The organism is Agrococcus sp. UYP33 (genome assembly GCF_054060915.1).
Window position 1 is genome coordinate 1,057,464 of the sequence record NZ_JBSSDR010000001.1, and the last position, 56,540, is coordinate 1,114,003.

Genomic DNA, 56,540 nt, shown 5'->3' on the forward strand with positions numbered 1-56,540 from the left:
CGCCTGACGCGCCCCCAGCCGGGGATGCGAGGATCGGGCCATGGCACCGAGCCGCTCGACCACCCTGCTCATCCTCGGCGCATCCGGCGACCTCACGAGTCGCCTGCTGCTGCCGGGCATCGCCACGCTGCTGCGATCGCAGCCGTCGCGCCGCGTCGAGATCGTGGGGGCCGATCTGCGCGAGCTCGCCGCGGACGACTGGCACGACCGCGTGCGCACGGCGCTCAACGTCGGGGGCGCCCAGGGCGCGGCCGCGAAGGCCGTGCTGTCGTCGACGCGCTACGTCTCGACGGACGCGACCGACCCGGTCGCGCTCCGCGCGCTGCTCGACAGCATCGCGTGCGACCGGCTCGTCATCTACTTCGCGCTGCCGCCGCACATCAGCGAGCTCGTGTGCGGCACGCTCGAGCAGATCGGCGTGCCCGACGGCACGATCCTCGCGATCGAGAAGCCGTTCGGCGACAGCCTCGAGTCGGCGCGGCGCCTCAACGCGCTCGTCACCCGCATCGTGCCCGAGGAGCGCATCTTCCGGATCGACCACTTCCTCGGCCTGCACACGGTGCTGAACCTCCTCGGCCTGCGCTTCGCGAACCGGCTGCTCGAGCCGACCTGGGATCGCGACGGCATCGAGCGGGTCGAGATCCTCTACGACGAGACCGTCACGCTCGAGGGTCGCGCGGGGTACTACGACCGCAACGGCGCGCTGCGCGACATGATCCAGTCGCACCTGCTCCAGATCATGGCGCTCATCGCGATCGAGCCGATCGCGAGCGTCGGCGAGCGCGACCTGCGCGACGCGATCAGCCAGGTGCTGCGCGCGGCGAGCGTCGTCGACCCCGTCCGGCACTCGCGACGCGCGCGCTACACCGCGGGCGCGGTCGAGGGGCGGGACGTGCCCGACTACGTCGCCGAGGAGGGCGTCGACCCGTCGCTCGGCACCGAGACGCTCGCAGAGGTGCAGGTCGAGATCGCGAACCCGCGCTGGGCCGGCGTGCCCTTCATCCTGCGCTCGGGCAAGTCGCTCGCGGGCGTGCGGAAGCGCGCGATCGTGCACTGGAAGGCGCCCGCGCACGTCCCGAAGGGGCTCTCGGGCCGCGACACCCCGGATCGCTTCGTCATCGACTTCAAGCCCGACGGCTTCGAGCTGCACCTGACGACGAACGGCAAGGGCGATCCCTTCACCCTCGAGCAGACGGTGCTGCGCGGCGAGCTGGGCGGCGGCTCGCTGTTGCCCTACGGCGAGGTGCTCGCGTCGATCCTCGACAGCGACCCGCGGCTCGCGGTGCGCGGCGACGCCGCCGAGGAGTGCTGGCGCATCGTCGAGCCGGTGCTCGACGCCTGGCGATCGGATGCGGTGCCGATGCACGAGTACCGGGCGGGCTCGCGCGGCCCGCGCGGGTGGCGCACGAACTGAGCCGCGTCCCGTGCCGGCCGCCTGGCGGATCGACGCCGGCCCGGGATAGCCTCGCTCCGTGGCGCGCCCGATGTCTGATCTCCCCGGCGACGCCGCCGATCGCCCGCCCACCGACGAGCGCGCCGACGCCGACCCGACGCGCGAGGAGTCGCTCGCCCGGCTGCTCGGCGGCGGCAGGGCGGCCGTCGAGGGCAGCGTGCCTCCGGTCGGGTTCCTCGTGGGCTGGCTCGCGAGCGACGGCGACCTCACCGCCTCCGTCGTCTGGTCGCTCGCCGCGAGCGCCTTCGTGCTGGTGCTGTCCGTCGTGCAGCGCCGCGCGCCGCGAGCGGTGCTCATCGGCATGCTCGCGACCGCCGTCGCCGCCATGATCGCCCAGCAGACGGGTGAGGCGCGCAACTTCTTCCTCGTCCAGCTGCTGTCGAACGCGGCGAGCGCGCTCGCGTGGAGCGTGTCGATCGCCGTGCGCTGGCCGTTCCTCGGCCTCATCGTCGGCGGCCTCATCGGCACCCGGACGCGATGGCGCCGGGACCCCGGGCTGCTGCGCGCCTACAGCCGCGCCTCGTGGGTCTGGGTGGCGCAGTACGTCATCCGCGTCGCCGTCTTCTCGGTGCTGTGGTGGCTCGACGAGGCGACCTGGCTCGCCGTCATGCGCGTCGCGCTCACCTACCCGCTCATCATCGCCTGCGTCGCGATCTCGGGCTGGGTGCTGTTCGCATCGATCCCGCGCGGCCACCCCGGCATCCGCGCGCCGCAGGTGCCGCTCGGCTGACGCGCGCCCGTCCACAGACGACGGTCGGACCGTTGCGGCGGCGTGCCCGTCGGCGTACAGTCGCGGGCAAGTCGAGCGGTGCGGACCGACCAGGCGCCTTCACCAGACCTTGCGAGAGCGCAAGCGCCCATGAGCCAGTCCGCACCGCTCCATCACGCCACTGCGGCACTCGACCTGCGGCGGCACTCGACCTGCGCGGCGCGCCGGCGTAGCGTGCGACCCGTGAGCGAGCTGCAGGTCGAGCCGGGGGTCGTCGACCGCGTGCGAGCCGCCATGGCGGCGACGCCGCGCGCGACCTTCCTGCCGCCCGTCGTGCGGCACCTCGCCGGCGTCGACCGCCCCGTCGGGATCGGCTGGGACGCCACGAGCTCGCAGCCCTCCACGGTCGCCCGCATGCTCGAGCTGCTCGACGCCGGGCCGGGCCACCGGGTGCTCGACGTCGGCGCCGGCTCGGGCTGGACCGCGGCGATCCTCGAGGCGCTTGGGGCGGCGGTGACCGGCGTCGAGCTCGTGCCGCAGCTCGTCGAGGCCGCCAACGCGAACCTCGCGGCGCACGGCAGCCGCGCGCGCGTGCGGCAGGCGACGCCGCACGTGCTGGGCCTCCCCGACGACGCGCCCTTCGACCGCATCCTCGTGTCCGCCGACCTGTGGCGGATGCCCGACGCGCTCGTCGCGCAGCTCGCCGACGGCGGCCGGATGGTCGCGCCCGTCGCCGGCCGGATGACGGTCGTCGACGTGCGCGACGGGCGGCCGCGCGCGCGGGAGGACCGAGGCCGGTACGCCTTCGTGCCGCTGCGGGAGTGACGCCGCGGGCTTGACGGCGACGGCATGACGGCGACGGCGCCGCGCGGCTCGGGCGGGACCCGGCGGCCCCCGGCGTAGGGTTGCTGGACCGACTCGAGGAGGCATCCGTGCGCCCCAGCCCCGAAGCGCTGACCGACCGGCTCGCCCGCACGCGCGCACGCATGCAGGCGTCGGGGCTCGACGGGCTCGTGGTCGTCGACCCGGCGAACCTCCACTACCTCACCGGCTACGACGCGTGGTCGTTCTACATGCCGCAGCTGCTGTTCGTGCCCCTCGTCGGCGAGCCGCTGCTCATCATGCGGGCGATGGACGCCGGCGGCGCGCACCGCACGGCGCAGACGCCGCCCGAGCGCATCCTGGGCTACCCCGAGGCGCTCGTGCACCAGCGGGGCGTCCATCCCTTCGACTGGGCTGCGCAGCAGCTGCGCGAGCACGGCTTCGCGCAGCGCGGCCGCGTGGGCTTCGAGGCCGACGCCCACTTCTTCTCGGTGCGCGCGTTCCACGCCCTCGAGCGCGGGCTGCCCGAGTGGCAGCTCGTCGACAGCCACGAGCTCGTGAACTGGGTGCGGCTCGTCAAGAGCCAGGACGAGCTCGAGCTCATGCGCAAGGCCGGCCGCGTCGCGTCCGCCGCGATGCAGGCCGGGATCGACGCCGTCACCGAGGGTGCCCGGCTCAACGACGTCGCCGCGGCGATCCAGTTCGCGCAGGCGACCGGGGTCGAGGGCGCCGAGGGCGACTACCCCGCGATCGTGCCGATGCTGCCGACCGGCGAGTCGGCCGACACCCCGCACATGACCTTCAGCGCGCGCCGGCTCGGAGCCGGCGAGGCCGTCTCGATCGAGCTCGCGGGCGCGCACCACCGCTACCACACGCCGCTCGCGCGCACGCTGACGCTCGGTCGCCCCGACGCGCGGCTCGAGCGGCTCGCCGACATCACCGCCGAGGGGCTCGCGCTCGTGCTCGACGCGCTGCGCCCCGGCCGGGCGGTCGCCGACGTGCACGCGATCTGGGCGCAGCACATCGCGAAGCACGGCGTCGAGAAGCCCTCGCGGCTCGGCTACTCGATCGGCATCGGCTACCCGCCCGACTGGGGCGAGCGCACCGTCTCGGTGCGCGGCGACGACACGACGGTGCTCGAGCCGGGCGTCTGCCTGCACATCATCGCCGGCATGTGGATGTCGGGCTACGGCTGCGAGCTGAGCGAGTCGATCGCCATCACCGCCGACGGCGTCGATGTGCTCACGAGCGCGCCGCGCGAGCTCATCGTGCGAGGCGACGCGTGACGGATCCCGGCGCCGGCGTCGACGCCGACCTGGAGCGCGCGCTCGCGCTCGTCGACGAGGCGACGATCGTCGCCGACGCGTCGTCGCTCATCCTCGCCGCGAGCGAGAACCCCGGCGGCACCGAGCTCGTCGCCGTGCGGGTGCTCGAGTCGATCGCGTCGCGGCTGGGCGGCCGCAGCCGCCGAGAGCCGGTGGCGCCGGACCGCCCGAACCTGTCGATCCGGTTCGGGCCCGACCCGACCGAGGCGGTGCCGGGCATCCTCATGCTCGGCCACAGCGACGTCGTGCCTGCGGGCGAGGGCTGGGCGGCCGACCCGTTCAACCCGCGGGTCGCGGACGGCTGGCTCACGGGCCGCGGCGCCGCCGACATGAAGGGCGGCATCGCCGCGGCGCTGCAGGCGCTCGCCGCCGTGCACACCGTGCGCCCCGAGCTGCCGCTCGAGCTGCTCGTGACCGTCGACGAGGAGGACCTCGCGACCGGCATCGAGGCGCACCTCGCGGCGACCGACGCCGCCGCGGTCTACCGCGCCTGCATCGTCGCCGAGCCGACCGACCTCGCCGTCGTGATCGCCTGCCGAGGCGCCGCGAACCTCCAGGTCGAGGTGAGCGGCCGCGCCGCGCACGCCGGCCGTCCGGAGGACGGCGCCAGCGCGATCACGACCGCCGCGCGCATCGTCGACTGGATCGCCGACGACCACGCGCGGCTGCGCGCCGGCGCCTCCGGGCTGCTGGGCTCCGCCACGTGGAACGTGGGACGCATCGAGGGCGGGCACGGCACCTCGATCGTGCCGGACCGCTGCACGCTGCTCGTCGACCGGCGGCTCATGCCGGGCGAGACCGGCGCGGAGGCGCTCGGGCAGCTGAGCGCCGGCATCGAGCGCGCGCTCCGCGACGACGGCTGCACCGCCGACGCCTCGCTGCTCATGGAGATGCCCGGCTTCGAGACCGACGGGGCGCATCCGCTCGTCGGCGCGGCCGTCGACGCGCTCGTCGCCGAGGGCGCGCCCGCGCCCGTCGAGGCGTGGACGGCCGCGTGCGAGGGCGGCTTCATCGCGCGGCACCACGGCTGCCCGACGATCATCCTCGGCCCCGGCGACATCACCGGGCAGGCCCACCAGCCGGACGAGCGCGTCCGCATCGCCGACCTGCGCGCCGCCGCCCGCGCCTACGTGCGCCTCGCCCTCCACCTGCACCGCTGACCACCACCCTGCACGACCGCACACACCGCACGATCCACCCCATCCGGAAGGGATACGGCCCATGACCGAGCAGACAGCATCCGCGCACCACGAGAGCGGCCCGCCGCCCATCACGCGCGAGATCGACCTCTCCCCCGTCCAGCGCACGACCGTCCGCAAGTCGGTCATGGGCGCCATGGCGGGCAACGCGATCGAGTGGTTCGACTACGGCATCTACGGCTACCTCGCCGTGCACCTCTCGACGCAGATCTTCGGCGGCTCGGAGGACGCGATCCTCTGGACGCTCTTCGGCTTCGCCGTCTCGTTCCTCGTCCGCCCGCTCGGCGGCGCGATCCTCGGCCCCCTCGGCGACCGCATCGGGCGCCAGAAGGTGCTCGTCTTCACGATCATGATGATCTCGGTCGCCACCGCGGCCATCGGCCTGCTGCCGACCTTCGAGCAGGTCGGCTGGCTCGCCCCGGTGCTGCTGTTCCTGCTGCGCATCGTGCAGGGCTTCTCGGCCGGCGGCGAGTACGCGGGCGCCGCCGTCTACATGGCGGAGCACGCGCCCGACGACCGCCGCGGGTTCTGGGGGTCGTTCCTCGAGTTCGGCACGCTGCTCGGCTTCTCGCTCGCGGCCATCCTCGTCACCGCGCTGGAGGCGATCGTCGGCAGCGACGGCATGGAGGCCGGCTGGTGGCGCCTGCCGTTCCTGCTGACCCTGCCGCTCGGCCTCATCGCCCTCGCGATGCGCGCGCGCCTGCACGAGTCGGCCGTCTTCGAGGAGGCCAAGGAGCAGGACACGCGGACGAGCGCCTGGCAGACCCTGCGCGACCTCGTGACGCAGCAGCCGAAGCAGCTGCTGAAGATCATGGGCATCACGATCCTCATCAACACCGCGTTCTACCTCGTGCTCACCTACATGCCCACGTTCCTCCAGACCTCGCTCGACATGGACGGCACGCAGGCGGGGCTCATGCTCGTGGGCGTGCAGCTCGTGATGATGGCGGTGATCATCCCCATGGGGGCGCTCACCGACCGGATCGGGCGACGGCCGCTGCTGCTCACGGCCGCCATCGGGTTCACGCTGTTCTCGGTGCCTGCGGTGATGCTGCTCAACACCGGCAACCTCGCGCTGCAGGTGCTCGGGCTCGCGATCTTCGGCCTCTTCCTCGTGATGCTGCTGTGCAACATCTCGGCCTCGCTGCCGGCGCTCTTCCCGACCACGGTGCGCTACGCGGGCTTCGCGCTCGGCTACAACGTCGCGACGTCGCTCCTCGGCGGGCCAGCAGGCCTCATCAACGAGGCGCTCATCGAGCAGACCGGCTCGACGCTCGTGCCCGGCTTCTACATGACCGTCGCCGGCATCGTCGGCCTGCTCGCGATCCTGACGTTCAACGAGACGGCGGGGCGGAGCCTGCGCGGCGACCGCGTGCCGGGCGACGACGACCAGGACCGCCTCGCGATCGGCGAGGCGCTCATCGGGAAGGTCGCGAAGGACCGCTGAGCGTGGGGGCCTGCACCTCCACGTCTGCTCCGAATCTCAGCCGGTCTGTACCCCATCGGCCTAGCGTGGAGGCATGAGAGCACTCACCTGGCAAGGCAAGCGCAAGGTCTCCGTCGACGAGGTGCCGGACCCCCGCATCCAAGAGCCCACGGATGCGGTGATCCGCATCACGTCGACCGCGATCTGCGGGTCGGACCTCCACCTCTACGAGCTGTTCAGCCCCTTCCTCAAGCAGGGCGACATCCTCGGGCACGAGCCGATGGGGATCGTCGAGGAGGTGGGCTCTGCGGTCACGAGCCTGCAGCCGGGCGATCGGGTCGTGATCCCGTTCGTCATCGCGTGCGGCAGCTGCTTCATGTGCTCGCGCGGCCTGACGACGCAGTGCGAGACGACGCAGAACCGCGACCAGGGGGCCGGCGCCGCCCTCTACGGCTACACGTCGCTCTACGGCTCGGTGCCCGGCGGGCAGGCCGAGCGGCTGCGCGTGCCGCTCGCCGACTTCAACGCGACCAAGGTCGGCTCCGAGCTGCCCGACGATCGCTACCTCTTCCTCAGCGACATCCTGCCGACCGCCTGGCAGGGCGTCGCCTACGCCGGCCTCCAGCCCGGCGAGACGCTCGGCGTCATGGGGCTCGGCCCCGTCGGCCAGTTCGTCGCGCGGATCGGCCGCCACCTCGGCCACCGCGTGATCGCCGTCGAGCCGGTCGCCGAGCGCCGAGCCATGGCGGAGCGCTACGGCGTCGAGACGCTCGACATGGAGAACGCGACGGACGCCCTCAAGGACCTCACGGAGGGCCGCGGCCCCGACCGCATCGTCGACGCCGTCGGCATGGAGGCGCACGGCGCGCCCGGCACCGCGACGGCGCAGCAGCTCGTGGGCGCGCTGCCCGACCTGCTCGCGAAGCCGCTCATGAAGCACGCGGGCCTCGACCGGCTCTCGGCGATGCACACGGCCTTCGACGCCGTGCGGCGAGGCGGCACCGTGTCGCTCAGCGGCGTCTACGTCGGCTCTGCCGACCCGATGCCGATGATGACGCTCTTCGACAAGCAGATCACGCTGCGGATGGGCCAGTGCAACGTGCAGTCGTGGCGCGACGAGCTGCTGCCGATCGTCGAGGACCCGGCCGACCCGCTCGGCACCGCCGACCTCACCACGCACCGGGTGCCGCTCGAGCAGGCGCCCGAGATGTACGAGATCTTCCAGAAGAAGCAGGACGAGTGCATCAAGGTCGTCCTCGAGCCGACCGCGCACTGATCGGGCAAGCGAAAGGCCCCGGGGTGGAGCCCGGGGCCATTCGTGCGCGAGGGGGGACTTGAACCCCCACGTCCTTGCGGACACTGGCACCTGAAGCCAGCGCGTCTGCCAATTCCGCCACTCGCGCGAAGCCCGGTCGGAACCGGGCAACCACACGAGAATATCAGGTTCCTAGGCTCGGCAGGTACGCTGACGGCGGCAAAGGACGGTGATACATCCATGGGATTCCTCGATTCGATCGAGCGCGGGCTCGAGAAGGCCGTCAACGGCGCCTTCGCGAAGACCTTCCGCTCGGGCGTCGAGCCGGTGGAGATCGCCAGCGCGCTCAAGCGCGAGCTCGACACCAACGCGTCGGTGGTCTCGCGCGACCGCATCCTCGTGCCCAACCGCCTGACCGTCCGGCTCGCGCCCGCCGACTTCGAGCGCCTCCGCCGACTCGGCGACGCGCTCCTCGACGAGCTGACGGGCACCGTGCAGGCGCACGCCCGCCAGTCGGGCTACTCGTTCGCCGGCGCGATCGACCTCGGCCTCGAGCCCGACGACGGCAAGACGACGGGCATGCTCGAGATCGTCTCGGGCACCGAGGCGGGCGAGGTCGTCTGGACGGCCGTCGTCGACATCAAGGGCAAGCGCCACGCCCTGCGCAAGGGCCGCACCATCATCGGCCGGGGCTCGGATGCCGACATCACGGTCGACGACGCCGGCGCATCCCGCAAGCACGCCGAGATCGTCTGGGACGGCACGCGTGCCCAGGTGAGCGACCTCGGCTCCACGAACGGCACGACCCTCAACGGCCGCGCGCTCAGCAGCGCGCTGCTCGAGCCCGACTCCATCATCGACATCGGCGCCACGCGCATCGTGTACCGCGTGCTGGCGCAGCCGAAGGGGCGAGCATGAGCGAGCTGACCCTCATCATCATCAGGATCGGCTTCCTCGCGCTCCTGTGGTTGTTCATCTTCATCGTGCTCTACTCGCTGCGCAGCGACCTCTTCGGGCCGCGCCTCACGCCGCTGCAGCGCGTCGCGGTGCAGAGCCAGCAGAACCGCGCGAGCGCGGGGGGCGGCGCGACCGCGCCGGCAGCCGCTCCGGCCGACAGCCCGACGACCGTCACCGAACGCGTCGCGCCGAGCAGCGGCGGCGGCAGCGCGAGCCGGGTCGTCATCACCTCCGGTCCGCGTGCCGGCCTCGAGCTCGACCTGCCCGAGACCGGGCTGTCGATCGGCCGCTCGAGCGGGTCGGGCCTGCAGATCAAGGACGACTACACCTCGAGCGCGCACGCCAAGATCGTGCGCTGGCGCGACCAGTGGATGGTGCAGGACCTGGGGTCGACGAACGGCACCTACGTCGACGGCAAGCGCATCACGGAGGCGACCCCGGTGCGCGTCGGCAGCTCGGTGCGGATCGGGACCACCACGTTCGAGCTGAGGCGCTGAGCTTGAGCACACCGCTCGCGGCCGCGATCAGCCACGTCGGCAGGATCCGCTCGGAGAACCAGGACTCCGGCTACGCCGGGACCTACCTGTGCTTCGTCGCCGACGGCATGGGCGGGCACGCGGGCGGCGACGTCGCGAGCGCGATCGTGACCCGCAAGGCGCGCGAGGCCGACCGCGAGTACGCGACCGCCGAGGAGGCGGCCGCGGCCCTCGCCCAGGCGCTCCGCACCGGCAACGACGCGCTGCAGCAGGCGATGGTCGAGCACCCGGAGCTCTCGGGCATGGGCACGACCGGCTCTGGCATCATCCGGGTCGGCGACCGCATCGGCCTCGCGCACATCGGCGACAGCCGCATCTACCGCTACCGGGTCGGCGCGCTCGAGCAGATCTCCACCGACCACACCTTCGTGCAGCGGCTCGTCGACGCCGGGCGCATCACGCGCGAGGAGGCCGAGCACCACCCGCGGCGCAACGTCGTCATGCGCGTGCTCGGCAACGTCGAGACCGACCCGGAGATCGACACCGCCGTCCACGACGCGCTCCCGGGCGACCGGTGGCTCGTCTGCTCCGACGGCCTCTCGAGCTACGTCGACGAGGAGCGCCTGCGAGCGATCCTCGAGCAGGGCCTCGACACCCCCTCGACCGTGCAGCGGCTCGTCAACGAGGCGCTCTCACGCGGCGCCCCCGACAACGTCACGGTCGTGCTGTGCGACATCGACGAGCGCCGACGCTCGTCGATCGAGCCGACGACGGTCGGCTCCGCCGCCGCCCCCATCTCGTACGAGGCGGTCGAGCCCGAGCGGACCTCGGTGTCGCTCGGCCAGCTGCTGCTGCACCCGCGCCAGTCGCGCCAGCAGCCGGCGTTCGAGCACTTCGAGCCCGAGAGCGAGGAGTTCCTGCAGGAGCTGCTCGCCGAGCAGCGCCGCATGCGGCGCAACCGGCGGATCAGCTGGAGCGTCGGGGCCGCCCTCGCCGTGATCGGCATCGGCATCCTCTCGGTGCTCTTCTACACCTGGACGCAGGACCGCTACTTCGTCGGCGTCAACGAGGCGGGGAACGTCGCGATCTACCAGGGCATCCAGCAGCAGATCGGGCCGATCGTGCTCGCGACGCAGGTCGAGGAGACCGACATCGCGGTCGACGACCTCACCCCCTTCAACCGCCGCAGCGTGGAGCAGACGATCTCCGCCGACTCGCTGGCCGACGCCGAAGCCGTGATCGAGCGACTGGAGCGATCGCCATGACGCAGCAGACGACACCGTCCGACCGGACCGCCCCGAACGCGCTGCAGACCGGCATCGTGCAGCTGCGCGACGTGACTGAGGCCATCAAGGTGCGCATCCGCAACCCCGCGAAGCTGCGCAACCTGGAGCTGTTCCTGCTCGTGATCGCCTGGGTGATCGCCGGCGGCGCCATGGTGCTCGTGCAGCTCGGCGCGCTGCAGCGCGTCGACCTGTTCCCGCTGCAGCTCGCCGCCGGGCTCGGCGTGCTCACGCTCGCCCTGCACATCACGCTGCGCGTCGTCGCGCGGGAGGCGGACGCGATCATCCTGCCCGTGGTGACCGCGCTCAACGGCATCGGCATCGCGATGATCTACCGGATCGACATCGACGAGGGCGTGACCGGCTGGGACGCCGCCTCGATGCGGCAGATCGCGTGGACCGGCATGGCGATCATCGTCGCGATCGTCGCGATCGTCGTGGTGCGCAACCATCGCGTGCTCGCCCGCTACCGGTTCCTCGCGATGGCCGTCGCGATCCTGCTGCTCATCCTGCCGCTCGTGCCCGGGATCGGCCGCACGATCAACGGTGCGACCGTCTGGATCGGGGTCGGCGACCTGGTCTCGCTGCAGCCGGGCGAGCTCGCGAAGATCGCGCTGGCGATCTTCTTCGCCGGCTACCTCATGACCGCGCGCGACTCGCTCTCGGTGGTCGGCAAGCGCTTTCTCGGCATCCGGTTCCCGCGGCTGCGCGACCTCGGGCCCATCCTCATCGTCTGGGCGATGTGCATGCTCGTGCTGGTGTTCCAGCGCGACCTCGGCACCTCGCTGCTCTACTTCGGGCTCTTCCTCGTGATGATCTACGTCGCGACCGGGCGCCGCTCGTGGATGCTCATCGGCGTCGGCCTCGTCGCGCTCGGCGGCGTCGCCGCGTACTTCACGCTCGGCTACGTGCAGCGCCGCATCCACGCCTGGATCCACGCGTTCGACGCCGACGTCTACGGCGCGACCGGGGGCTCGTTCCAGATCGTGCAGGGCGTCTTCGGCATGGCGCACGGCGGCCTGCTCGGCACCGGCCTCGGCCTCGGCCGGCCGGGCATCACGCCCTACGCCAACAGCGACTACATCATCCCGTCGCTCGGGGAGGAGCTCGGCCTCGCCGGCATCTTCGCGATCCTCGCGCTGTACCTCGTGCTCGTCTCGCGCGGCGTGCGCGTCGGCTTCCAGGGCCCTGACGACTTCACGAAGCTGCTCGCGATCGGCCTCGCCTTCGCGATCGGCCTGCAGGTGTTCATCGTCGTGGGCGGCGTCACGAGGCTCATCCCGCTCACGGGCCTCACGACGCCGTTCCTCGCCGCCGGCGGCTCCTCGCTGCTGGCCAACTGGCTCATCGTCGCGCTGCTGCTGCGGCTGAGCGACTCGGTGCGCGGAAGGGGGATCGCATGACCAGCAACCCGGACCCGGAGCAGAGCATGCGCCGGCCGATCCGCCGCATCAGCACGCTGCTGCTCATCATGTTCGTCGGCCTCTTCGGCTCGTCGACGATGATCCAGGCGGTGCAGGCGGATGCGCTGCACGGCGACCCGCGCAACACCCGCACGCTCCGCGACTCGTTCGCGATCGAGCGCGGCTCGATCGTGGTCGACGGCGTGCAGGTCGCGCTCTCGACGCCGTCGGACGACGAGTACGAGTGGCAGCGCGAGTACCCGCTCGGCGCGCTCTACGCGCCGGTCACCGGCTACAACACCCTCGGCCAGGGCAACACCGGCATCGAGGGCGCCATGAACGAGGAGCTCACGGGCACGGCGAACAGCCAGTTCCTCGACCAGATCGTCGCGACCCTCACGGGTCAGGACCCGGCCGGCTCGTCGGTCGAGCTGACGATCTCGAGCGCCGCCCAGCAGGCGGCAGCGGATGCGCTCGGCGCGCGCGAGGGCGCGGTCGTCGCGCTCGACACCGAGACCGGCGACGTGCTCGCGATGTACTCGAGCCCCACCTTCGACCCGAACGCGTTCGCCCTGCACGACACGGCGGCCGTCACCGACACCTACAACCAGCTGCTGAACGACCCCGAGCAGCCGCTGCAGAACCGCGCGATCGCCGGCGACCTCTACTTCCCCGGCTCCGTCTTCAAGGTGCTCGTGCTCGCCGCTGCGCTCGAGTCGGGCCGCTACACGCTCGACTCCGAGTTCGACAACCCCGAGACGCTCACGCTCACCGGCACGTCGACCGAGATCCGCAACGCGTCGCGCACGACCTGCGGGCCGGGCGAGCGCGTGAACCTCGAGACCGCGCTGAGCCTGTCGTGCAACATCCCGTTCGCGCTGCTCGGCGAGGAGCTCGGCGAGGACGCGATCGCCGAGCAGGCCGCCGCGTTCGGCTACGGCCAGGACCTCGACATCCCGGTCCCGGTCCAGCCCAGCAGGTACCCGAGCGACCTGGATCCGTCGCAGCTGCAGCTCACCTCGTTCGGCCAGTTCGACGTGCGGGTGACGCCGCTGCAGATCGCCATGACGACCGCGGCGATCGCGAACGACGGCACGCTCATGCGGCCCAACATGGTCGACCGGGTGCTGGCGCCGAACCTCGACGTGCTCGACGACCCGGAGCCGACGATCATGGGCAACCCCGTGTCGTCGGCCACGGCCGCCGAGATGCGCGCCGCGATGGAGCTCGCGGTCAACGAGGGGCTCGCGACGAACGCGCAGATCCCGGGCGTGACCGTGGGCGGCAAGACCGGCACCGCGGAGACCGGTGAGAACAACGAGCCGTTCAACCTGTGGTTCACGGGCTACGGCGAGCTGGACGATCGGAGCGTGGCGGTGGCCGTCGTGGTCGTGCCAGATGAGAACATCGTCGGTGATACTTCAAACGTGATCGCCGCGCCAATCGGGAGAGCAGTGATCGAGGCGGTGCTGAACTCATGAGACCTTCCAGCGGACTCACCTTCGGTGGGCGATACCAGCTGTCGAGCCGGATCGCCATCGGCGGCATGGGCGAGGTGTGGCAGGCGACCGATCAGGTGATCGGCCGCACCGTCGCGCTGAAGATCCTCAAGGACGAGTACATGGGCGATCCCGGGTTCCTCGAGCGCTTCCGCGCCGAGGCCCGGCACGCCGCGCTCGTGAACCACGAGGGCATCGCCAATGTCTTCGACTACGGCGAGGAGGAGGGCAGCGCCTTCCTCGTGATGGAGCTCGTGCCGGGCGAGCCGCTCAGCGCGATCCTCGACCGCGACCGCACGCTCTCGGCCGACAAGGTGCTCGACATCGTCGCGCAGACCTCTGCCGCGCTGCACGCCGCGCACCAGGCGGGGCTCGTGCATCGCGACATCAAGCCCGGGAACCTGCTCATCACCCCCGAGGGCCGGGTCAAGATCACCGACTTCGGCATCGCCCGCATCGCCGACCAGGTGCCGCTCACGGCCACCGGCCAGGTGATGGGCACGGTGCAGTACCTCTCCCCCGAGCAGGCCTCGGGGCAGCAGGCCGCGCCCGCGACCGACATCTACTCGCTCGGCATCGTCGCCTACGAGGCGCTCGCGGGCCGCAGGCCGTTCACGGGCGAGTCGCAGGTCTCGATCGCGATGGCGCACATCAACGACGCGCCGCCGGACCTGCCGGGCACCGTGCCCGAGCCGGTGCGCAACCTCGTGCTGTCGTGCATCGCGAAGACCCCCGCCGACCGGCCGACGTCGGCGGCGCACCTCTCGCGCGCGGCGACCATGCTGCGCCGCGGCGACATCGCGGGCGCCGCGGCGATCGTGCCGGGCATCGCATCCACCGACTCGTTCGCCACGATCGACTCGCCCACGCAGGCCGCGACCCGCGTCATCACGACGCAGTCGAGCCCTGCCACGGCCGCGCTGCCGGTGACGCGCACGACCACGACGACGCGCGACGCCGAGAAGCGCCGCACGAACCCGTGGATCTGGCCCGTCGTGATCCTCGCCGTCCTGCTCGTGGCGGCCGGCGTCGCGATCGCCCTGATGCTGCTGAACGGCAACCAGACGCCGCCCGCCGCGACCGAGACGTCGCAGCAGCCGACCGACAGCACCGCCGCGACGGTCGACATCGACGAGGCGACCTTCATCGGGATGGACGAGACGGAGTTCCGCGGCGCGATCGAGGACCTCGGGCTCGTCGCGAACGTCGAGACGGGCAACCCCGCGACCGACCCCGCCGACATCGGGCTCGTCTACGCGGTGAACCCGACCGGCCCGGTCGTCGAGGGCTCCACCGTGACCGGCACGATCTACGGCCCGGTCTCGGAGATCACCGACCCCACCGCGGCGCCGCGGCTCTCGGACGGATCGGACCCGGCCGCCGTGACGGCGGGCGACGCGGTCTCGGTCGTCTGGGATGCCGCGAGCTGCCCCGCCGGCTACACGCTCGGCGGGTACACCGCGACGGTCGTGTGGCCCGACGGCCAGACCGAGACGTTCGAGACCGGCACCGCGCAGCTCGACTTCACGACCGTGCCGAGCGGCGAGACCTCGGTCTCCTACGTCTACCGCTGCGAGATCCCGGACGGCGAGACGCTCACGAGCGGCTCCTCGCCCGCGCTCACCATGACGGCCACCGCCGAGGAGACGCCGGAACCGGAGCCGGAGCCCACCCCGACGCCGACCGAGCCGATCGAGACGCTGCCCGTCGAGCCGACCGACGGGCCCTGAACCACCGGGTGCCGTAGAATCGACGGATCCCCGCGCGAGCAGGGTCGAAGGCCACGCACGACGAGAGGACCAGCGATGACCGACAGCATCATCGCGTCGCTGCGAACCCTCGGCGACCGCTACGAGATCGGCGACCTCATCGGCCAGGGCGGCATGGCGCAGGTCCACCGGGCTCGCGACACCCGGCTCGACCGCCAGGTCGCGGTCAAGCTGCTCAAGCCCGAGCTGTCGCTCGACCCGGAGTTCCGCACGCGCTTCCGCCAGGAGGCGCAGTCGGCGGCGCGCATGTCGCACCCCACCGTCGTGCGGGTCTTCGACGCCGGCGAGGAGCCGGCCGTCGGACCGGACGGCGAGCCTGCCGCGGTGCCGTACATCGTCATGGAGTACGTCGACGGCCGGATGGTGAAGGACATCATCGCCGAGGGCCCGCTCTCCGAGGCCGAGGCCGTGCGCATCACGAAGGGCATCCTCACCGCCCTCGAGTACTCCCACCGCGCGGGCATCGTGCACCGCGACATCAAGCCCGGCAACGTCATGGTCACGCCCGGCGGGCAGATCAAGGTGATGGACTTCGGCATCGCCCGCGCCGTCAGCGAGACGAGCGCGAACGTCGCGCAGACCGGCCTCATCCTCGGCACGGCGCAGTACTTCTCCCCCGAGCAGGCCCGCGGCGAGACCGTCGACGCGCGCACCGACCTGTACTCGACCGGCGTCATCCTCTTCGAGCTGCTCACGGGCCGCGCGCCGTTCGAGGCCGACACGGCGGTGGGCGTCGCGTACCAGCACGTCGCCGAGGAGCCGCCGCTCGCGTCGTCGATCACGCCCGGGATCACGCCGGAGATGGACTCGATCGTCACGAAGGCGCTCGAGAAGCGCCGCGGCGACCGCTTCCAGACGGCGACCGAGTTCAAGGAGGCGCTCGACGACGCGCTCGCCGGCGTGCTCGTGCCGTTCGTGCGCACGCAGACCGCGCCGCTCGAGATCGGCGCGGCGACGACGATGTTCGCGGCGCTCGCCGCGGACGACGCCGAGCCCGAGGTCGAGCAGCCGGTGCAGCGCACCCGCCGCCCGCACCTCGTCTGGCTGTGGGCCGCGGTCGCGCTCATCGGGGTGCTCGTCGTCGGCGCGGTCGTCTGGGCCGTCAGCCTCGGCGGCAGCCTGCCGATCGCCGGGCTCTCGACCGTGGTCCCCACGGTCTCCGGGCTCGAGGAGGAGGCCGCCATCGCCGCGATCGAGGAGGCGAGCCTCACCCCGGAGGTGCGGCGCGTCATCGACGAGGCGGAGGCCGGCACGGTGCTGCGGACGGAGCCTGATGCGGGCATCACCGTCTCCCCGGGCGCCGCCGTGACCCTCGTGATCTCGAACGGTCCACCACCCGCGCCGCTCATGAGCGTCGCGAACCTCAGCGAGGCGCAGGCCAGGCAGGCGCTCGAGGCCGGCGGCTTCACCGTCGGCTCCGTCACCCGCGAGAACTCGTCGACCGTGGCGCAGGACCTCGTCATCAGCACCGACCCGAGCGCCGGCACCGATGTCGCGCGCGGGGCCACGGTCAACCTCGTGCTGTCGTCCGGGCTCGTCGACGTGCCGAACGTGCTCGAGCGGCCGATCGCCGCGGCCGCCGAGGAGCTCTCGGCCCTCGGCCTGACCGTCGATCGCCGCTTCACGACCCGCTGCCGAGGCGGCGACGTGGTGGAGCAGTCGCTCACGCCGGGCGCGCATCCCCAGGGCAGCACGATCACGCTGCTCTACTGCAACGGCCAGTCCCGGCCCGCGCCGGCACCGGCACCGCCGAGCCAGCCCACCCAGCCCCCGGCCACGCCGACGGAGCCGGAGGGTGGCGACAACGGCGGTGGCGACAACGGCGGCGGCAACGGCGGCGAAGAGGGCGGCGGCGACGAGGGCTGACGCCCCCGAGCGAGCCGTCAGGCCACGTGGTCGGGCGGCGGCGCCAGCGTGACGAGCGGCGCTCGGCCGGCCGCGAGCTCGGCGGCGCCCGCGAGGCCGGCCGCCTCGAGCCAGTTGCCCAGCATCCGGTAGCCGCCCTCCGTGAGCACCGACTCGGGGTGGAACTGCACGCCCCAGACGGGTGCGTCGCGGTGCTCGACCGCCATGATGACCGCCCCGGGACCCGCGGTGCGCGCGGTCACGCGCAGCGCCTCCGGCATCGTGCCGTCGACGATGGCGAGCGAGTGGTAGCGGGTCGCGGTCAGCGGGCTCGGCAGGCCGTGGAAGATCGTGGAGTCGTCGTGGTCGACGAGGCTCGTCTTGCCGTGCATGAGCTCCGGCGCGTGCGTCACCACCCCGCCGAGCGCCTCGGCGATCGCCTGGTGCCCGAGGCACACGCCCAGCAGCGGCGTGCGGTGCTCGATCGCGGCGTGCACCATCGGGATCGAGACGCCCGCGTCGGCGGGCGCGCCCGGTCCCGGTGACAGCAGCACGGCATCCCAGTCGCCGATCGTCGAGGCGTCGACCTCGTCGTTGCGCACGACCGAGACCTCGGCACCGAGCTCCTGGAGGTAGCCGGCGAGGGTGTAGACGAAGCTGTCGAAGTTGTCGACGACGAGGATCCGGGTCATGGGGTGGCTCTGCTCATTCGGACGGTGCTCGTTCGAGCATGGGGTCGGGGGTGGGGAAGAAGGTCTGCATCACCCACGGGTAGCCGTGGAGGATGAGTGCGGCGGCGACGGCGGCGACCAGCAGCAGCACGATCAGCAGCCGCAGCGGCCACGGGCCGGGCAGCGCGCGCCAGAGCGCGGCGTACATCAGGCGGCCCCGATCGCATCGGCGAGCTCGCGCGGCATGCCGTCGGCAGCGCTCTGCCAGCCGACGAACGTGGCGTAGGCCACCAGGCGGCCGGCCGCCGACCACTCGGGGTTGCAGGTCGTGAGCGTGAGGTAGCGGCCGTCCGCGGGCGTGCTCGGCTGCTGCGGCACCATCGCGACGACGCCCACCGCGGTCGGCGGCACGTACTCGTGGTTGCGGAACTCGTAGACGTACCAGGCGTTCGCAGTCTGCACGAAGATCCGGTCGCCCACCCGCATCTCGTCGAGGTGGGTGAACGGGCCGCCTTGGCCGTTGCGATGCCCGGCGACCGCGAAGTTGCCGAGCGCGCCCGGCTGCGCGGAGCCGCTGTAGTGCGCCAGGCCCTGGTCGAGCGAGTCGAGCACGGCGCGGCTCGTGCCCTCGCCGACCACCCGCTGGAAGGCGCCCAGACGGGGGATGTGCATGACGGCGAACGACTCGCGGTCGGCGACCGCCGTCTCGGCCGGTGGCTCGTCGGTGCGGAGCCCCTCGGTCGTCGGCTCCGCCGGCTCGAGCGGCCCGAGCTGCGCGGCGAACGACCTGGCGGCCTGCTGCTGCTCGCTGCCGAGCACCGCGTCGGCGAGCCAGAGCTGCCAGCCGGCGTAGCCGAGCGCGAGCACGCCCGCCGTCAGCAGCAGCTCGCCGAGCACGCTCACCACGGTGGCCCGGCGCCGGGGGCGCCGGTCCGTGCGCTGCTGCCCGACCACAGGACAATCCTAGGCGCCGACTGCATTAGCATGGGTTGCCATGAGCCCTAGCGAGAAGTCCGTCGACAAGGCGTCGACGGCGAGAGCCAAGTCGGCGCGTTCCCCGCACGACGAGCAGCGGAACCCCGCGTGGTTCAAGCCCGTCATGTTCGGCTTCATGCTCGTGGGCTTCCTGTGGGTCATCGTCTACTACATCTCCGGCACGACCCTGCCGGTGCCGTCGCTCGGCTCCTGGAACATCGTGATCGGCTTCGGCGTGATGTTCATCGGCTTCATCATGACCACCCGCTGGAAGTAGCGAGTTACACCGGTGTAGTTCTCCACACCTGTGGAGAGAATTGTGGACAACTCGCTCCCGGCTGCCGCGCATGCAGGAGCGCGCAGTTCGTGACGCGCCTCAGAGCAGCGTCGCGACCCGCGCCGCGAAGAGCGCGGCCAGCACGAGCGCGGTGGCGCCGATGACGAGCCACGACGCCGTCGACGTCCTGACCTTCGAGCGCTTGTCGGCGAAGCCGATGCCGAGCCCGAGCGCGAGCCCGATGAGCAGCCCGCCGACGTGCGCGGGCCACGAGATGCTCGCGAACAGGAACGTGATGACCAGGTTGATGCCGACGATGATGAGCAGCGACCGGTTCACCCGCCCGACCATCCGCTGCATGCCGATCGTCATGCCGAACAGCGCGTAGATGCCGCCGGATGCGCCGACCACGCCAGCGGCCGGCGTGAACCACGCGACCGCGACGGCGGCGCCCGCGACGCTCACGAGGTAGGCGGCGAGGAACGGCAGCCTGCCGATGCGCTCCTCGATCGGTGGTCCGACCATCCAGAGCACGAGCATGTTGAACGCGAAGTGCAGCACGCCGGCGTGCACGAGCGCGTAGGTGACGAAGCGCCACGGCTCTGCCAGCGAGAACGGCGTGTAGAAGAGCAGCGACTCCGCGAGGTCGCCGGGCAGGATCTGCAGCACGCCGACGGCAGCGGTGACCACGGCGATCGCGATCGTGACCGGCGCGGGCTGCGCGAGCCACTGGCGCGCTCGGCGGCCGACCGCGGTGCGGGGCGCGCCGTTCGAGGCACGCGTCTCGCGCAGCATCGTCTGCTGCTCGGCGCGCAGCTCCCGCACGCAGTCGGGGCACCGCACGCCCACCGGTGCCTGCTGCTGGCACTCGCCGCAGATGGTGCGGCCGCAGCGCTGGCACAGGACCCAGCTGGACCGGTTCGGGTGCCGGTAGCAGCGATCGGCGGGCGGTGCGGCGCTCACCGGGGGGTCAGACCTGCGCGATCTCGACGGTCTCGATGACGACGTCGTCGAGCGGGCGGTCGCGGCCGTCGGTGGGGACCGCCTGGATGGCGTCGACGACGCGCTGCGACTCGGGGTCCTCGACCAGGCCGAAGATCGTGTGCTTGCCCTGCAGCCACGGGGTCGCGACCGTCGTGATGAAGAACTGCGAGCCGTTGGTGCCGCGACCCGCGACCTTGCCGGCGTTCGCCATCGCGAGCACGTAGGGGGCGTTGAAGCCGAGGTCCGGGTGGATCTCGTCGTCGAACTGGTAGCCGGGACCGCCGACGCCCTGGCCGAGCGGGTCGCCGCCCTGGATCATGAAGTCGGGGATGATCCGGTGGAAGACGACGCCGTCGTAGAGCGGGGCGGTGGACTTCTCGCCGGTGGCGGGGTGCGTCCACTCGCGCGCGCCGGTGGCGAGCTCGACGAAGTTCTGCACGGTCTTGGGGGCGTGGTCGCCGAGGAGGTTGACCTTGATCTCGCCGAGGTTGGTGCGGATCGTCGCGACAGCGGTGTGATGAGCCATGGCTCGATCCTCCCACAGCGGGGGTCGCCGGAGGTCGCGGGATGCGCCCGTTCGACGACAGCGAAACCGCGCCGGACTGGGTGACTCGCTCAGGAAAACCTGCAAGGATGACGCCCAGGCTTCGACCACGGAAGGACATCTATGTCGCTCGAACTCACGCGCAAGCGCGCGAAGGAGATCAAGAAGCTCCGCAAGCAGGCCGACAAGCTCTGGGCTGAGCAGCGCGTCGTCAGCCAGCACGCCGCCCGCATCGCCCGCGAGGCGAAGGCCCAGGCTCGCGCCTACGGCACCGAGTCGCTCATCCCCACCGCCGAGCAGTACGTGCACCGCGGCGTCGACGCCGGCCGCGACGGCATCTCCCGCGCCACGCGCGGCTGGAACGCCGCCGTCGTGCCCGCGATCGCCTCGGGCCTCGGCTCGCTGGCCGCGGTGGCCCAGGTCGCGAAGGACGACCGCGTGAAGAGCGCGATCGAGAACGTGCGCCGCTACACGACGGTGCCGGACCTCGTGCCGGCCCCGGCGCAGAAGAGCGGCCCGAACGCCTGGCAGTGGCTGCTCATCGGCGTCGGCTCGGTCGCCGTCGTCAGCGCCGCCTACGCCGCGTGGCAGACGCTCCGCGCCGACGACGACCTGTGGATCCCGGACGCCGAGGACTCCGCGATCGACGCTCCCCCGCGCCCGACGGACCAGCCCTCCGGCGGTCTCGCCGACGGTCCCGAGGCAGGCGCACCGCAGGCCTGACCTCCGCATGACGAAGGGGCCCCCGCCATCCGGCGGGGGCCCCTTCGTCGTGAACGGCGGCGCAGCGCTCAGCCGAGGCTGACGCCGAGCACGACGAGCAGGCCGCCGGCCAGCAGCAGCCCGCCGGCGAGCACGAACGCCCGCATCCGGCGCTCTGGCTCGCGACCCGACCGCATGGTGCGCACCGCATCGACGCCGCTGACGATGCAGCTGGCCACCATGACGCAGAGACCGACGACGACGAGGGGATGCATCGGTCAGCGCAGCGGGGATCCGGCGTCGTGCAGGTGGCGGATCGCCCAGTCGACGGCATGCACGTGGCGCAGCTGCCGCACGGAGGACAGCGGATGCCACGCGACGTCGTCGGTCGTGCCGTCGACCTCGATCGTCAGCTCGCCGCCGATGACCTCGGCGCGGTAGAGGATGCGCAGCGCCTGCATCTCGTCGCCCCGGAGGCTCGTCGGCACCACGGCGGAGTCGACGCCCAGCAGGCTCGTGAGCCGGACGTCGTAGCCCGTCTCCTCCTTGACCTCGCGCACGGCGCCGTCGGCCGGGTGCTCGCCCGGCTCGACGCCGCCGCCCGGCAGGGTCCAGCCGCTCATGCCGCCCTCGTTCCAGTGCGGCAGCAGGATCTCGCGCTCGTCGCCCTCGCCCCTGGTGATCAGGGCGTAGGCGGCCACTCGCATGCGCATCCCGCCATCCTAGGGCCGCTCGGCCGACGCCGTGGGTGCGTCTGCGTCCTCCGCCGCGACCCTCGCGGCGTCGCGGTCCGCGCCGCGCCAGCCCGGGGCATCCGGCGCCGGCGACGGGTCGGACGGGTGCGCCGTCGGCTCGATCGCCTGGGTCGGCACCATCTCGCCGACGCCCTCGCCCGGCGCCGTCTGCTCGACGGTGAGCTGGAAGTCGTCGCCGTGCTCGGTGACGCCCGCCACCACCGCCTGCTCGACCGCGGCGAACGCGTAGGCGCGGCGCACGACGACGGGGTCCTGCGAGAGGTCCTTCGTGAGCGCGATCGCGAGCCCGATCATCACGACGACGAACGGCAGCGCCGCCACGATCGTCACCTGCTGCAGGCCGTTGAGCGCGTCCTCGCCGCCGATGAGCAGCATGATCGCCGCGACCGCGCCGGTCGCGACGCCCCAGAAGATGACGGTCCTGCGCGCCGGCCGGAGCGAGCCCCGATGCGAGAGCGTGCCCATGACGATGGAGGCGGCGTCCGCGCCGGAGACGAAGAAGATCGCCACGAGCACCATCACGACGATCGAGCTGATCTGCGCGAGCGGCAGCTCGGCGAGCGCCGTGAACAGCGTCGCCTCCGGGCTGCCCGAGCTGCCGAGGTCGACGCCCGCCCGCTCGAGGTCGATGCCGAGCCCGCCGAAGATCGCGAACCAGACGAGCGAGACGAGGGTCGGGGCGACGAGCACGCCGGTGACGAACTGGCGGATGGTGCGGCCGCGCGAGATGCGCGCGATGAACATGCCGACGAACGGCGTCCAGCTGACCCACCACGCCCAGTAGAAGATCGTCCAGCCCGACAGCCAGGCGGCGACGGCCTCGCCGCCGGCAGCCTCCGTGCGGGCCGACATGACGGCGAGCTGCTCGAAGTAGCCGCCGATCGTCGTCGGCAGCAGGTTGAGGATGAAGATCGTCGGGCCGATGACGAACACGAAGAGGGCGAGCACCGCGGCGAGCACCATGTTGATGTTCGAGAGCCACTTGATGCCGCGCGAGATGCCGGAGACGGCCGACACGACGAACGCGGCCGTGAGCACCGCGATGATCGCGACCAGCACGCCGTTGCCGATCTCGCCGATGCCGGCGACGATCTGGAGGCCCGAGCCGATCTGCAGGGCGCCGAGGCCGAGGGAGGTCGCGGAGCCGAACAGCGTCGCGAAGATCGCGAAGATGTCGATCGCGCGGCCGACGGGGCCGTCGACCGTGCGCTTGCCGAGCAGCGAGGTGAACGCGGCCGAGATGGTGAGCGCGCGGCGCTTCCGGAAGACGCTGTAGGCGAGCGCGAGCCCGACGACGGCGTAGATGGCCCACGGGTGCAGCGACCAGTGGAACATCGTGGTGGCCATCGCCGTGCGGATCGCCTCGGACTCGTCGCCGCCGCCGGTGCCCGGCGGGGGCGTCACGAGGTGGCTGACCGGCTCCGTCACCCCGAAGAAGACGAGGCCGATGCCCATGCCTGCCGAGAACATCATCGCGATCCACGAGACGGTGCTGAACTCGGGGTCCTCGCCGTCATCGCCGAGCGGGATGCTGCCGAAGCGGCTCGCAGCGATCCAGACGATGAAGATCACGAAGCCCGTGGCGGCGAGCGCGAACAGCCAGCCGGTGTTGTGCACGACCCACTCGAGGCCTGCCGCAGAGGCGACGGCGAGCGAGTCGGTCGAGACCGCGCCCCACAGCACGAAGCCGAGCGCGACGGCCGCCGCGACGGCGAAGACGATGCGGTCGAGCGGGCGCCCGGCGGCGTCCTTCGCGGGGGCGGGCGGGACGTCGAGCGCGGGGTGGAGAGGCTTCTGCCGGCGTGGCATCCGGCGGGGCTTCTCGGGTCGTTCTGCCGGTCTCGTCGTCTCGCTCATCGCATCTCCCTCAGTCGCATCGCACGTCGTCGATGCGCCGGATGGACGCATCGCGACCCATCAACGGTAGTAGGAATCTGCTGTGGATGCGATTCGAGCGCGCTCAACGCGCCCGGCCGCGGCCCCGCACGACGCTCTCGACGGTGTCGCGGAAGGGTGCCCCGAGGAACAGCCCGAGCGACGCGCCGGAGGCGAGCGCGATGCCCACGGCGGCCGCACCGACCAGGGTCGCGCCGCCCAGCACGAGGCTCCCTGGGCTGCCGTCGGACTCCACGAGCTCGAGCAGTCCGCGGAAGACGGCGTAGCCGGGCACGAGCGGCACGATGGCCGCCGTCGTGACGGCGATCGATGGCACGTGGAGCCGGTGGGCGACCACGATGCCGATGAAGCTCGCGAGCAGCGCGCCCAGCCCGCTCGCCACCGCGACGTCGAGCCGTGCGGCGATCCCAGCGGTGTAGCCGATCCACGCGATGCCGCCGAGCAGCGCGCTCACGACCGTCGCGCGGAGCCCCGCGCCGTTCATGAGCGCGACGGCGACCGCGATGATGACGGCGCCGGCGAGCTGCAGCGGCAGCGGGCCGAGCGCCGGCGCCTCGCTCGTGACGACGAAGCCGGCGCCGAGCGAGCTCGCGAACGACAGGCCGCCGATGATGCCGATCACGACGCCGAGCGTCAGCATCACGAGGTCGAGGATGCGCCCGCCGGCCGTGAGCGCGAAGCCGTCGATCGCGTCCTGGGCAGCGCCCACGACCGAGAGCCCGGCGAGCATGAGCACGATGCCGGCGGCGACGATGATCGACGGCCGCACGTCGTCGAGGAGCGGCACCCCCATGCTCGAGAGCGCGCCGGTGGCCGCTGCGGCAGCGGTGACGACGAGGGCGCCGACGATCTGCGAGAAGAAGTAGGGCACGCGCAGGCGCGCCATGCCCCGCTGCGCCATCGCCGCGGCGCACGACGCCAGGAACGCGATCGCCGCGATGACCCACGACGCCCCGAAGAGCACGCAGACGCCGACCGCGAGCATGCCCTGCGCGAGCACGACGAACGTGGGCCGGTAGAGGAAGGGCGTGCGGCGGATCTCGTGGAACCGCGCGCGGGCCTGCTCGAGCTCGATGCCGCCCTCGATCTCGGCCACGAGCGCCTGCAGCCGCTGGAGCTTCGCGTGGTCGGGCACCGGCGCGCGGACGACCCGGATGAGCGTGATCGGCAGGTCGTCGTGGTTGCGGTGGTACGAGACGCCGATGGAGTTGTAGGTGATGTCGACGTGCACCGGCCGGATGCCGAGCGCGGCCGCGACGCGCGTGGTCGCGAGCGTCACGTCGTTGGCGGATGCGCCGACCGTCGTGAGCGCCTCCGCGATGCGCATCGCGAGGTCGATCACCTTGCGCGCGTGCACGTCGTCGATCGTGAGGAGCGCCTCGGTCATCGGGCGCTGCGCGGGGTCCGTGCGGATCGCGCTCACCAGCCGTCGGCGCCAGTCCCTGCGCCCGTCCATCCGCCCGTCCATCGACTCCATCCTGGCATCCGCCCCGAGCGCGACCGGGTCGGCCGACTGCCCCTGGCAACACGAAAGCCCCACCGGAGGGTGGGGCTGGGTGTGGAGCCTGGGAGAATCGAACTCCCGACATCCTGCTTGCAAAGCAGGCGCTCTACCAACTGAGCTAAGGCCCCGTGGCACCTGCGTGCCGTGGGAGTTGTGCGTGGTGGGGCTACCTGGACTCGAACCAGGGACCTCTTCGTTATCAGCGAAGCGCTCTAACCGCCTGAGCTATAGCCCCGAGCACAAGCATCGACTCTACCACGAAGTCCGGGCTGTGCTGCACCCGGCCCCGCGCCGCCTCACTGGTTGGCGAAGCCGACCTGGAGGCCGCCGGTGATGCGCACCGACATGTTGTAGAGCGCCGCGATGACCGCGCCGAGCACCGTGATGACGACGAAGTTCAGCACCGCGACCAGCAGCGTGAACATCATCACCTGCGGCAGCGAGATGATCGACGTGATCGCGAAGTCCGGCTGCGCCAGGATGTCGCGCAGCACCTCGTCGATCTTGCCGAACAGCCCGACGACCTGCAGCAGCGTCCACATCACGAAGGTGACCACGAGCTGCACGATGCCGAGCACGAGGCCCAGCACCGCCGAGACCTTCATGGCCGACCAGAAGTCGATGTGCACGAGTCGCAGGCGCACCTGCTTGCTCGAGCCGCTGCGGCGAGGCGTCTTGCTCTGCAGCTTCTCGGCGATGCTCATTCGTCGGTCTCCTCGGTGGCGTCGGCGTCGGCCTCTGCGGCCTCGGGCGCGACCGCGTCCGTGGCGTCAACGATAGCGCCATCGGTCTCCGAGGCCGTGGCAGCCTCGTCGGCGAGCGCCTCCTCGGCGGGATCGTCGACGTGGGCGGCCTCGTCGACGAGCGCCTCCTCCTCGACCTCGCGCTCGATGTTGCGGGCGATCGAGATCACGAGGTCGGTGGTCGACTTCTCGGCGAACTGCACCCCCATGGTCGTGCGGCCCGTCGCTCGCACCTCGTCGACGTGCGAGCGGATGACCTTGCCGGAGGCGCGGATGAGCAGCAGCTCCTCGCCGTCGCCGACGATCGTGGCGCCCACGAGCGCGCCGCGGTCGTGGTCGCCCGACGAGAAGGTGAGGACGCCCTGCGTGCCGCGGCCCTTCGACGGGTAGTCCGCGACCGGCGTCTTCTTGCCGAAGCCCTGCTCGGTGACGACGAACACGTAGCCCTCGTCGCCGATCACCATGGCCGCGAGCGCCTGGTCGCCGTCCCGGAGGCGGATGCCGCGCACGCCGCCGGTGTTGCGGCCCATGGGCCGCAGCGCCTCGTCGGTCGCGGCGAAGCGGGCCGCGCGTCCCGACTTCGTCACCACGAGGATCTCGTCCGACGCATCCGCGAGCATCGCCGAGATGAGCCGGTCGCCCTCGGCGAGGTTCACGGCGATGATGCCGCCCGTGCGGTTCGTGTCGTAGAGCTCGAGGCGGGTCTTCTTCACCTGGCCGTCGCGCGTCGCGAGCACGAGGTACTCGGCCTGCGCGTAGTCGCGCAGCGTCAGCACGGTCTGCACCTGCTCGTCCGGCTGGAACGCCAGCAGGTTCGCGACGTGCTGGCCCTTCGCGTCACGACCGGCCTCGACGACCTCGTAGGCCTTCATGCGGTAGACGCGGCCGAGGTTCGTGAAGAACAGCATCCAGTCGTGCGTGGAGTTGACGCTGAAGTGCTCGACCACGTCGTCGCTGCGCAGCTGCGCGCCGCGCACGCCCTTGCCGCCGCGGTGCTGCGCGCGGTACTGGTCGATGCGGGTGCGCTTGATGTAGCCGCCGTTCGTGAGGCTCACGACGACCTGCTCCTCGGGGATCAGGTCCTCCATCGAGACGTCGCCGCCATAGCCGTGCATGATCTCGGTGCGCCGGTCGTCGCCGTGCTTGTCGACGATCTCCGTGAGCTCCTCGACGATGATGCGACGCTGCCGCACCGGGCTCGCGATGATCTCCTTGTAGTCGGCGATGCGCACGGTGAGCTCCTCGGCCTCGTCGTGCACCTTCTGCCGCTCGAGCGCCGCGAGCCGGCGCAGCTGCATCTCGAGGATCGCGCTCGCCTGCTCGGTGTCGATGTCGAGCAGCTCCATGAGCCCGTCGCGCGCCGCCTCGGTCGTGGGCGAGCGGCGGATGAGCGCGATCACCTCGTCGAGCGCGTCGAGCGCCTTGAGGTAGGCCTCGAGGATGTGCATGCGCGCCTCGGCCTTGGCGAGGCGGAACTGCGTGCGCCGCACGATGACCTCGACCTGGTGGTCGGCCCAGTGCGTGATGAAGCCGTCGATCGAGAGCGTGCGGGGCACGCCGTCGACGATCGCGAGCATGTTCGCGCCGAAGTTCTCCTGCAGCTGCGTGTGCTTGTAGAGGTTGTTGAGCACGACCTTCGCGACCGCGTCGCGCTTGAGCGTGATGACGAGGCGCTGACCCGTGCGACCGGAGGTCTGGTCCTCGAGGTTGGCGATGCCGTGCAGCTTGCCGTCCTTCACGAGGTCGGCGATGCGCACCGCGAGGCGGTCCGGGTTCACCTGGTACGGCAGCTCGGTGACCACGAGCGCCGTGCGGCCCTGGATCTCCTCGACCGTGACGACGCCGCGCATCGTGATCGAGCCGCGGCCCGTGCGGTAGGCCTCCTGGATGCCCTTGGTGCCGAGGATCTGCGCCCCGGTCGGGAAGTCGGGGCCGTGGATGCGCTGCAGCAGCGCCGCCTGCAGCTCCTCCTTCGACGCATCCGGGTGCTCGAGGTGCCAGATCGCGCCGTCGGCCACCTCGCGCAGGTTGTGCGGCGGGATGTTCGTCGCCATGCCGACCGCGATGCCGACGGAGCCGTTGACGAGCAGGTTCGGGAACCGCGCCGGCAGCACGGCGGGCTCCTGCGTGCGCCCGTCGTAGTTGTCCTGGAAGTCGACGGTGTCCTCGTCGATGTCGCGCACCATCTCCATGGCGAGCTGCGACATCTTCGTCTCGGTGTACCGGGGGGCGGCGGCCTCGTCGTCGCCGGCCGAGCCGAAGTTGCCCTGCCCGAGCGCGAGCGGGTAGCGCAGGCTCCACGGCTGCACGAGGCGCACGAGCGCGTCGTAGATGGCCGTGTCGCCGTGCGGGTGGAACTGGCCCATGACGTCGCCGACCACGCGCGAGCACTTCGAGAACGCCTTGTCGGGGCGGTAGCCGCCGTCGTACATCGCGTAGATCACGCGACGGTGCACCGGCTTCATGCCGTCGCGCACCTCGGGCAGCGCGCGCCCGACGATGACGCTCATCGCGTAGTCGAGGTACGACCGCTGCATCTCGAGCTGCAGGTCGACCTGCTCGATCGCGCCGTGATCGGGCGCGTCGCGGTCGATGGGCTCGGGGGGTGTGGTGTCAGTCATGGGGTCTCGTGTTCTTCGCTTGCGGTGCGGTGCGTGCGGATGCTGTGGGGGCGTTGGGTGCGGACGTCACGTGTGTCTCGATACGCGGCCGGCTCCGCCGGCTGCTACTCGACCCGCTCGGGACGTGAGGTTCTCGGACATCCTTCAGATGTCCAAGAACCTCACGTCCCTCGCGTTCTTCTGGATGAAGGTGCGCCGGGCGTCGACGTCCTCGCCCATGAGGGTCGAGAACATCGAGTCGGCCACCGCGGCGTCGTCCATCGTGACCTGCTTGAGCGTGCGCGTCTTCGGGTCCATGGTCGTCTCCCACAGCTCCGAGTAGTTCATCTCGCCGAGGCCCTTGTAGCGCTGCACGCCGTTGTCCTTGGGGATGCGCTTGCCCGAGGCCGAGCCGCTCGCGAGCATCGCGTCGCGCTCCCGGTCGCTGTAGGCGTACTCGTGCTCGGCGTTCGTCCACTTCAGCTTGAACAGCGGCGGCGCGGCGAGGTAGACGTAGCCCTTGTCGATGAGCGGCCGCATGTAGCGGAACAGCAGCGTCAGCAGCAGTGTCGTGATGTGCTGGCCGTCGACGTCGGCATCGGCCATGAGCACGATCTTGTGGTACCTGGCCTTGTCGGGGTCGAAGTCCTCGCCGAGGCCGGCGCCGAACGCCGTGATCATCGACTGGATCTCGGCGTTGCCGAGCGCGCGGTCGAGCCGCGCCTTCTCGACGTTCAGCACCTTGCCGCGCAGCGGCAGGATCGCCTGGCGGTAGGGGTCGCGACCCTGCACCGCGGAGCCGCCTGCCGAGTTGCCCTCGACGAGGAAGATCTCCGAGATGGTCGGGTCCTTCGACTGGCAGTCCTTGAGCTTGCCGGGCATGCCGCTCGACTCCAGCAGCCCCTTGCGCCGCGTCTGCTCGCGCGCCTTGCGGGCGGCGAGGCGCGCCATGCCCGCCTGGATCGCCTTGCGGACGATCTCCTTCGCCGAGGCGGGGTTCGACTCGAACCAGTGGCCGAGCTGCTCGCCCGTCACGCGCTGGACGAACGACTTCGCCTCGGTGTTGCCGAGCTTCGTCTTCGTCTGCCCCTCGAACTGCGGCTCGCCGAGCTTGACCGAGACGATCGCCGTGAGGCCCTCGCGGACGTCCTCGCCCGTGAGGTTCTCGTCCTTCTCCTTGAGCTGGTTCGTCTGCCGCGCGTAGCGGTTGACGAGCGTGGTGAGCGCCGCGCGGAAGCCCTCCTCGTGCGTGCCGCCCTCGTGCGTGTTGATCGTGTTCGCGTAGGTGTAGACGGCCTCCTGGTAGGAGCCGGTCCACTGCATCGCGATCTCGACCGAGATGCGGCGCTCCTTGTCCTCCGACTCGAAGTCGATGATCTCGGGGTGCACCGGCTCGGACTTCTTCGACTCGTTGAGGTACGCGACGTAGTCCTTGAGGCCCTGCTCGTAGAGGAACTCGTCGGCGCGCTGCACCGGCGCGGCGCTGTCGTCGCCATCGGGCTGAATGAGCGCCTCCGGTCGCAGGTCCTCGAGCGCGATGCGCAGACCCTTGTTGAGGAAGGCCATCTGCTGGAAGCGCTTCGCGAGCGTCTCGTAGTCGAACTCGACCGTCTCGAAGATCTCGGTGCTCGGCCAGAACGTCAGCGTCGTGCCGGTGGTGTCGGCATCCTCGCCGGTCACGAGCGGGCCGACGGGCACGCCGACGGCGAACGCCTGGCGGTGCACGCTGCCCTGGCGGCGGATCTCGACCTCGAGCTTCGACGAGAGCGCGTTCACGACCGAGGAGCCGACGCCGTGCAGTCCGCCCGAGACCGCGTATCCGCCGCCGCCGAACTTGCCGCCGGCGTGGAGCACGGTGAGGACGACCTCGACGGTCGACTTCGAGGGGTCGCTCGAGTGCGGGTCGACCGGGATGCCTCGGCCGTTGTCGGCGACGCGGACGCCGCCGTCGGGCAGGATCGTGACCTCGATGTTGTCGCAGTGCCCCGCGAGCGCCTCGTCGACGGCGTTGTCGACGATCTCGTAGACGAGGTGGTGCAGGCCGCGGGGGCCGGTCGAGCCGATGTACATGCCCGGGCGCTTGCGCACCGCCTCGAGACCCTCGAGGATCTGGATCTGATCGGCGCCGTAGTCGCCCTGCTCTGGCTGCTTCGCCGTCTGGTCGTCGGGCTGTGCGTCCTGCTCGTTCGCCATCGTTCCTGCGTCCGCCTTCCGCGCGGCCACCGGGGGCTGCGCAACCCTCCGATTCTACCCCGGAACCGCGATCGGCGCTGCGATGAACGCGCCTCTGCGGGACGATCTCCGAGCCGGAGGCCAGAACACACCGCCGAAGTCGCGTTCTGAGGTGCTGGATGCCTCCACCGGGCTCCTCGGGCACGATCACGTCGGAGGACGATCCCCCGCTCGGAACCGGGTCGGCCGCGCGGCACGAGCGCGAGCCGGTCTCGTGTCACTCGCGGGAGTGGCTCCGACGGGTCGGCGCGACCACCCGGATGACCGCCGAGTCGTCGAGCTCGCCGAGGCCCTGCGCCTCGCCCAGGAGGAAGAGCTGCTCGGCCGCGGCGGCCACCGGCACGGCCAGATGGGCCCTGCGCGCGGCGTCGCCGACGATGCCGAGGTCCTTGACGAAGATGTCGAGCCGGCTGAGCACCTCGGCGCCGCCCTCGTCGTACGCCTGGAGCGCGCGCGGACCGCGGTTGCCGAGCATGAACGAGCCGGCGGCACCGGCGCTGAGCGCCTCGAGCGTGCGCTCCCGATCGAGCCCGAGGGCATCGGCGAGCGCGAGCGCTTCGGCGGCCGCGGCGATGTGCACGCCGCACAGCAGCTGGTTGACCGTCTTGAGCGCCTGGCCGTCGCCCGGCTGGTCGCCCACGACCGAGAGGGTCGACGACAGCTGCTCGAGCACGGGCCTGGCCGTCGCGAGCGCGGCGGGCGCCGCGCCGACGACGATGAGCAGGTCTCCCTCGCCGGCCCGCACGGGTCCACCGGACAGCGGCGCGTCGACGAGGGCGGCGCCGAGCGCCGCGAGCCGCGCGGCGAGCTCCGCGATGCCATCGGTGCCGACCGTGCTCGTGAGGATCACGACCGATCCCTCGGCAAGGTGCTCGGCGAGGCCCTCATCCCCGAAGAGCAGGTCGCGGAGCTGCTCGCCGGTGCGCACCGCGACGATGACCGCCTCGGCACCCTCGACCGCCTCGGCCGCCGACGCCGCGGGCGCGACGCCGTGCTGCGCCGCCAGCTCGAGCCGGGCCTCGGCGATGTCGAAGCCCCGCACGTCGAACCGCTCGGCGAGGCGGGTCGCCATGGGCAGCCCCATGGCGCCGAGCCCGATGACTGCGACGGTGGTGGTCATGCTGCTCCTCTGCTGCGGGGTGGCGGTCGGCACGGCTCAGCCGGCGAGGGTGCGCACGACGAGCGCGAGCGACGAGCGCTCGCCGACGTTGCCGGCGAAGACGACGTAGGGGATGCCGACGGCGGGCCCGACCTGCGGCTGCCACAGCGAGACGATGCCCGGCAGCATCGGGCCGACCACCTCGGCGCGGCGGATCTGCAGCGCCTCCGAGGCGACGTCGCTCGAGGTGATGCCGCCCTTCGCGATGACGAAGCGCGGCGGCGCCGCCTCGAGCACCCGGGCGACGAGCTCGACGAGCCCCGACGACACGCGTCGGGCGATGTCGAGGCTCTCGGCGCCGTCGCGGCCCGTGACGAGCTCGCGGCTCGTGTGCACGATGACGGTGCCGGCGGCGATCGCGTGGGCGACCGCATCCGCGCGCTCGGTCAGGTGCGCCTCGCGGCGCTCGTCGATGAGCGAGCGCACGTCGAGCTCGATCGTCACGGTGTCGGGACGATCGGCGCGGAGCGCCTCGAGCTGTGCGGTCGTGAGCGGCACGTGGCTGCCGACGACCACGAGACCGCCGCGCTCGTGCACCATCTCGATGCGGTCGGCGGTGACGGGCTCGGCGATCTCCTGGCCGATGTGGGCCCGCAGGTAGGGCGGGCCGATGCGGAGGAGCGTCGTGACGCCCTGCTTGTCGAGCGCGTGGAGCGCGAGCGCGACCTGGCGCATGTCGTGCTCGTCGACGGCGTCGACCGCGACGACCGTGCCGGCCGGCAGCGCCCGCAGGAAGTCGGTGACCGCGGCGGTGCCCGCGCGGATCACGCCGAGCGTCAGGGCGGCGACGTCGTCGCGGCGGATGCGCCCGGCGGTCTTCTCCTCCACCCAGTCGCGCAGGTCGGACGAGCGGTAGCCGAACGTCGCGTCCGCGGCGAAGGCGGTCTCCCCCACCGGCGTCGCCTCGCCGTCGACCACCCAGTAGTGGACGGCGTCGATGGTGATGCGGCCCGCATCCGGGAACGCGGGCACGAGCATGGTCAGGTGTGGGGCGGCACCCGCGTGCTCAGCAGCTGCGGCGCTCAGCACGTCGGTCTCGAGCGGGAAGTGTCCGCGGAGCGTCGAGTCGCTGCGGCTGACGAACGACACGCGCTTGCCGGCGCGGGCCGCGGCGGCGACCGCGACCGCCACGACCTCGCGGTTGCGCGCGGCCGCGTCGTCCTCGCCGAGCGAGCGCGTGTTCGTCAGCACGTAGACGGCGGGGGCGGGCTGCGCGAGCGCCCAGTCGAGGTCCTCGGCCTCCCAGCGCGTGAGCACCGGGAGCCCGGCGACGGACTGGGTGCCGGTCGGGTCGTCGTCGAGGACGACGAAGACCAGGTCGTCGCTGCGGGCGGCGGCCACATCGGCCGCTGCGACCTCGATCGGTGCCGGCACGGTGGCCAGCAGCTCGCTCAGCTGCACGAGAACTCCCTTGTTCGCGGGGACCACGGCGTGGAGCGCGTGGTCAGATCAGATATCAGACATCTTTGGGGTGCCGGCCGTGGATGTCAAGGCGCCGCCTCAGTCGAGGACCAGGGCGATGAGGTCGTCGCGCGTCTGCATCATGTGCGTCCACATCGCGTCCCTCGCCGCGACCGGCACGCCGGCGCGGATGGCCTCGAGCAGCTTGCCGTGCTGCGCGATGGCGTGCTGGCGGATCTCGCCCACCGCGCTCGTCTCGCCGCGGGTCTCCGCCAGCATCGACGTGAGCGGCAGCATCGCGGCGATCAGTATCCGGTTCTCGGCCGCGTGCAGGATCGTCTCGTGGAACTCGAGGTCGGCGGCGACGAACGCATCGACCTCATCCGCCTCGTGGTGCGCGACCATCCGCTGCAGCGACGACTCGAGCGCCTCGAGGTGCTCGGCCGTGCGGCGCTCGGCCGCGAGCTGAGCGGCGCCGGTCTCGATCATCACGCGCACCTCGAGCAGCTCGAGCGACGACCGCCGGCGCTGCCCGGCGCTGCGCGCGTGCCGCACCACCGCGTCCATGCCGGTCCACTCCGAGACCGGGGCGATGCGATGCCGGCTGCCGGGCACCTGCACGATGACGCCCTGGGCCTGCAGCAGGCGCACCGCCTCGCGCAGCGTGAGGCGCGAGACGCCGAACTCGGTGGCGAGCTGGCCCTCGGGCGGCAGCTGCTCGCCCGCGGTCAGCGTCCCGTCGATGATCGCGTCGAGCAGCTGGTCGACGGCGTCATGGGTGCGCGAAGGCCTGGGCATCGCTCCTCCTCGAGCTTGGATGTCTGACACCTTATCCGGCTAGCCCCAGGTGTCTCGCGGCCCCCGCCCGGGCACGGACCGGCGGCCCCTCGAGAAGCTCGGCACGCTCGGTCCCACGAACTCGACGCGCTGCAGGCCGCAGTCCGGGAAGCGGGCGAGGATGCGGGTCGTCGTCTCGGCGCGCAGGATCCGCATCTGCTGCGTCCAGGCGGTCGAGGCGCAGCGCACGGTGAGCACGCCCTCGTCGAACGACACCGGCTCGGTGCGATCCGCGTTCTCCTCCCCCACGAGCTCGCCCCAGTGGGCCATCACGTCGGCGCGCGCGAGCGTCGCGGTCCAGCCGCGATCGTCGGCGAAGCCGACGAGCACGTCGCCGAGCGCGCGCGGGTCGCGACCCTTGCCGAACGGCACGGACGCGCCCGGCTCGCGGCGGGAGCGCCGGCGGCCGTCGCGCGTGACCATCTCGGGGTCGCCGAGCTTGGCCTTCAGCCGCAGCCAGACCCGCTCCGGCTCCGTCGCCGCGAGCTCACGCATCGTCGACCACCTCGCCGCTGACGATCCGGATGCGGTGGTCGCGCAGCGCATCCGGCACGTCGTCCTCGACGGCCGCGGTGATGAGCACCTGCTCGAAGCCTCCCGCCGCCTCGGCCAGCCGCTGCCGGCGACCGGCGTCGAGCTCGGCGAAGACGTCGTCGAGGATCATCACGGGGTCGCCGCCCGACCCGTCGCGCAGCAGCTCGGCGGAGGCGAGCTTGAGGGCGAGCGCGAACGACCAGGACTCCCCGTGGCTCGCGTAGTGCCGCGCGAGCAGGTCGTTGAGGTGCAGCTCGAGGTCGTCGCGGTGCGGCCCGACGAGGCTGACGCCGCGGTCGAGCTCGTCGCGCCGGCGCTCGGCGAGCAGCGCGCGGAAGGCGTCCGCGTCGTCCGGCACGTTCGTGACGAGGGCGATCCTCGCCTCGTGCTCATCGCCGGCGACCAGCCGGTACGCCGCGTCGACGTGCGGCGCGAGCTCGGCGACGAGCGCGCGGCGGGTACGCATCACCTCGAGCCCCAGCTCGATGAGCCTGCCGTCCCACACCTCGAGCGTGGTGAGGTCGTCGGGGCGCAGCCGCGCGGCGCGGGCGCTCTTCAGCAGCGAGTTGCGCTGCTTCAGCACGCGGTCGAGGTCGCTGTGCACGCCCGCGAGCCGCGGCGCCCGCATCACGGCGAGCTCGTCGAGGAAGCGGCGCCGGCCGGAGGGGTCGGCGCGCACGAGCTGCAGGTCCTCGGGGCTGAAGAGCACCGCCTGCAGGTAGCGGGGCAGGTCGCGGATGCGCACGTTCTGCCCGTTCGCCTGCGCGCGGTTCGCGCCGCGCGCGTTGAGCTCGACGTCGAGCTGGAAGGCGCGCTCGTCGTTCGTCACCGAGCAGCGCACGATCGCGCGCTGCTCCCCCGCGCGGATGAGCGCGACGTCGGTCGGCACCCGGTGGCTCGAGCCGGTCGCGATCCACACGAGCGACTCGACCATGTTGGTCTTGCCCTGGCCGTTGCGCCCGACCAGCAGGTTCGCGCCGGACTCGAACACGACGTCCGCCGCCCGATAGTTGCGGAAGTCGGTCAGCGCGAGTCGGCTGACACGCACCTAGGCCTTCTTGACCGCGTGGCCGCCGAACTGGTTGCGCAGCGCGGCCACGGCCTTCATCGCCGGACTGTCGTCCTGGCGCGACTCGAAGCGGGCGAAGAGCGACGCCGAGATCGCGGGCATCGGCACCGCGTTGGCGATCGCCTCCTCCACGGTCCAGCGGCCCTCTCCGGAATCGTCGACGTAGCCCTCGATCTCGGACAGGTCGTCGTCCTCGTCGAGCGCGCGCACCATGAGGTCGAGCAGCCAGGAGCGCACGACGGTGCCGCGCTGCCAGGCCTTGAAGCTGCCGGCGACGTCGTGCACGAGCTCCTTGCGCTCGAGCAGCTCGAAGCCCTCGGCGTAGGCCTGCATGAGGCCGTACTCGATGCCGTTGTGCACCATCTTCACGTAGTGGCCTGCGCCCGTCGGGCCGGCGTGCACGTAGCCCTCCTCGCGCGGACCCTCGGGGCGCAGCGCGTCGAAGACCGGCAGCAGCGAGTCGACATCGGCCTTCTCGCCGCCGACCATGAGGCCGTAGCCGTTCTCGAGGCCCCAGACGCCGCCGGAGACGCCGACGTCGACGAAGCGGATGCCCCGCTCGGCGAGCTGGGCGGCGTGCCGCTCGTCCTCGGTGAAGCGCGAGTTGCCGCCGTCGATCACGAGGTCGCCGGCCTCGAGCTTCTCGCCCAGCTCGGTGACGACGGCATCCGTGATCTCACCGGCGGGCACCATCACCCACACGACGCGCGGCGTGGGCAGCGCGGCGATGAGCGCGTCGACGCTCTCGACGTCGGTCACCTCGGGGTTGCGGTCGAAGCCGGTCACCTCGATGCCGGCGGCGCGCAGGCGGGTGCGCATGTTGCCGCCCATCTTGCCGAGCCCGATCAGGCCGATGTGCGTCATGGTGCTCCCTCGCCGGTTCGCTAGCGCAGCAGCAGGTTGGGCTGCAGCAGGTACTTGAAGTCGGTGGCCTCGGCGTCGTCGCGCGAGGTCTGGCCGCGGATGAGCATCGGGCCCGGCTTGTTCGTGTTCTCGGAGTGCGTGAACGCGACGCGCACGAACTCCGAGTGGGTCGCCTGGATGCCGTCGATGAGCAGCTGCGGCTTGATCGAGAGCACGATCTCGCCGCCCTCGAGCACGGCGTCGATGATCTCGGACGCCTGCGCCTGCTCGGAGCCGATCGCCTCGAGCTGGGCCTGGCCGTCGCTGAAGGTGTAGCGGATGGCGGCCTCGGCGTCGAGCACGAGCTGCACGCGCCGGGTGGCGTCGACGAGCTCCGCCGTGTTCACGACGGCGTGGTGCTCGACCTGCTCCGGGAACAGGCGGCGCACCGGCGGGTAGTTGCCCTTGATGAGCAGGCTCGTCACGGTGCGGTCGGCGGTCGAGAACGCGATCTGCTGGCGCTCGCCTGCCTCGCTCATCGTGATCTCGATGCGGTCGGCGCCGCCGAACGTGCGGCCGACCTCGGTGAGGGTGCGAGCCGGCACGAGCGAGGTGAGCGCATCGGTCTGGTCGCCGGCGTCCCACGGGATGCTGCGCACCGAGACGCGGTAGCGGTCGGTGGCGATGAGCGTGAGCACGTTGTCGGCGGCCTCGAGCTGGACGCCCGTGATGACCGGCGTGACGTCCTCGCGCGATGCCGAGATCGCGACCTGCGCGATGGCCTCGGCGAACGCCTTGCCCTCGACGACGCCGGTGCGTCCCTCGACGGTCGGCACGGTCGGGTACTCCTCGAGCGGCATCTTCGCGAGCGAGAAGTTGGCGTTGCCGCAGCGGATCGAGACCTTCTGGCCGTCGTCCTCGATGCGGACCTCCCGCTGCGGCAGCTTCGCCGCGATGTCGCTCATCATCTTGCCGGAGACGAGCACGACGCCCTCGGTGTCGACATCGGCCTGCACGGAGGTGCGGGCCGACGACTCGAAGTCGAAGGATGAGAAGACGACGCCGTCGGGCGTGGCCTCGATGCGGACACCGCTGAGGATCGGCATCGTGGGCCGCTGCGGCAGCAGCTTCACGGCGAACGACACGGCGTCGCTGAAGACATCACGATTGATGACGAACTTCACTCGGCATCCTCCTTCGGTTGCTCGTGGCCCTGCTGGGCAGAGGCCGCACGGCAGGGCGTGCACGGCGGTGTCGATTCTGGCACAGGCTCGTCATCCGCAGACCGCGGTCCCGCACCGGTCCGACGCTCATGGTTGGTGACTCGCCGGATCTCATCTCAAAAACTCTGTCATTCATAACCCCTGTGGGTTCTGTGGATCGCTCACCTCCTCTCCTGTCTTCGATTGGGAACTACAACGTTGGAAGATGTTGAGCCGCTGTTGACGGGCATCCACAGATCGGTGGACTCGAAGGCGGCGCCCCGGGCCGTCGTCCACAGCTCGGGGCCTCCTTCTCCACAGGCTCGCCGTGGCCGTCCACACCCGAACCACATGAAGTCCACGTTGAAGGTTGCGTGCGGAGCGCACAAGGAGGAACGACTTCTGCGCTGAGCACGCAAGGTCGAGTAGCAGCCGGCGAAGCCGGCCGCGTACCGAGACCTCGCCGCTGAACCGCCCGCGAGCAGCCACAGCGGACAGCGTTCTCCGCGGTCGACGGGAAGAGATCTCGATACGCGGCCGGCAAGCCGGCTGCTACTCGATCAGCGTGTGGAGGCGGCCGACCGGTCTCGATACGCGCGGCCTCCGGCCGTGCTACTCGATCAGCGTGTGAGGCCGGCCCGGTAGGTCTCGATACGCGGCCGGCAAGCCGGCTGCTACTCGACCAGCATGTGGAGCATTGAGCGCTCCGGCATCAACGCTGCTGCTGCCGGATCCTCGACGTCAGCTCCGTCACCTGCGTGTACACCGACCGGCGCTCCTGGATGAGCTTCTCGATCTTCTTGTTCGCGTACATGACGGTGGTGTGATCGCGATTGCCGAACAGCTGCCCGATCTTCGGCAGCGACATGCTCGTCATCTCGCGGCACAGGTACATGGCGATCTGCCGCGCGAGCGCGATCGTCTGCGACCGGGACGAGCCGTGCAGGTCCTCGACGGTGAGCCGGAAGTAGGCCGCCGTGTGGCTGATGATGTCGCTCGGCGACACCACGGCCTCCTCGTCGAAGGAGAAGAGGTCCTTGAGCACCGTCTGCGCGAGGTCCATGGTGACCGGGAGGCGGTTGAGGCTCGCGAACGCGGTGACGCGGATGAGCGTGCCCTCGAGCTCGCGGATGTTCGACTGCACCTTGTCGGCGATGACCGACAGCACCTCTGGCGGGATCTGGATGCGCTCCGCCTCGGCCTTCTTGCGGAGGATCGCGATGCGGGTCTCGAGGTCGGGAGCGGTGACGTCGGTGATGAGTCCCCACTCGAAGCGGCTCACCATGCGGGCCTCGAAGCCCTGGAGCAGCTTCGGCGCCACGTCGGAGGTGATGACCACCTGCTTGTTGTGGTCGTGCAGCGTGTTGAAGGTGTGGAAGAACGCCTCCTGCGTCGACTCCTTGCCGCGCAGGAACTGGATGTCGTCGATGAGCAGCACGTCGACCTCGCGGTAGCGCTGCTGGAACGACTGGTTCAGGTTGTTGGCGATCGAGTTGATGAAGTCGTTCGTGAACTCCTCGCTCGACACGTACCGCACACGGATGCCCGGGTACATGCCCTCGGCGTAGTGGCCGATGGCGTGGAGGAGGTGCGTCTTGCCGAGACCCGAGTCGCCGTAGATGAAGAGCGGGTTGTACGCCTTGGCCGGCGTCTCGGCCACCGCGAGCGCTGCGGCGTGCGCGAACCGGTTCGAGCCGCCGATCACGAAGTTGTCGAAGACGTACTTCGGGTTGAGGCGGGAGTCGACGCGCCGGGACGACTGCTCGGACGGCTCGCGCTCGAACGAGGGGATGGGCGAGACGACGGGCTCGGCGGTGGGGTCGTCGATGACGTCCGGCAGCGGCTCCTCGCGCTCGAGCTCGAGGTTGACGACGATCTTGAACGACGCGATGTCCACAGCGTTGTCCACAAGCGAATCGGTGATCGGCACGCGCAGCCGCTGCTCGAGCATGTCGCGCGTGAGGTCGTTCGGCACCTCGAGGTACAGCACGGAACCCATGACGCCCTGCGGCTCCACGAGGTCCAGGAATCCGCGCAACGACGGGGGAATCCGGGCATCGCCCTCGAGGGTCGTCAGCACGGAGGACCAGAGCTGTCCGGTTCGGGTGTCCGGGGCCATCAGGATGCGGTTCCTCTTCTGGTGCTGTGGAGGGTCGGTGCTTTCCACACCATTATCCACAGGTGATGGGGTGTGCTCTCCACGCCGTGCACTGCTCCCCGGGCACCTGCCGCGGCGCGGATCCCCAGAGTCTGCACGCATAGCGCACAGGGTGCAAGTCCTCGCGTCATGACCTCGGCGTGGCGTGCAGCGGGGGTGGGCGCCGTTGACCGAGGGCCAGGACTCGCGTATGGTTGTCAGGTTGCCGCGCCCGTCGTGCGGCGCATCGTCGAGCCTGGCGGCTCGACCAGACGACTTCCGGCGATCGCGCCGGACCACGGGAGATCCACCATGAGCAAGCGTACGTTCCAGCCGAACAACCGCCGCCGCGCCAAGAAGCACGGCTTCCGCCTCCGCATGCGCACGCGTGCCGGCCGCGCCATCCTCGCTGCGCGCCGCGCCAAGGGCCGCACCGAGCTCTCCGCGTAGCCCACGAGGTGCTCGCGAAGGCGAACCGGATCATGCGCGGCGACGACTTCCGTCGCATCGTGCGCACCGGTCGCCGCGCGGGCGGCCCCCTCGCGGTGGTGCACCGCGCGAAGCCCGAAGCGGCAGTCAGCCGCTTCGGGTTCATCGTGTCCAAGCAGGTCGGCAACGCCGTGGTCCGCAACCGCGTGAAGCGGCGGCTCAGCGAGATCGTCCGAGCAGAGCTCGACGGGATCGAGACCGCCGACATCGTGATCCGCGCACTCCCCCCGGCGGGCGAGGCTGACTTCGATACACTGAGGGCCGGCATCGCGCCGCTGCTGGTGCGTCGGTCATGAGTCGGAGCCTGCTGAGGCTGTGGCTGATCCCTCGCAACGTCTGCGTCGCGATCCTCGTCGCCTACCGCGCGGTGATCTCACCGCTCTACGGCGACGTGTGCCGCTACTACCCCAGCTGCTCGAGCTACACCCTCCAGGCCATCCAGCAGCACGGGGTGGTGCGCGGCATCTGGTTGGGCGCTCGGCGCATCATCCGCTGCCATCCCTGGGCGGCCGGCGGAGTGGACGACATCCCAGAGCCGCACGCGCGGCTCGCAACGACTCGAGCGGGGTTCGTCCTCGCTCGCAAGGAGCAGTGACAGCTTGGACATCTTCGCCCTGCTGATGTGGCCCATCAAGTGGGTCATCGAGGCCATCCTGGTCGGATTCCACTGGATCGTCACCACCCTCGGCGGCGACCCGGGCTCGGGACTGACGTGGGTGCTCTCGATCGTCGGCCTCGTGCTCGTCATCCGCAGCGCGATGATCCCGCTGACGGTGCGCCAGATCGTCTCGTCGCGCAAGTCGCTCGAGATCCAGCCGGAGATCCAGCGCATCCAGAAGAAGTACAAGGGCAAGAAGGACCAGTTCTCGCGCGAGGCGATGCAGCGCGAGACCATGGAGGCCTACCGCAAGGCGGGCACGAACCCCTTCGCCTCGTGCCTCCCGCTGCTGATCCAGATGCCGATCTTCCTCGGCCTGGTGCAGGTGCTGACCGACGCGAACAACCAGCGTCCGGGCGTCGGCCTCCTGACCCAGGATCTCGCCACGCTCTTCAGCCAGTCGACGCTCTTCGGCATCGTGCCGCTGCACAAGACCATGCAGGCGGGCTTCACCGAGGGCAACGTCCCGGTGATCATCACCGCGGTCGTCCTCACCCTCATCATGTGCGCGACGCAGTTCTACACGCAGCTGCAGATCATGACGAAGAACCAGACGCCGGCGATGAAGGAATCGCCGATGTACCGGCAGCAGCGGATCCTGCTGTACATCATCCCGGTCTTCCTGCTGATCTCTGCCTGGCTGTTCCCGCTCGGCACGATGTTCTACTGGCTCGTCTCGAACATCTACACGCTCGTGCAGCAGCTCATCATCATCAACAAGCTGCCCACGCCCGGCTCCGAGGCCGCGCTCGCGCGCGAGGCGCGCATGGCGCGCAAGCGGCAGCGGATGGGTCTGCCGGCCGTCGACGATGCCGAGCCGACCGAGACGCAGGCGCAGATCGACCTCAGGACGCAGCGCGCACAGCCGCGCGGCAAGAAGCCGAAGTCGCAGCGAGAGGGCTGAGCATGACGGAGCAGGAGTCGACCGTCGAGGTCGAGGCGCAGGACCAGCTGGACGAGGGCGAGATCGCCGCGGACTACGTGGAGGGTCTGCTCGACATCGCGGACCTCGACGGCGACATCGAGATCGAGCAGACCGAGATGCGCACGACGATCGTCGTGGGCGAGGCCGGCGACGACCTCGGCGGGCTCGCGAAGCCCGACGTCGTGGCCGCGCTGCAGGAGCTCACCCGCCTCGCGGTGCAGCAGCAGACCGGCGAGTTCTCGCGGCTCGTGCTCGACGTCGCGGGATCCCGCGACGCCCGCGCCGAGGAGCTGCAGGCGATGGTCGACGCGGCGGCCGCGAGCCTCGAGGCAGGGCAGGCGCGAGTGGCCCTCGAGCCGATGTCCTCCTACGAGCGCAAGCTGGTGCACGACCTCGTGCGGGAGCTCGGGCTGACGAGCGACTCCGAGGGTGAGGGCGCCGCGCGCCACATCGTCGTCCTGCCCGCCTGAGCCCGTGGCGGACACCGCTCCCCCGGTGCTCGAGGACGAGCCCGCCGCCGCTGCGCAGCTGTTCGGCGACCGGATCGAGCTGGCCCGATCGTTCACCGCGTCGCTCGCGGAGAAGGGTGAGCTCCTCGGTCTCATCGGGCCGCGTGAGCTCCCGCAGCTGTGGAGTCGACACATCCTCAACTCTGCATTGCTCGCACCGCTGCTGCAGGGACGGGTGGGCGACGTGGGCTCCGGGGCGGGTCTGCCTGGCCTCGTGCTGGCGATCGCCCGACCGGACGTGCACCTGACGCTCATCGAGCCCATGGAGCGTCGCACGGACTGGTTGCAGTCGGAGGTCGACCGCATGGGGCTGGACAACGTCGCGGTGCTGCGCGCGCGAGCGGAGGACGTGCCGGCATCCGGTGCGCTCCTCCCCCTCGATCAGGTCACTGCGCGAGCAGTCTCAGCCCTGCGCACGCTCATCCCGCTGACGGCGCCGCTCGTGCGCAGCGGTGGCACCCTGCTGCTCATGAAGGGCGGCCGCGCTGCGGAGGAGATCGACGCAGCGCAGAAGATGATTCGCAAGCATCGGCTGCAGGATGTCGAGGTGCTCGAGCTCGGCGCCGACGCTGGGCTGGAGCCGACACGCGTGATCCGGGCCCTCGTCGATCCCTGATCGATGTCCCGCATCGCCCCACCCCCGCCGAGCACCGGCGGGGGTGTTCCTTTCTCGCGGCCCTCTCGGCGGGCGCGCTCGGACCGATGTTGCCCGACTCGGAAGAGCGGATCGTTCACGGAGCCGTCACCCAGATGCTTCACGTGGAACATGACGCCTGCCGTGCGCCTCGGCGGCGTCGCGCAGAGCCGGCAGTGCCCGGTGCGAGGAGCGTTCGAAAGCTCATGGGACGCTCGACGGCACTGGATTCCTGCGAGCCAGCAGCGAACACCCGTTGCACGCAGATCCCCGTCACGGAGCAGTGGGCTAGGGCAGCCCAGGTGTTCCACGTGAAACATCGCGCAGCGGTATCGCAAGCGCTTGCATCCAGCGAGCGCAGCCGTGCCTCGCGCATTCCAGTGGATTGGGACACAGCCGCGTGCGACCGACGTGCGGCGGATGCGAGCGCCCCGGCCCGTCAGCATGGCGCGACTCGACACGTGTTCCACGTGAAACATCCGTCGGGGAATGCCCCGCATGTGCGTCTTCGACGCCGCGCCTCACGGGCCAGGGCGGCGACCGGCGCAGACACCCGTCGCGCCGCCGATTCGGCAGCGTCACGTGTTTCACGTGAAACCTTCCGCTGCGAGAAGCCGCGCGCGGCAACCGCGCGCTGACAATCCGATCGCGTGCCCGCCTCCATGGAACAGCGAGCAGATGCGATCGCCGCGCTGGCTCGCGCACCAGGCCCTCAGTAGAGAGGCCGCCGGTCCCCGTTCGCCACGCGAGGTCAGTACGCCGCGGTAGCGGTCCAGATGTTTCACGTGGAACCTCGCGGAGCATGCGAGCTCTCTGGAGTGGTGCTGCCGCGATCCGCCGAACGGGCTTCAATGCAGCCGATGATGGGCCGCACTTCAGGATGATGATTGGTCAATTCAATGGGCGCCACCTGAGCGCGATCGCGGTCAGCGCGCGCCTCGCGGCGCTGAGGAGTCTGCCATGCCTGTGGAAAGATGTGCATAAGTAGGCTCCGCCCGCGACGCCGAAGCGCGTCGCGTGCGCATCTCCAGGCGGCCATAATCCGCGGAAAGACGCGGGGTTTCGGGGTACGGGGTCAACCTTCATGCTCGAGGGAAGGCCGAGGGATTGCAAACAGCGTTCTCCACAGGCCTGTGTACAACGTGCGCAGCGCGAGCGTTGCTCTCGACTTTGCGATCGACGCCGGAGGGGCCAGACTGGACCCCTTGGACCACATCCCGGAACCTCGCTGCCCGCGCTCGATGTTCCACGTGAAACATCGATCAGGAGGGCATGCGTGACCACGGGCAAGTTCGACACCACCCCCATCGCACGTGAGCTCGCCGCGATGGCGCGCCGCCGACAGGCGCTCTCGTCCGTCGAACTCCCGCTGCCGAAGCGCACGCGCATCTTCACCGTCGTCAACCAGAAGGGCGGCGTGGGCAAGACCACGACCGCCGTGAACCTCGCGGCGGCGCTCGCACAGGGCGGCGCGAGGGTGCTCGTGCTCGACCTCGATCCGCAGGGCAACGCGTCCACCGCGCTCGGCATCGATCACCACGCCGACGTCGTCAGCACCTACGACGTGCTGATCGAGGGAGAGCCGCTGCAGTCCGCGATCGCCGTGAGCCCGCAGAGCGACCGGCTGCAGGTCGTGCCGTCCACCATCCACCTCGCCGGCGCGGATCTCGAGCTCGCCGCGATGGAGCAGCGCGAGCACCGCCTCCGGAAGGCGCTCGACGCCTACCTCAGCGAGGCATCGGAGCCGCCCCACTACATCTTCATCGACTGCCCGCCCTCTCTCGGGCTGCTGACGATCAACGCGTTCACCGCCGCGACCGAGGTGCTGCTGCCGATCCAGTGCGAGTACTACGCGCTCGAGGGGGTGTCGCAGCTCATGGACACGATCGAGCGCATCAAGGCGCACCTGAACCCCACCCTCGACCTCTCGACCGTGCTGCTCACGATGTTCGACGGGCGCACGCTGCTGTCGCGGCAGGTCGTCGACGAGGTGCGCAAGCACTTCCCGGAGCAGACGCTCGACGCGATCATCCCGCGATCGGTCCGGGTCTCCGAAGCCCCCGGCTACGGCCAGACGGTGATCGCCTACGACCCCAACTCCCCGGGCGCGCTCTCATACCGTGAGGCAGCCGCAGAGATCGCACGCAGAGGAACGGCATGAGCAAGAGGGCAGGACTGGGACGCGGCATCGGCGCCCTCATCCCGACGGGGCCGGCACCGGCAGCCGAGATCGACGAGCGCGACGAGGCTGCGCCGACGACGGCGGAGGCGACCCCGACGCACCGACGCGCACGACGGGCGCCGAAGCCCGGTGGGCGGCCGGTCGACGTGTTCTTCTCCGGCGAGGAGGACGAGGCGCAGGGGCTGCTCGCCATCCCCGGGGCGACCTTCGGTGCTGTCGCGCCCGGCGACATCCGCCCGAACGCGAACCAGCCGCGCACCGTCTTCGACGAGGACGACCTCGCCGAGCTCGAGCACTCCATCCGCGAGTTCGGCGTGCTCCAGCCCATCGTCGTGCGCCCCGTGTCGGTCGGCGACGACGGCACGCACTACGAGCTCATCATGGGGGAGCGGCGCTGGCGCGCGAGTCAGAGAGCCGGCCTCGAGACCATCCCCGCCGTCATCAAGGACACGCCTGATGACGCCATGCTGCGCGACGCGCTGCTCGAGAACCTGCACCGCGCGTCCCTCAACCCGCTCGAGGAGGCATCGGCCTACCAGCAGCTGATGGACGACTTCTCGATCACGCAGGACGAGCTGTCGAAGCGGATCGGCCGCAGCCGGCCGCAGATCTCGAACACGATCCGCCTGCTGAAGCTCCCCGAGTCCATCCAGGCGAAGGTCGCCGGCGGCGTGCTGTCGGCGGGGCACGCCCGGGCGATCCTCTCGCTGCCGACCGTCGAGGCGATGGAGCAGCTCGCCGCGAAGATCATCAATGAAGATCTCTCAGTTCGTGCCGCCGAGGCAGCCGCGGGCCTGTTCCAGGCGCGGAGCCCGCGCCGGACGCCGACGAAGGGCGCCGTGCAGCACGGCCTCGACGAGATCGCCACGCGGCTCGAGGACCGCCTCGACACGCGCGTGCGCATCGCGCTCGGGCGCTCGAAGGGCCAGCTCACGATCGACTTCGCGACCGTGGGCGACCTCAACCGCATCCTCTCCGAGCTGGGGGAGCAGGGCGTGGGTGCAGGCCTGGAGCCCACCGACGACTGAGCGTCCGCCGTACCGCAGCGCACATGACGAAGGCCCCGAGGACGCATCCTCGGGGCCTTCGTCATGCGTGGATCACAGGAACGCTGCGAGCTCCTGCTCGATCGCGGGCTTCGGACGAGCGCCGATGAGCTCCTTCACGACCGCGCCGCCCTGGAAGAGCTTCATGGCGGGGATCGACGTGATGTTGTAGCGCATGGCCAGGTCGGGCTCCTGGTCGACGTTCACCTTGACGACGTCGAGCTTCTCGGTCTCGCCGTCGATCTGCTCCAGGATGGGGCTGACCGCGCGGCACGGGCCGCACCAGGCGGCCCAGAAGTCGACGAGGACGGGCTTGTCGGCGTTGAGCACGTCCTGCTCGAACGACGCGGTGGTGACTTCCTTCACAGTGCTGCCTCCTCAGGGCTCGTGACGAGGACCGGCACGGCGTGCGCGGCCAAGTAGTGCTCCGCGTCGAGCGCGGCGACGGTGCCGGACGCGGCGGCCGTGACGGCCTGGCGGTAGGTCGGGTCGATGACGTCGCCCGCGGCGAAGACGCCCTCGACCGACGTGCGCGAGCTGCGGCCACCGACGGCGATCGTGCCCTCGGCGGTGAGCTCGAGCTTGCCGTGCACGAGATGCGTGCGGGGGTCGGAGCCGATCGCGACGAACACGCCGTCGATCGGCAGCCGGCGCGTCTCACCGGTGATGCGGTCGCGCAGCGTGACGGCCGAGACCTGGGCCTCGCCCTCGATCGACTCGACGAACGCGTTCGTGATGAAGTCGATCTTCTCGTTGGCGCGCGAGCGGTCGAGCATGACCTCGCTCGCGCGGAACGTCTCGGAGCGGTGCACGATCGTGACCTTGTCGGCGAACTTCGTGAGGAAGTTGGCCTCCTCCATCGCCGAGTCGCCGCCGCCGACCACGATGAGCTGCTTCTGCTTGAAGAAGAAGCCGTCGCACGTGGCGCACCACGAGACGCCGTGGCCGGAGAGGCGCTCCTCGCCGTCGATGCCGAGCTTGCGGTAGGCCGAGCCGGTCGCGAAGACGACGGCACGGGCCTCGAGCACCTCGTCGCCGACGTGCACGCGCTTCACCTCGCCGTCGAGCTCGAGGTCGGTGACGTCCTGCATCCGCACATCGGCGCCGAAGCGCTCGGCCTGCTGCTGCATGGCGAACATGAGGTCGGGACCCTGGATGCCCTCGGGGAAGCCGGGGAAGTTCTCGACATCCGTCGTGGTCATGAGGTCGCCGCCCATCTCGACGCTCGAGGCCAGCACGATCGGCTTCAGATTGGCGCGTGCCGCGTAGATGGCGGCGGTGAAGCCGGCGGGGCCGGAGCCGATGATGATGAGGTCGTGCACTCTTGTCTCCTGAGTCGAGGCGGGATCCTTGGGGTCAACAGATTCTAGGTGGCGGGCATTCCCGCGCGGCCGGGCTCGCTGACGACCGCGAGCAGGTCGCCGGTGGCGGCGTCGACGACGATCAGGCCGGCCGTGGGCCACTCGGGGGTGCGGCGGACGACGGGGTGGTGCACGCGGGCGCGCGAGCGGCGATCCCACGAGTCGACGAGGCGCGCGGTGTCGGCGTCGACGATGAGCACGGCCGGGTGGGCGTGCGCGAGCGACGACGACGCATCCGACGACCACCAGCCCTCGACCGCGAGCGGCCGAGGTGCGGACTCCAGCTCGAGCTGCTGCTTGCGCTCACGGGTGAGCGACGCGCCCACGATGGCCCCGATGCCTGCGGCGACGCCGACGAGCAGCGGTCCGGCGACGCGGATGAGCGAGCTGGCCATGCGATCCCCCTGGCGTTGACTCCCGGCTGCCTGCGACGGTGCCGGGTCGCCAGCCTAGACGCCGACCTTGTGGGCTTGCCCAGCGGGATGCGGCGCTCAGACCGGCTCGGCGGGCTCCACGCGCTCGGCGGGCTCGGCGCTCGAGCGTCCGCGGCGGAACCGGTCGAGCACCACGTCGACCGTCGCGCGGAAGTCGGGGTTGCGCGTGATGAAGAGCAGCCCGAAGTAGATGAGACCCATCACGAGCCCGGCGGCGACGCAGGTGGTGACGGCGCCCAGCACGTTGATCGTGCCGAAGCCGCCCGGCCGGTAGCCGCCGAGCGCCAGCACGACCCCGAAGCCCGCGGCCGCGGCGAGCAGACCGTACGCGAGGTACTGGATGTGCCGGATGGCGATGAGCTTGAAGCCGAACGGGCCGATCTTCACGCGCACGAGCACGAGCCAGACGGCGAAGGAGATGAGGTTCGCGACCGAGACGGCGAGGGCCGTGCCGGCGATGATCCACTCCGGCGGCAGCGTCGACGCCCACCACAGGCCCGCGAACGTGACGAACATGCCGAAGCACGAGTAGACGAACGCGGTGCGGGTGTCGCCGAGCGCGAAGAAGACGCGCTGCACCACGTACTCGGCACTGAACGCCACGAGGCACACGAGGAACGCCCAGATCACCCAGGCCATCGCCATCATGAGCTCGAACCGCGGCTCGAGGATGCGCGCGAACGGCACGGCCACGACGGCCAGCACGAGCGCCGAGATGGTGGTGAGCATGCCGACGGCTCGCAGCGCGCTCGACAGGTCGGCGCGGATGCCGCCCATGTCGTGCGAGGCCGCGTGGTGCGACATGCGGGTGAAGTAGGCGATGGCGATCGAGACGGCGATGATCGAGTGCGGCAGCGAGAACAGGTACCAGGCGTTCTGCATCGTCAGGATGTTGGCGCCGTCGCCGAGCGTCGCGACGCGCGACTGCACGAGTCCCTTGACCTGCCCGATGATGACGATGCCGAACAGCCACAGCGAGGCCTTGCCGGTCGCGCGCAGGCCCACGCCGCGCCAGCCGAAGTCGAGCCGGAACCGCATCCCGGTGCGGCGGAAGAAGAGCACGAGCACGAGCGCCTGCACGGCCACGCCGGCCGTGGTGACGAGGCCGAGGACCATCACGCGGTCCCAGTCCCAGACGTCGATGCTGCGGTTCACGGCCTCGCCGCCGAACAGCCAGATGAAGAAGCCCAGCCCGGCGATCGAGATGACGTTGTTCGCGACCGGCGCCCAGGTGTACGGCCCGAACTGGCTGCGGGCGTTGTAGATCTCGCCGAGCAGCGTGTAGATCGCGTAGAAGAGGATCTGCGGCATGCACCAGTAGGCGAGGCCGATCGCGACGGTCATCTGCTCGGCGCTGAAGCCGTCGCCGGCGATCGCGTAGAGGTCGACGAGCACCGGCGCCGCGACCGTGGCGATCACGGCGAGCCCGATGAACACCGAGCCGCCGAGGGTCAGGATCTTCGAGACGTACGCCTCGCCGCCGTCAGCCGCCTTCGACGCCTTGACGATCTGTGGCACGAGCACCGCGCTCATGACACCGCCGGCGACGAGCGCGTAGACGTTGTTGGGCAGCTGGTTGGCGAGGCCGAACGCCGCGCCCGCCGCGGAGCTGGACTGGCCGATCGCGATGACGAGCATCGCCATCTTGATGAACCCCAGCACCCGCGACACCATGGTGCCCGCCGCGATGATGGCGCTTGCCTTGCCTGTGCTCACAGGGACTCCTTCACGGGCTGATCGCGGGCTTCGCGATCGCTGATGTCATCGGCGTCGCCGTGGGCCTCGCCCCGGCGGCGCTTGCGCACCGACCGCCAGATGCCGAAGGCGATGAGCAGCACGATGGCGATGCCCAGCGCGACGGCGACGGCGGTCTCGATGGTGGGCTGCGCGGTCACGCGCATGATCTGGGGCTGCCCGAGCGGCACGCCGTCGGGCGTGTGCAGCTGCGCGACCATGAGCACCGTACCGGTGCCCACGACGTCGATCGGCACCTGCACGCGCTGCTGCGTGCTCGCGGCGAGGCTGATGTTCGTGCTCGGCTGCGGCACGGAGACGAGCGCGTTGAGCGGTCGCAGCGACAGCACGACCTGCACGGGCACGCTGAGTCCGTTCGCGATCGTGATCGGCAGCGGCACGCTCTCGCCCACGGCCCGGATGTCGCTGCCGCCGACGATCTGCACCGCCTCGCGCACCTGGCTCAGCTCGCCGCCCAGCCCGTCGATGGCCGTGCGGTCGGCATCGGTCACGGCCCGGCCGGCATCCGGCAGCGCCGCCAGCAGCGTGAGCCGGAGCCCCGACAGCAGCGACGCGGGCTCGTCGACGATCGTGGCGACGCGCGACGCCTCGGCCTCCTGCGCGAGCGCGGCGCTCACCAGCTCGGCGCCGGCGTCGCGCTCGGGGTCGTCGATCGTGGCGAGCACCGCCTCACGGGTGGGCGTCTCGAGCGCGTCGTCGATGCTCACCGTCTCGACGAAGCCGGCGTCCGCGAGCGTCTCGAGCACCGCGACCGGCGATCCCTGGGTGGTGGCGGGCAGCACCGCGGCGAGCGTGCGCGGGTCGCTCGGTCGCTCGCGGGTGATCGTGGCGAGCAGCGCGACGAGCTCGGCGCGCCCCTGCGCCGCGGTGTCGGCGTTCGGGTCGGTCGCGTCCTGCAGCCGCTGCTGCACCTCGGCATCCGCGGCGAGCACGTCGACGCCGCCGACGCTCGCGTGCGCGCTCGGCGTCCTGCCCTCGAGCGTCTCGGCGAGGTTGTCGGTCGAGAGCACGACGGTGCCCATCCCGGCGAGCGTCCCGAGCTCCGCATCCTGCACGATCGCGCCGGTCGCGTCGATCACCGGCATGCGTGAGCCGACCTCGCCGGCCGTGCCGGGCAGCGGCTCGTCGTCCTCGACCGGGATGCCGAGCGGCTCGACCGGGAAGGCGCCGGCGCGGGCCTGCGCGATCGGGTCGGCGTTGGCGTACAGCAGGGGATAGGTGTCGCGGGTCTCTGCGAGCTCGAGCCAGTCGGCGGCCGACTCTGGCGCGTCCGTGCCGAGCGCCTCGGCGCTCGCGCCGATCGCCGGGTCGACGCCGATCGTCGCACCGGCGTCGAGCGCCGCGTCGAGCGCTTCGTCGGTGCCGCCGCCGGGCTCCGTGAGCGATTCCAGCTCCTCCGCGGTGAGCAGGCCGGTGGCGTCGACGCCGGCGTCGATCGGCGCGGCGAGCGCCAGGCGCGTCGGGCTCGCCTCGCCCGGCTCGTCGCGGACCACGACGCTCGTGGCGCCCTCCATGTCAGGCGCGGATGCGGCGAGGCCGTAGGCGCCCCAGCTCGCGCCGTCGAGCCCGAGCGCACCCGCGTCGACCGTGATGGTCGTCGAGGTGCGGCCGAGCGCCGCGACCGCCGGCAGGTCCAGGGTGGCGACCACCGAGCTCGCGAGGATCCCGTCGCCCTCGAACCAGCGGCTGAGCCCGTAGCGGGTGCCGATCGGCGCGGTCGTGCGCAGCACCTCGATGCGCGTCGGCGGCAGGCTCTCGCGGGTGGGGTTGCGCAGCAGCACCTCGACCTCGAGCGACTCGCCCTCGCTCAGCAGCGGGTCGACGGGGGCAAGCATCAGGGTCGGCGCCTCGTCGGTCGCCGTCGTCGCGCTCGCCGCGCTCGGAGCGAGCAGCGGGCCGGCGAGGAGCGCCGTCGCGACAGCCGCGGCGGCGCACGCGGTCGCGCGCCGACGCGCGAGGCGACCTGCCGACAGCATGGCTGACAGGGTACCGCCGAAGCATCGGCGCGGCCGTGGTGCCGCGCAGCCGCGCGGGCGACGGCGACCGGCCCTGCCAGAATGGTGTCTCGTGACCGACATGGCTGAGGCGACCGCGCGACTGCACGCCCTCGTCGCATCCGCGCCGACCGCGCAGCTGGCCGAGGCCTTCGCCGGTGCCGGGCACGAGCTCGCGCTCGTCGGCGGCCCGGTGCGCGACGCCTTCCTCGACCGGCCGGTCACCGACCTCGACTTCGCCTCGAGCGCGACGCCCGACGAGATCCACGCGCTCGTCGCCCCGCTCGCCGACGCGACCTGGGATGTGGGGCGCGAGTTCGGCACGATCGCCGCGCGCATCGGCGGCGCCGACGTCGAGATCACGACCTACCGGGCCGACACGTACGACGGCGTCTCCCGCAAGCCATCCGTCGCCTTCGGCGACTCGCTCGAGGACGACCTCGAGCGTCGCGACTTCACCGTCAACGCGATGGCGCTCATGCTCACGCCCCGGCGCGACGGCAGCGAGACGACGGTGCCGCAGCTCATCGATGTCGGCGGCGGGCTCGAGCACCTGCTGCAGGGCGTGCTCGACACCCCGATGGCGCCCGAGCGCTCGTTCGACGACGACCCGCTGCGCATGATGCGCGCCGCGCGCTTCGCCGCGCAGCTCGGCTTCGAGGTCGCGCCCCGGGCGCTCGAGGCGATGGCCGCGCTCGCCGAGCGGATCCGCGACATGTCGGCGGAGCGGGTGCGCGACGAGCTCTCGAAGCTGCTGCTGACGAGCACCCCGGTGCCGGGGCTGCGGCTGCTGACCGACGCGGGCATCCTCGACATCGTGCTGCCGGAGGTGCCGGCGCTGCGGCTCGAGGCCGACGAGCACGCGCACCACAAGGACGTGTTCGAGCACTCGCTCACCGTGCTGCAGCAGGGCATCGACCTCGAGGCATCGCGCAACCCGGATGCGCCGCCCGACCTCGTGTCGCGGCTCGCCGGCCTGCTGCACGACATCGGCAAACCGGCCACGCGACGCATCGAGGGGCGGGTCGTCACGTTCCACCAGCACGACCTCGTCGGCGCGCGGATGGCGAAGCAGCGGCTGAAGGCGCTGCGCTTCGACAACGACACCGTGAAGGCGGTCGCGCGGCTCGTCGAGCTGCACCTGCGCTTCTACGGCTACGGCGAGCAGGCGTGGACCGACTCCGCGGTGCGCCGCTACGTGCGCGACGCCGGACCGCTGCTCGAGCGGCTGCACATCCTCACGCGCTCCGACGTCACCACGCGCAACCGCCGGAAGGCGGAGCGGCTCGACTTCGCGTACGACGACCTCGAGCACCGGATCGCCGAGCTGCGCGAGCAGGAGGAGATGGACGCGGTGCGTCCTGACCTCGACGGCGAGCAGATCATGGCGATCCTCGGCATCCGGCCCGGCCGCGAGGTCGGGGAGGCGTACCGGATGCTGCTCGAGCAGCGCCTCGAGCACGGCCCGCTGGGCGCCGAGCGCGCGGAGCAGGTCCTCCGCGACTGGTGGGCCGCGCGCTCCGACTGAACGCGCTGCGGGCTGCGATCGCGGGCGCGCATAGGCTCGGCGCGTGGAGGAGCAGGAGACCGGCGTGGAGCCGGCCATCGTCGAGCTGATGGTCATGGAGCGCGAGCGGCGCCCCGACCTCCTGAAGCGACTGCGAGCCCTCCTGCACGAGGACCGCCTGGTGGGCGTGCTCCGCCCGTTCGAGGCGATGGGCGAGGTGACGTGCCTGCTGGTCGTCGACGACGCCGGGCGTGCCGCGCGGGCGACACCGGATGGGCTGGGGCCCGGCCTCGCGCTCGACGTGGTCGCAGCCCGGGTCTCGCGAGCACTCGACGCTGCGGTGCTCATCGATGTCCAGATGCTCACGGGTCCGCGACCCGCCCTGCCGCCGACCGCGGAGGAGCACGGCGAGATCGTGGTCGACCTGCCGGGGTTCGATCCCGCGATCGCAGCGGAGGCGCGGGCCTCCGAGCGTCCTCAGGGACGAACGCTCGCGCTCGTCCACCTCGCGGCCGAGGCCGTGCTGCCGAGGCTCCCCGAGCTGGCGCAGAGCGCGAGTGCGAGGACCGTCGTCGTGCCGGCCGGCGATCGCTCCATCATCGTCTTCGATGCCCCGGTGCTCCCGATGTGGTGGAGGGCCGCGCTCCCGGTCGTGTCGATGATCGTCGATCCTTCGAGCGTCGCCCTCTTCGTGGCGACGCGATCGCGAGTGCTCGGGCCGGACGTGGCATGGAGCGCTGGGTGGGCCGACGGTCCCGTCGTCATCCAGCCCGAGACTGCCCATCCGCAGGTGCTGGCTGCCCAGCGAGCGCTCTACGACGACGACGGCCCGATGGAGATCCCGGATGCGGCGCTCGTGGCCGCCCTCGGGTGGGATTTGGCGACGGTCGAGGCGTTGCGGTCGATCCCGTCCTCCGTGCGCGCCGATCCTGCGACGATCGTGGCTGCGATCGATGGACCACCGGTCATGGCAGTGCTCGCGCACGACGAGGACGCCGCGCTCCAGCCGGGCGCGACCGCGTACGTGCCGCGCGGTGCCGGCGCGACACTCCTGGACGCCGTCGCCCTCGCGGTCGGGGTCGAGCCGACGGGCGACAGTGGGTGGTCGCGCTGGGAGCGTTGGTGGTGGCGCCGCCCCCGACTCTCGATCGTCGCCGGCGTGGTGATGCTCGTGCTCGCCGCGCTGACGCTCGGGCGCATGGCCATGACTGAGGACGCCCCGTGGTGGAGGATCGCGCTCGTCATCGCGCTCTCGCTCAACGGCGTCGGCATCCTGGCGAAGGGGCTGCTGGTGCTGCGGCGGGCTGCAACGGGCGAGCAGCCGCGCTAGCGGCGGAGTGGCCGGTGGGGTAGGATCGACAGGTTGCGCGGACTCTGATCCCGCACATGCATACCCTCCTGCTGCAGATCGTCTGCAGCCGTTCTAGTCCGAAGGAGGTGGGTGAAGCATGCAGCAGTACGAACTCATGGTGATTCTCGACCCGGAGGTGGACGAGCGCTCCGTCGCTCCGTCGCTCGACAAGTTCCTCAACGTCATCCGCAACGATGGCGGCACCATCGAGAAGATCGACATCTGGGGCCGTCGTCGCCTGGCATACGAGATCGACAAGAAGACCGAGGGCATCTACGCCGTCGTCAACTTCTCGGCCGAGTCCGCCACGACCGACGAGCTCGACCGCCAGCTCGGCCTGTCGGAGGCCGTCATGCGCACCAAGGTGCTGCGTGCCGAGACCGCCGTCTCGCAGACCGGTGACTCGAAGCGCCACTACGACGCGAAGGCAGCCAAGGCCGCAGCCAAGGCCGACAAGGCCCCCGCGGCCCCCGTCGACGCGACCCCCGCAGCCCCTGCAGCCACCGAGGCTCCCGCAGAGGTCGAGGCCAAGTAGCCATGGCGGGCGAGACGATCATCACGGTGGTCGGCAACCTGACGGCTGACCCGGAGCTGCGCTACACGCAGAACGGGCTCGCGGTCGCGAACTTCACGATCGCGTCGACCCCCCGCACCTTCGACCGCCAGGCGAACGAGTGGAAGGACGGCGAAGCGCTGTTCCTCCGCGCGTCGGTTTGGCGCGAGTTCGCCGAGCACGTGTCGCAGAGCCTGACGAAGGGCTCGCGCGTCATCGCGCAGGGTCGCCTGAAGCAGCGCTCCTTCGAGACGCAGCAGGGCGAGAAGCGCACGGTCATCGAGCTCGAGGTCGACGAGATCGGCCCCTCGCTCCGCTACGCGACCGCGCAGGTCACCCGCGCGCAGGGCGGCGGCGCAGGCCGCAGCTCCGGCGGCCAGGGCGGCGGCGGCAACTTCGGTCAGCCGCAGCAGGTCGCGGACGAGCCGTGGGGTCAGCCCGCTCAGCAGCAGGCGCAGCCCGCATCGGGCGGCGACGTCTGGGGCGCGCCCGGCACCTCGTACAACGACGAGACGCCCTTCTAAGGCTTCTCGGCACCAAGCACTCACGGGACGGCAGTCCCGAGCACGAAAGAAGGACACATGGCTGGCAAGCCGCAGAACAACCGCAAGCCGCGGGGCCCGAAGGGCGGAAAGCCGCTCGCTCCGGCGAAGGCG

The 56,540-nt window shown here is 71.3% G+C and carries 54 protein-coding genes and 3 tRNA genes (1 of these 57 only partly in view); 29 read left to right on the forward strand and 28 right to left on the reverse strand.

Features of this window, described 5'->3' with window-relative positions:
- Positions 1–40: 40 nt before the first annotated feature.
- The 7 genes from ACVWW9_RS05165 to ACVWW9_RS05195 all read left to right on the forward strand — a co-directional run bounded on the left by ACVWW9_RS05165 (position 41) and on the right by ACVWW9_RS05195 (position 8,210).
- A complete protein-coding gene (locus tag ACVWW9_RS05165; protein WP_456514666.1) occupies positions 41–1,414 on the forward strand; it encodes a glucose-6-phosphate dehydrogenase in 1,374 nt (457 codons plus the stop codon).
- Between the two features lie 70 nt (positions 1,415–1,484).
- Entirely contained in the window at positions 1,485–2,183 is a 699-nt protein-coding gene (locus ACVWW9_RS05170; protein ID WP_456514667.1) for a DUF3159 domain-containing protein, read from the forward strand.
- A gap of 222 nt (positions 2,184–2,405) precedes the next feature.
- A complete protein-coding gene (locus tag ACVWW9_RS05175) occupies positions 2,406–2,987 on the forward strand; it encodes a protein-L-isoaspartate O-methyltransferase family protein (RefSeq protein ID WP_456514668.1) in 582 nt (193 codons plus the stop codon).
- 107 nt (positions 2,988–3,094) lie between these two features.
- Positions 3,095–4,270, forward strand: a complete 1,176-nt coding sequence (locus ACVWW9_RS05180; protein ID WP_456514669.1) for a M24 family metallopeptidase — start codon at positions 3,095–3,097, stop codon at positions 4,268–4,270.
- Positions 4,267–5,469, forward strand: coding sequence for a M20 family metallopeptidase (locus tag ACVWW9_RS05185; protein ID WP_456514670.1), 1,203 nt, complete (start codon positions 4,267–4,269; stop codon positions 5,467–5,469). The genes ACVWW9_RS05180 and ACVWW9_RS05185 overlap by 4 nt, the downstream gene beginning before the upstream one ends.
- 61 nt (positions 5,470–5,530) lie before the next feature.
- Positions 5,531–6,955, forward strand: a complete 1,425-nt coding sequence (locus ACVWW9_RS05190; RefSeq protein WP_456514671.1) for an MFS transporter — start codon at positions 5,531–5,533, stop codon at positions 6,953–6,955.
- A gap of 73 nt (positions 6,956–7,028) precedes the next feature.
- Positions 7,029–8,210: a zinc-dependent alcohol dehydrogenase gene (locus ACVWW9_RS05195; RefSeq protein WP_456514672.1), complete on the forward strand. Its 1,182-nt coding sequence runs from the start codon at positions 7,029–7,031 to the stop codon at positions 8,208–8,210.
- A 43-nt stretch (positions 8,211–8,253) separates the two neighbouring features.
- On the opposite strand, the gene ACVWW9_RS05200 is transcribed toward ACVWW9_RS05195, so the two are convergent.
- Positions 8,254–8,337 (reverse strand) — tRNA-Leu (locus ACVWW9_RS05200).
- A 92-nt stretch (positions 8,338–8,429) separates the two neighbouring features.
- On the opposite strand from ACVWW9_RS05200, the gene ACVWW9_RS05205 reads away from it, so the two are divergent.
- From ACVWW9_RS05205 to pknB, 7 genes are all read left to right on the forward strand, one after another.
- Entirely contained in the window at positions 8,430–9,107 is a 678-nt protein-coding gene (locus tag ACVWW9_RS05205; protein ID WP_354257523.1) for a DUF3662 and FHA domain-containing protein, read from the forward strand.
- Positions 9,104–9,643 carry an FHA domain-containing protein FhaB/FipA gene (locus ACVWW9_RS05210; protein ID WP_456514673.1) on the forward strand — a complete coding sequence of 180 codons (540 nt, stop codon included), beginning with the start codon at positions 9,104–9,106 and terminating at the stop codon, positions 9,641–9,643. Before ACVWW9_RS05205 ends, ACVWW9_RS05210 begins: the two co-directional genes overlap by 4 nt.
- Before the next feature lie 2 nt (positions 9,644–9,645).
- Positions 9,646–10,887 (forward strand): PP2C family protein-serine/threonine phosphatase, encoded by a 1,242-nt coding sequence (locus ACVWW9_RS05215; protein ID WP_123696653.1) that lies wholly within the window; start codon positions 9,646–9,648, stop codon positions 10,885–10,887.
- Positions 10,884–12,308 (forward strand): FtsW/RodA/SpoVE family cell cycle protein, encoded by a 1,425-nt coding sequence (locus ACVWW9_RS05220; protein ID WP_456514674.1) that lies wholly within the window; start codon positions 10,884–10,886, stop codon positions 12,306–12,308. The genes ACVWW9_RS05215 and ACVWW9_RS05220 overlap by 4 nt, the downstream gene beginning before the upstream one ends.
- The gene (locus ACVWW9_RS05225; RefSeq protein ID WP_456514675.1) at positions 12,305–13,789 is read left to right on the forward strand and encodes a peptidoglycan D,D-transpeptidase FtsI family protein; all 1,485 of its coding nucleotides are present in this window, start codon (positions 12,305–12,307) and stop codon (positions 13,787–13,789) included. Before ACVWW9_RS05220 ends, ACVWW9_RS05225 begins: the two co-directional genes overlap by 4 nt.
- Positions 13,786–15,537, forward strand: coding sequence for a protein kinase domain-containing protein (locus tag ACVWW9_RS05230; RefSeq protein ID WP_354257512.1), 1,752 nt, complete (start codon positions 13,786–13,788; stop codon positions 15,535–15,537). The genes ACVWW9_RS05225 and ACVWW9_RS05230 overlap by 4 nt, the downstream gene beginning before the upstream one ends.
- 75 nt (positions 15,538–15,612) lie before the next feature.
- Positions 15,613–17,442, forward strand: coding sequence for a Stk1 family PASTA domain-containing Ser/Thr kinase (gene pknB / locus ACVWW9_RS05235; RefSeq protein ID WP_456514676.1), 1,830 nt, complete (start codon positions 15,613–15,615; stop codon positions 17,440–17,442).
- 17 nt (positions 17,443–17,459) lie between these two features.
- On the opposite strand, the gene ACVWW9_RS05240 is transcribed toward pknB, so the two are convergent.
- The 3 genes from ACVWW9_RS05240 to ACVWW9_RS05250 are packed head-to-tail and all read right to left on the reverse strand — an operon-like array spanning position 17,460 to position 19,046.
- Positions 17,460–18,113 (reverse strand): anthranilate synthase component II, encoded by a 654-nt coding sequence (locus ACVWW9_RS05240; protein ID WP_456514677.1) that lies wholly within the window; start codon positions 18,111–18,113, stop codon positions 17,460–17,462.
- 13 nt (positions 18,114–18,126) lie between these two features.
- On the reverse strand, positions 18,127–18,300 hold the full coding sequence (locus ACVWW9_RS05245) for a hypothetical protein (RefSeq protein ID WP_170165531.1): 174 nt from the start codon (positions 18,298–18,300) through the stop codon (positions 18,127–18,129).
- Positions 18,300–19,046, reverse strand: coding sequence for a class E sortase (locus ACVWW9_RS05250; protein ID WP_456514678.1), 747 nt, complete (start codon positions 19,044–19,046; stop codon positions 18,300–18,302). The genes ACVWW9_RS05245 and ACVWW9_RS05250 overlap by 1 nt, the downstream gene beginning before the upstream one ends.
- Before the next feature lie 40 nt (positions 19,047–19,086).
- On the opposite strand from ACVWW9_RS05250, the gene ACVWW9_RS05255 reads away from it, so the two are divergent.
- Complete coding sequence (locus ACVWW9_RS05255; protein ID WP_123696659.1) at positions 19,087–19,344, forward strand: cell division protein CrgA; 258 nt, start codon at positions 19,087–19,089, stop codon at positions 19,342–19,344.
- Positions 19,345–19,443: 99 nt separating this feature from the next.
- Here ACVWW9_RS05255 and ACVWW9_RS05260 read toward each other — a convergent pair whose 3' ends face one another.
- Both ACVWW9_RS05260 and ACVWW9_RS05265 read right to left on the reverse strand, forming a co-directional pair.
- Positions 19,444–20,307 carry a rhomboid family intramembrane serine protease gene (locus ACVWW9_RS05260; RefSeq protein ID WP_456514679.1) on the reverse strand — a complete coding sequence of 288 codons (864 nt, stop codon included), beginning with the start codon at positions 20,305–20,307 and terminating at the stop codon, positions 19,444–19,446.
- Positions 20,308–20,314: 7 nt separating this feature from the next.
- A complete protein-coding gene (locus tag ACVWW9_RS05265; RefSeq protein ID WP_456514680.1) occupies positions 20,315–20,854 on the reverse strand; it encodes a peptidylprolyl isomerase in 540 nt (179 codons plus the stop codon).
- 141 nt (positions 20,855–20,995) lie between these two features.
- Between ACVWW9_RS05265 and ACVWW9_RS05270 the strand changes: the two genes are divergently transcribed.
- The gene (locus ACVWW9_RS05270; protein ID WP_354257496.1) at positions 20,996–21,595 is read left to right on the forward strand and encodes a hypothetical protein; all 600 of its coding nucleotides are present in this window, start codon (positions 20,996–20,998) and stop codon (positions 21,593–21,595) included.
- 68 nt (positions 21,596–21,663) lie between these two features.
- Here ACVWW9_RS05270 and ACVWW9_RS05275 read toward each other — a convergent pair whose 3' ends face one another.
- The 17 genes from ACVWW9_RS05275 to dnaA form a co-directional block, all read right to left on the reverse strand.
- Positions 21,664–21,849 (reverse strand): hypothetical protein, encoded by a 186-nt coding sequence (locus tag ACVWW9_RS05275; protein ID WP_354257494.1) that lies wholly within the window; start codon positions 21,847–21,849, stop codon positions 21,664–21,666.
- Between the two features lie 3 nt (positions 21,850–21,852).
- Entirely contained in the window at positions 21,853–22,287 is a 435-nt protein-coding gene (locus tag ACVWW9_RS05280; RefSeq protein ID WP_354257491.1) for an NUDIX hydrolase, read from the reverse strand.
- A gap of 9 nt (positions 22,288–22,296) precedes the next feature.
- Entirely contained in the window at positions 22,297–24,138 is a 1,842-nt protein-coding gene (locus tag ACVWW9_RS05285) for a BCCT family transporter (RefSeq protein ID WP_456514681.1), read from the reverse strand.
- Positions 24,139–24,289: 151 nt separating this feature from the next.
- Complete coding sequence (locus ACVWW9_RS05290; RefSeq protein ID WP_354257486.1) at positions 24,290–25,693, reverse strand: threonine/serine exporter family protein; 1,404 nt, start codon at positions 25,691–25,693, stop codon at positions 24,290–24,292.
- Positions 25,694–25,784: 91 nt separating this feature from the next.
- Positions 25,785–25,857: transfer RNA gene (locus ACVWW9_RS05295), tRNA-Ala, on the reverse strand.
- A 30-nt stretch (positions 25,858–25,887) separates the two neighbouring features.
- A tRNA-Ile gene (locus ACVWW9_RS05300) sits at positions 25,888–25,964 on the reverse strand.
- 61 nt (positions 25,965–26,025) lie between these two features.
- Positions 26,026–26,433: a DUF3566 domain-containing protein gene (locus ACVWW9_RS05305; protein ID WP_354257483.1), complete on the reverse strand. Its 408-nt coding sequence runs from the start codon at positions 26,431–26,433 to the stop codon at positions 26,026–26,028.
- Positions 26,430–29,093 (reverse strand): DNA gyrase subunit A, encoded by a 2,664-nt coding sequence (gene gyrA / locus ACVWW9_RS05310; protein ID WP_456514682.1) that lies wholly within the window; start codon positions 29,091–29,093, stop codon positions 26,430–26,432. Before gyrA ends, ACVWW9_RS05305 begins: the two co-directional genes overlap by 4 nt.
- 144 nt (positions 29,094–29,237) lie before the next feature.
- Positions 29,238–31,265 carry a DNA topoisomerase (ATP-hydrolyzing) subunit B gene (gene gyrB, locus ACVWW9_RS05315; protein ID WP_354257479.1) on the reverse strand — a complete coding sequence of 676 codons (2,028 nt, stop codon included), beginning with the start codon at positions 31,263–31,265 and terminating at the stop codon, positions 29,238–29,240.
- Between the two features lie 256 nt (positions 31,266–31,521).
- Complete coding sequence (locus ACVWW9_RS05320; RefSeq protein ID WP_456514683.1) at positions 31,522–32,424, reverse strand: NAD(P)-dependent oxidoreductase; 903 nt, start codon at positions 32,422–32,424, stop codon at positions 31,522–31,524.
- 36 nt (positions 32,425–32,460) lie between these two features.
- Positions 32,461–33,864, reverse strand: a complete 1,404-nt coding sequence (locus ACVWW9_RS05325) for a four-carbon acid sugar kinase family protein (protein ID WP_456514684.1) — start codon at positions 33,862–33,864, stop codon at positions 32,461–32,463.
- 99 nt (positions 33,865–33,963) lie between these two features.
- Positions 33,964–34,662: a FadR/GntR family transcriptional regulator gene (locus tag ACVWW9_RS05330; RefSeq protein WP_456514685.1), complete on the reverse strand. Its 699-nt coding sequence runs from the start codon at positions 34,660–34,662 to the stop codon at positions 33,964–33,966.
- 39 nt (positions 34,663–34,701) lie between these two features.
- Positions 34,702–35,196, reverse strand: coding sequence for a DUF721 domain-containing protein (locus ACVWW9_RS05335; RefSeq protein ID WP_456514686.1), 495 nt, complete (start codon positions 35,194–35,196; stop codon positions 34,702–34,704).
- Positions 35,189–36,283, reverse strand: a complete 1,095-nt coding sequence (gene recF, locus ACVWW9_RS05340; RefSeq protein ID WP_456514687.1) for a DNA replication/repair protein RecF — start codon at positions 36,281–36,283, stop codon at positions 35,189–35,191. The genes ACVWW9_RS05335 and recF overlap by 8 nt, the downstream gene beginning before the upstream one ends.
- A complete protein-coding gene (gnd, locus tag ACVWW9_RS05345; RefSeq protein WP_354257467.1) occupies positions 36,284–37,168 on the reverse strand; it encodes a phosphogluconate dehydrogenase (NAD(+)-dependent, decarboxylating) in 885 nt (294 codons plus the stop codon).
- Between the two features lie 20 nt (positions 37,169–37,188).
- The gene (gene dnaN, locus ACVWW9_RS05350; protein WP_123696676.1) at positions 37,189–38,331 is read right to left on the reverse strand and encodes a DNA polymerase III subunit beta; all 1,143 of its coding nucleotides are present in this window, start codon (positions 38,329–38,331) and stop codon (positions 37,189–37,191) included.
- A gap of 730 nt (positions 38,332–39,061) precedes the next feature.
- Positions 39,062–40,468 (reverse strand): chromosomal replication initiator protein DnaA, encoded by a 1,407-nt coding sequence (gene dnaA / locus ACVWW9_RS05355; RefSeq protein ID WP_123696677.1) that lies wholly within the window; start codon positions 40,466–40,468, stop codon positions 39,062–39,064.
- A gap of 330 nt (positions 40,469–40,798) precedes the next feature.
- Between dnaA and rpmH the strand changes: the two genes are divergently transcribed.
- The 8 genes from rpmH to ACVWW9_RS05395 all read left to right on the forward strand — a co-directional run bounded on the left by rpmH (position 40,799) and on the right by ACVWW9_RS05395 (position 46,911).
- The gene (gene rpmH / locus ACVWW9_RS05360) at positions 40,799–40,936 is read left to right on the forward strand and encodes a 50S ribosomal protein L34 (RefSeq protein ID WP_071299798.1); all 138 of its coding nucleotides are present in this window, start codon (positions 40,799–40,801) and stop codon (positions 40,934–40,936) included.
- An 8-nt stretch (positions 40,937–40,944) separates the two neighbouring features.
- A complete protein-coding gene (gene rnpA, locus ACVWW9_RS05365; protein WP_354257461.1) occupies positions 40,945–41,271 on the forward strand; it encodes a ribonuclease P protein component in 327 nt (108 codons plus the stop codon).
- Positions 41,268–41,570 carry a membrane protein insertion efficiency factor YidD gene (gene yidD, locus ACVWW9_RS05370; protein ID WP_354257458.1) on the forward strand — a complete coding sequence of 101 codons (303 nt, stop codon included), beginning with the start codon at positions 41,268–41,270 and terminating at the stop codon, positions 41,568–41,570. The genes rnpA and yidD overlap by 4 nt, the downstream gene beginning before the upstream one ends.
- A 4-nt stretch (positions 41,571–41,574) precedes the next feature.
- Positions 41,575–42,537, forward strand: coding sequence for a membrane protein insertase YidC (gene yidC / locus ACVWW9_RS05375; protein WP_354257455.1), 963 nt, complete (start codon positions 41,575–41,577; stop codon positions 42,535–42,537).
- A gap of 2 nt (positions 42,538–42,539) precedes the next feature.
- Positions 42,540–43,028, forward strand: a complete 489-nt coding sequence (locus ACVWW9_RS05380) for a Jag family protein (protein WP_354257452.1) — start codon at positions 42,540–42,542, stop codon at positions 43,026–43,028.
- A 4-nt stretch (positions 43,029–43,032) separates the two neighbouring features.
- Positions 43,033–43,683 (forward strand): 16S rRNA (guanine(527)-N(7))-methyltransferase RsmG, encoded by a 651-nt coding sequence (rsmG, locus tag ACVWW9_RS05385; RefSeq protein WP_456514688.1) that lies wholly within the window; start codon positions 43,033–43,035, stop codon positions 43,681–43,683.
- Between the two features lie 1,345 nt (positions 43,684–45,028).
- Positions 45,029–45,862, forward strand: coding sequence for a ParA family protein (locus tag ACVWW9_RS05390; RefSeq protein ID WP_354261536.1), 834 nt, complete (start codon positions 45,029–45,031; stop codon positions 45,860–45,862).
- Positions 45,859–46,911 carry a ParB/RepB/Spo0J family partition protein gene (locus ACVWW9_RS05395; protein WP_456514689.1) on the forward strand — a complete coding sequence of 351 codons (1,053 nt, stop codon included), beginning with the start codon at positions 45,859–45,861 and terminating at the stop codon, positions 46,909–46,911. The genes ACVWW9_RS05390 and ACVWW9_RS05395 overlap by 4 nt, the downstream gene beginning before the upstream one ends.
- A gap of 72 nt (positions 46,912–46,983) precedes the next feature.
- On the opposite strand, the gene trxA is transcribed toward ACVWW9_RS05395, so the two are convergent.
- From trxA to ACVWW9_RS05420, 5 genes are all read right to left on the reverse strand, one after another.
- Positions 46,984–47,295, reverse strand: coding sequence for a thioredoxin (trxA, locus tag ACVWW9_RS05400; protein WP_123696684.1), 312 nt, complete (start codon positions 47,293–47,295; stop codon positions 46,984–46,986).
- Positions 47,292–48,251, reverse strand: coding sequence for a thioredoxin-disulfide reductase (gene trxB / locus ACVWW9_RS05405; RefSeq protein WP_456514690.1), 960 nt, complete (start codon positions 48,249–48,251; stop codon positions 47,292–47,294). The genes trxA and trxB overlap by 4 nt, the downstream gene beginning before the upstream one ends.
- A gap of 44 nt (positions 48,252–48,295) precedes the next feature.
- On the reverse strand, positions 48,296–48,685 hold the full coding sequence (locus tag ACVWW9_RS05410; protein WP_456514691.1) for a hypothetical protein: 390 nt from the start codon (positions 48,683–48,685) through the stop codon (positions 48,296–48,298).
- Between the two features lie 96 nt (positions 48,686–48,781).
- A complete protein-coding gene (gene murJ / locus ACVWW9_RS05415) occupies positions 48,782–50,440 on the reverse strand; it encodes a murein biosynthesis integral membrane protein MurJ (RefSeq protein WP_456514692.1) in 1,659 nt (552 codons plus the stop codon).
- Complete coding sequence (locus tag ACVWW9_RS05420; RefSeq protein ID WP_456514693.1) at positions 50,437–52,455, reverse strand: DUF6049 family protein; 2,019 nt, start codon at positions 52,453–52,455, stop codon at positions 50,437–50,439. The genes murJ and ACVWW9_RS05420 overlap by 4 nt, the downstream gene beginning before the upstream one ends.
- Positions 52,456–52,546: 91 nt before the next feature.
- Here ACVWW9_RS05420 and ACVWW9_RS05425 point away from each other — a divergent pair, with 91 nt between their 5' ends.
- The 5 genes from ACVWW9_RS05425 to rpsR all read left to right on the forward strand — a co-directional run.
- Positions 52,547–54,001, forward strand: a complete 1,455-nt coding sequence (locus ACVWW9_RS05425) for a CCA tRNA nucleotidyltransferase (protein WP_456514694.1) — start codon at positions 52,547–52,549, stop codon at positions 53,999–54,001.
- 43 nt (positions 54,002–54,044) lie between these two features.
- Entirely contained in the window at positions 54,045–55,310 is a 1,266-nt protein-coding gene (locus ACVWW9_RS05430) for a hypothetical protein (RefSeq protein WP_456514695.1), read from the forward strand.
- A 118-nt stretch (positions 55,311–55,428) separates the two neighbouring features.
- Positions 55,429–55,866, forward strand: coding sequence for a 30S ribosomal protein S6 (gene rpsF, locus ACVWW9_RS05435; RefSeq protein ID WP_456514696.1), 438 nt, complete (start codon positions 55,429–55,431; stop codon positions 55,864–55,866).
- 2 nt (positions 55,867–55,868) lie between these two features.
- Positions 55,869–56,408 (forward strand): single-stranded DNA-binding protein, encoded by a 540-nt coding sequence (locus tag ACVWW9_RS05440; protein WP_123696690.1) that lies wholly within the window; start codon positions 55,869–55,871, stop codon positions 56,406–56,408.
- A gap of 57 nt (positions 56,409–56,465) precedes the next feature.
- Positions 56,466–56,540, forward strand: the start of a protein-coding gene (gene rpsR, locus ACVWW9_RS05445; RefSeq protein WP_354257426.1) for a 30S ribosomal protein S18. Its footprint extends 183 nt past the window's final position; the window shows 75 of its 258 coding nt (coding positions 1–75); its start codon is at positions 56,466–56,468; its stop codon lies beyond the right edge, outside the window.

Excerpts from the sequence above, each read along its gene's own strand:
- pknB (WP_456514676.1), top strand. The coding sequence starts at position 15,613 with ATGACCGACAGCATCATCGCGTCGCTGCGAACCCTCGGCGACCGCTAC.
- ACVWW9_RS05165 (WP_456514666.1), top strand. The coding sequence starts at position 41 with ATGGCACCGAGCCGCTCGACCACCCTGCTCATCCTCGGCGCATCCGGC.
- ACVWW9_RS05335 (WP_456514686.1), bottom strand. The coding sequence starts at position 35,196 with ATGCGTGAGCTCGCGGCGACGGAGCCGGAGCGGGTCTGGCTGCGGCTG.
- ACVWW9_RS05255 (WP_123696659.1), top strand. The coding sequence starts at position 19,087 with ATGAGCCCTAGCGAGAAGTCCGTCGACAAGGCGTCGACGGCGAGAGCC.
- ACVWW9_RS05305 (WP_354257483.1), bottom strand. The coding sequence starts at position 26,433 with ATGAGCATCGCCGAGAAGCTGCAGAGCAAGACGCCTCGCCGCAGCGGC.
- ACVWW9_RS05240 (WP_456514677.1), bottom strand. The coding sequence starts at position 18,113 with ATGACCCGGATCCTCGTCGTCGACAACTTCGACAGCTTCGTCTACACC.
- ACVWW9_RS05210 (WP_456514673.1), top strand. The coding sequence starts at position 9,104 with ATGAGCGAGCTGACCCTCATCATCATCAGGATCGGCTTCCTCGCGCTC.
- ACVWW9_RS05220 (WP_456514674.1), top strand. The coding sequence starts at position 10,884 with ATGACGCAGCAGACGACACCGTCCGACCGGACCGCCCCGAACGCGCTG.
- ACVWW9_RS05205 (WP_354257523.1), top strand. The coding sequence starts at position 8,430 with ATGGGATTCCTCGATTCGATCGAGCGCGGGCTCGAGAAGGCCGTCAAC.
- ACVWW9_RS05245 (WP_170165531.1), bottom strand. The coding sequence starts at position 18,300 with ATGTACGCCGCGCTCTGGCGCGCGCTGCCCGGCCCGTGGCCGCTGCGG.
- ACVWW9_RS05420 (WP_456514693.1), bottom strand. The coding sequence starts at position 52,455 with ATGCTGTCGGCAGGTCGCCTCGCGCGTCGGCGCGCGACCGCGTGCGCC.
- ACVWW9_RS05230 (WP_354257512.1), top strand. The coding sequence starts at position 13,786 with ATGAGACCTTCCAGCGGACTCACCTTCGGTGGGCGATACCAGCTGTCG.
- rpsF (WP_456514696.1), top strand. The coding sequence starts at position 55,429 with ATGCAGCAGTACGAACTCATGGTGATTCTCGACCCGGAGGTGGACGAG.
- ACVWW9_RS05330 (WP_456514685.1), bottom strand. The coding sequence starts at position 34,662 with ATGCCCAGGCCTTCGCGCACCCATGACGCCGTCGACCAGCTGCTCGAC.
- ACVWW9_RS05275 (WP_354257494.1), bottom strand. The coding sequence starts at position 21,849 with ATGCATCCCCTCGTCGTCGTCGGTCTCTGCGTCATGGTGGCCAGCTGC.
- ACVWW9_RS05265 (WP_456514680.1), bottom strand. The coding sequence starts at position 20,854 with ATGGCTCATCACACCGCTGTCGCGACGATCCGCACCAACCTCGGCGAG.
- ACVWW9_RS05380 (WP_354257452.1), top strand. The coding sequence starts at position 42,540 with ATGACGGAGCAGGAGTCGACCGTCGAGGTCGAGGCGCAGGACCAGCTG.
- yidD (WP_354257458.1), top strand. The coding sequence starts at position 41,268 with ATGAGTCGGAGCCTGCTGAGGCTGTGGCTGATCCCTCGCAACGTCTGC.
- ACVWW9_RS05395 (WP_456514689.1), top strand. The coding sequence starts at position 45,859 with ATGAGCAAGAGGGCAGGACTGGGACGCGGCATCGGCGCCCTCATCCCG.
- ACVWW9_RS05225 (WP_456514675.1), top strand. The coding sequence starts at position 12,305 with ATGACCAGCAACCCGGACCCGGAGCAGAGCATGCGCCGGCCGATCCGC.
- ACVWW9_RS05290 (WP_354257486.1), bottom strand. The coding sequence starts at position 25,693 with ATGGACGGGCGGATGGACGGGCGCAGGGACTGGCGCCGACGGCTGGTG.
- ACVWW9_RS05440 (WP_123696690.1), top strand. The coding sequence starts at position 55,869 with ATGGCGGGCGAGACGATCATCACGGTGGTCGGCAACCTGACGGCTGAC.
- gnd (WP_354257467.1), bottom strand. The coding sequence starts at position 37,168 with ATGACGCACATCGGCCTGATCGGGCTCGGCAAGATGGGCGGCAACATG.
- ACVWW9_RS05285 (WP_456514681.1), bottom strand. The coding sequence starts at position 24,138 with ATGCCACGCCGGCAGAAGCCTCTCCACCCCGCGCTCGACGTCCCGCCC.
- ACVWW9_RS05270 (WP_354257496.1), top strand. The coding sequence starts at position 20,996 with ATGTCGCTCGAACTCACGCGCAAGCGCGCGAAGGAGATCAAGAAGCTC.
- gyrA (WP_456514682.1), bottom strand. The coding sequence starts at position 29,093 with ATGACTGACACCACACCCCCCGAGCCCATCGACCGCGACGCGCCCGAT.
- ACVWW9_RS05280 (WP_354257491.1), bottom strand. The coding sequence starts at position 22,287 with ATGCGCATGCGAGTGGCCGCCTACGCCCTGATCACCAGGGGCGAGGGC.
- ACVWW9_RS05410 (WP_456514691.1), bottom strand. The coding sequence starts at position 48,685 with ATGGCCAGCTCGCTCATCCGCGTCGCCGGACCGCTGCTCGTCGGCGTC.
- gyrB (WP_354257479.1), bottom strand. The coding sequence starts at position 31,265 with ATGGCGAACGAGCAGGACGCACAGCCCGACGACCAGACGGCGAAGCAG.
- ACVWW9_RS05320 (WP_456514683.1), bottom strand. The coding sequence starts at position 32,424 with ATGACCACCACCGTCGCAGTCATCGGGCTCGGCGCCATGGGGCTGCCC.
- rpmH (WP_071299798.1), top strand. The coding sequence starts at position 40,799 with ATGAGCAAGCGTACGTTCCAGCCGAACAACCGCCGCCGCGCCAAGAAG.
- ACVWW9_RS05390 (WP_354261536.1), top strand. The coding sequence starts at position 45,029 with ATGGCGCGCCGCCGACAGGCGCTCTCGTCCGTCGAACTCCCGCTGCCG.
- ACVWW9_RS05190 (WP_456514671.1), top strand. The coding sequence starts at position 5,531 with ATGACCGAGCAGACAGCATCCGCGCACCACGAGAGCGGCCCGCCGCCC.
- dnaA (WP_123696677.1), bottom strand. The coding sequence starts at position 40,468 with ATGGCCCCGGACACCCGAACCGGACAGCTCTGGTCCTCCGTGCTGACG.
- ACVWW9_RS05170 (WP_456514667.1), top strand. The coding sequence starts at position 1,485 with ATGTCTGATCTCCCCGGCGACGCCGCCGATCGCCCGCCCACCGACGAG.
- ACVWW9_RS05195 (WP_456514672.1), top strand. The coding sequence starts at position 7,029 with ATGAGAGCACTCACCTGGCAAGGCAAGCGCAAGGTCTCCGTCGACGAG.